We start from the raw sequence: 56,490 nt of genomic DNA on the forward strand, positions 1-56,490 counted from the left end.
CACGCCCGGTCTCCAAGATCATGACCAGCATGCTGGCCACGTGCACGAAGGCCGACACCGTCGATGCGATCAGCGTGCTGATGACCAAGAACCGGGTGCGTCACGTGCCGGTGTTGGACGGGAAGAAGCTGATCGGCATCGTCAGCATTGGTGACGTGGTGAAGACCCGGATGGAAGAACTCGAGGCCGAGCAGCAGCAGCTGCAGTCCTACATCACCCAGGGCTGACTCGGCGGCGGCTTGCTCAACCCGCCGGCCCCGCTCGCCGAACGTGCAGCAGGGCGATAACTTCGCCGTTTTCTCGCCGCGAGTGCACGCTCGGCGACTTGGCCGACTCAGCGCCAGGAGTAGTCGGCGCGCAGCCGCGCCGCCACGACATCGAAGATCTCGCGATCCAGAATGGCGCCCTCGCGCCGAATGCCCTCTTCGGGCACGTCGAGCACGCGGTCCAGCCGAACCCAACTGGATCGTCCCTCGTAATCCCAACTGCCCGAGCCGATTCCAACCCACTCCGGATCGGCGGCGTGGCGCTCCTGGCTGGAGACCATCAACCCCAGCAGGGTGCCGCGGTCGCGTCCCACGACCAGCACGGGCCGGTCCTTACCCCGGCTGGGATCGTCCTCGTAAACCACCCACGTCCAGACGATCTCGCCGGGATCGGCCCGGCCGTCCAGGCTCGGCGCGTACACGAGTTTGCGGGCCCGCTGCGCGGTGGGCCGACTGTTGCTGGTCACCGGCCGGCCCGCGACCGTCGTGTCGGACGGTGGCGGCGCCGCGGCGGCGATGACGTTCGCGGTGATCCGCACGGCCTGTTGCAACTCGCGCAGGACGGTCTGGGAATTCTGGACGTGCCGGGCCAGCCGCGGGGCACCGTTGAACACCAGATTCTCGGCAAACCGCTGGAACGTCTTCCACTGCGATTTCCGGGCAGACGCCATATTCGCAGCATAGACGCGAGCAATCGGGCGCGACTGTGTCCAAGTAGGTCCGGGCGACGCTGCATAGATACGCTGGACATGCCGCGAACCGCCAGTAAAACGGCCGCGCAGCGCCCATCACGTTTGACGTAGACCAGGAGATTCCCATCAGCAGTTTCGCCGACAAGACCTTCACCGCGCCGGCGCAGATTCGGAATTTCTGCATCATCGCCCACATCGATCACGGCAAGTCGACGCTGGCCGACCGGATGCTGCAGCTCACCGGCGTCGTCGATGAGCGCTCGATGCGCGCCCAGTACCTGGACCGGATGGACATCGAGCGCGAGCGCGGCATCACCATCAAGGCGCAGAACGTCCGGCTCCCGTGGAAAGTCGACGCCGAAGACCATGTCCTGCACCTGATCGACACCCCGGGCCACGTCGACTTCACCTACGAGGTGTCGCGCGCCCTGGAGGCCTGCGAGGGCGCGGTGCTGCTGGTCGACGCCGCCCAGGGCATCGAGGCGCAGACCCTGGCCAACCTCTACCTGGCGCTGGACCGTGACCTGACCATCATCCCGGTGCTCAACAAGATCGACCTCCCGGCGGCCGACCCGGACCGCTACGCCGGAGAGCTCGCCCACATCATCGGCTGCGAGCCCGACGACGTCTTAAGGGTGTCCGGCAAAACCGGCGAGGGAGTGGCCGAGCTGCTCGACGAGGTGGTGCGCCAGGTGCCGCCCCCGCAGGGCGAGGCCGACGCGCCCCTGCGAGCGATGATCTTCGACTCGGTCTACGACATCTACCGCGGCGTGGTGACCTACGTCCGGGTGGTCGACGGCAAGATCACCCCGCGCGAACGCATCGCGATGATGTCCACGGGCGCCACGCACGAACTGCTCGAGGTCGGCATCGTTTCGCCCGAGCCGAAGGCCAGCGAGGGCCTGGGTGTGGGCGAGGTGGGTTACCTGATCACCGGGGTCAAAGACGTCCGCCAGTCCAAGGTGGGTGACACCGTGACGACGGCCAAGCGCGGCGCCGCCGAAGCGCTGACGGGATACCGCGAGCCCAGGCCGATGGTCTACTCGGGGCTGTATCCCGTGGACGGTTCGGACTATCCGGTTCTGCGCGACGCGCTGGACAGGCTGCAACTCAACGACGCGGCCCTGACCTACGAGCCGGAGACGTCGGTGGCGCTGGGCTTCGGATTCCGTTGTGGCTTCTTGGGTTTGCTGCACATGGAGATCACCCGGGAGCGCCTGGAGCGAGAGTTCGACCTGGACCTGATTTCGACGTCGCCCAACGTCGTCTATCGCGTGGTCAAAGAGGACAACACCGAAGTCGTCGTGACCAACCCGTCGGACTGGCCCGAAGGCAAGGTCCGCACCGTCTACGAGCCGGTGGTGAAGACCACCATCATCGCGCCCAGCGAATTCATCGGCACCATCATGGAACTGTGCCAGTCGCGCCGCGGCGAGCTCGGCGGAATGGACTACCTGTCACCCGAACGCGTGGAGCTGCGCTACACCATGCCGCTGGGCGAGATCATCTTCGACTTCTTCGACTCCCTGAAGTCACGCACCCGCGGCTACGCCAGCCTCGACTACGAGGAGGCCGGCGAGCAAGAGGCCCAGCTGGTCAAGGTCGACATCCTGTTGCAGGGCGAGGCGGTCGACGCGTTCAGCGCGATCGTGCACAAGGACGGCGCCTCGGCCTACGGCAACAAGATGACCACCAAGCTCAAAGAGCTGATCCCACGCCAGCAGTTCGAGGTGCCGGTCCAGGCGGCGATCGGATCGAAAATCATTGCGCGCGAAAACATCCGAGCCATCCGCAAGGACGTGCTGTCCAAATGTTACGGCGGTGACATCACCCGCAAGCGCAAACTTCTGGAAAAGCAGAAGGAAGGCAAGAAGCGGATGAAGACCATCGGGCGGGTCGACGTACCGCAGGAGGCGTTCGTCGCCGCGCTGTCCGCGGACGCGGCGGGGGACAAGGGCAAGAAGTAGCCATGCGGATACTCAAAGCGGCGGCGACGCTCGCGGTCCTGGCCACGCTGGTGACGGGATGCGGCGCGGTCGTGAACGGGACGGCGAAGCCGGCACCGAACCTCAAGCTGCGTCCGCTGAGCGGCGCGACGGTCAGCAAGGTGCTGCTCGACGGCGCGACGCTGTCGCGGATGCTCGACCAGACGCTGATCTCCCGCGAGCCGGCGCAAGTCGGCGGCCCCGAGAAGCTCTACCAGGTCAAGCGGTCGACGTCGCAGGCCGGTTGCCTGGGCGTGACGGCGATGCTGCAAAAGAGCGTGTACCGCTCCGCCCAGGTCCAGGACGTCGCCTCGGTGTCGTGGTGGAACAACGGCGAACCGGCGCAGGTGATCACCGTGATGGAGGGCGTGGTCACGCTGCCCTCGGCCGCGCAGGCTCAGGCGTTGTTCGCGCAGTTCTCGCAGCAGTGGCAGCAATGCAACGGCATGACGACCTCGGAACAGACCGGCCCGATCAGCACGACGAACGTCATCAGCGATGTCCGCGGCACCGCTACCACCATCGCGGCGACCAAAACCGCCACCTCGGTGCTGCCCAACATGCCCGCCCTGCGGCCCACCCCCCAGGCGCGGGCCATCGGTATCCGGTCGAACTGCCTCGTAGAGGTCGAGGTGGTCTTCTTCGGCGGGCGGCGATCCACCGACCCGGGATCGGCCAACGTCAACAGCAGCGCGCTCGACATCGCGCGCGCCATGATGGACAGGGTCAACGCGCTGAGCTGAGGTCGGGAGGGGTGAAGTGAAAAGCACCTGGCGCTCGCTGGCCGCTGTGGTCGCGGTGCTGCTGGTGAGCGGGTGCACCCAAACCATCTCCGGCACAGGCACTTTGGCGCCGAACGCGGGTCGGGTGCCGGCCATCAAGCGGGCCTTGTTCGACGGTACCGCGCTGGCGAAGCTGCTCGACCAGCCGTTCCAGCCGTACCCGCACTACTCGGAGTTCGGGGGCGGCGACAAATTGGGAACCGCGTGGGATAAGGCGAAGCCCGCCGAGTGCATCGGCGTCGTCCATTTGATGCAGCGGGGCCCGTATGGCTCGGCGCCGATTCAAGAAACGGCCGCCGAAATGTGGGTGGGCAAAAGGGATTCGGTGAAGATCGACATTGTCCAGCAAGGCATCGTCGCGTTGCGGACGGCCGCGGACGCCGACGCGCTCTTCGCCAGGTTCGTCGCGCAGTGGCAGAAGTGCGACGGGACCACGCTGACCGTAAAGCCCGGCGCCCGCAGCTGACGCGGGCTCATCTGGCGGTCTACATCGGCGCGTTGGCGGGCTGGAACATCCCGGAGCCGTCGGCCTCCTCCTCGGCCCGGATGACGTGCACCACCGCGTTGATCAGCGCCAGGTGGGTGAACGCCTGCGGGAAGTTGCCCAGCTGGCGGCCGGTGCGCGGCTCGATCTCCTCCGCATACAGGTGCAGCGGGCTGGCGTAGGACAGCAACCGCTCGCACAGGCGTTTGGCGCGGCGCACCTCCCCGATCTCGACCAGCGCCGACACCAGCCAGAACGAGCAAATCGTGAACGTGCCCTCCTCGCCGGACAGCCCGTCGTCGGTCTCCTCGACCCGGTAGCGCAGCACCAGGCCCTCCTGGGTGAGTTCGTCGGCGATCGCCAGCACGGTGTTGCGCACCCGCGGGTCGTCGGGCGGCAGGAACCGCGTCAGCACCACCAACAGCAGCGAGGCGTCCAGCGCGTCGCTGCCGTAGCGCTGGGTGAAGACCCCGCGGGAATCCACGCCGTGCGCCAGGATGTCGGCCTTGATCTCCTCGGCGATGGCCCGCCACTGCTGGGCGTAGCTCTTCTCGCCCTGCCGTTCGGCCAGCTTCGCCCCGCGGTCGAGCGCCACCCAGCACATGACCTTCGACGACGTGAAGTGCTGCGGCTCCCCGCGCACCTCCCAGATTCCGCGGTCGGGCTCGCGCCAGTGCTTGATCGCCTCTTCCACCTGCTTCTTCAGCACCGGCCACAACGTCTCCGGGACCTGTTCGCGCGACTTGGCGTGCAGGTAGAAGGAGTCGAGGATGGAGCCCCAGATGTCGTGCTGGACCTGGTCGAAGGCGCCGTTGCCGATGCGCACCGGCCGGGCCTGGTCATAGCCGGACAGGTGATGCAGTTCCTCCTCGACGAGGCTGCGCTCCCCGCCCACGCCGTACATCACCTGCAGCGGGTGCCGCTCGTTGTTGTTGGCGCCCGAGACGTCGGCGATGAACGCGAAGAAGTCGTCGGCCTCGCGGTCGAGCCCGAGCGTGTACAGGCCCCACAACGCGAACGTGGAGTCGCGCACCCAGGCGTAGCGGTAGTCCCAGTTGCGTTCGCCCTGCGGTGTTTCCGGCAGCGACGTGGTGCTGGCCGCCAGTAGCGCGCCGGTGGGCGAGTAGGTCAACCCCTTCAGCGTGAGCGCGCTGCGCTGCAGGTAGGCCCGCCACGGGTGGTCGGGGAAGTTGCCGATGTTGATCCACTGCCGCCAGCACTCGGTGGTCTGCCACATCTTGTCGGCGGCCTCTTGGTAGGTCTGCGGCGCCGGGTGCTTGGTCCAGCTCAGGGCCACGAACACGTCGTCGCCCTCCTTCATCCGGGTGCGTGCGCGCGCTTCGCGGCCCTCCAGCCCGATCCGCAGGTTGGTGGTGAGTCGCAGCGTGGGGTGGGCGTCGGGCTGCCTGGTGGCGCGCGCGATGGCCTCGCCGTACGCGTTGGCGGAGTATTCCCAGGTGGCCCCGACGCGGTGGTAGTCGAACGCCGGCTCGCAGCTCATCATCAGTTCGACGGTGCCGCTGACGCAGCGCACGGTGCGCAGCAGGATGTGCTCGGCGTCCCAGTCCATCGGGGTGCGGCGATGCGTCCGCGACCGGCGGTCCAGGTCGTGCCAGGGGCCCATGACCAGCGCGTCACGCACGATCAGCCATCCGGTGTGCGTCTGCCAGGTGGTCTCCATAATGAGGCTGCCCGGCAGATACCGGCGGGCCGAGGGCACCGAGACGCCGTAGGGGCCCAGCCGGAAATGGCCGGCGCTGCGGTCCAGGATCGCCCCGAACACGCTCGGCGAGTCCGGCCGCGGCACACACAGCCATTCCACCGACCCGGCCGGCGAGATCAGGCAGGTGGTTTCCCAGTCCGACAGGAACGCGTAATCGGCGATCGGCGGAAACGGGTTACGCAGGGCCGCGCTGGGAGCGAGGGGCCCGGGAGTGCGCAGGTCGATGGACGACGACATCGACGTGGCGGACGCCGCTGGAAACGCTTCCTCGGGCATGTCTTCGTCCGGCTGGGCCGGTTGGTCGTCGGGCTGAACATGCAGAACCATCTGGACATCATCGACCGCACGGCGGCCCGGCGTCCAACGTTTCGCCGACGCGGCGTGGCGCACACCCACCCGGGCGCCGATGTTCACGCATTGGTTTTGTGTGGCGGCGCCACATAGGGTGAGCTCCGTGAACGCGTTCCTCAACTGGTGGGACGGCAACGAGCTGTGGCTTTCGGGGCTCCCTTTCGTGCTGCAGGCCATGGTGGTGATGCCGGTCGTGCTGGCGGTGGCCTACGTGACGGGGGCCCTGCTCGACGGCCTCCTCGGCAAGGGCATCGAGTTGATGCGCCGTGCCCGCCATGTCGGTGAGACCTCCGGGTGACGCGCATGCCTCGGTCACACGTGACGCTGGTTCTCCTCATCTTGGTGGCGCTGGTGATCGGCACGTGGCTGGTCACGCACCTGATGCACCGGTGAGGCGCCCGCCGCGGTGGCGTGCGCCGGCTGCGGTGGCGGCACCGTCAATTCCTGTTAGGCTTCCCGCCATGCGCGTGGCGATTGGCATCCCGGGGTGCTATGCCTTCGTGCACTGTTGTCGCTGACTCCCAAACCCGTGTGCGGTCTGGTTCTGGAGTTCTCGAATCCTCCTGAAGTTCTAGTTGCCTTTCCGCTGAGACGGGACCGAGATCCGATAAGTCCCCCACCGGAAGGCCTTCGATGGACATCAGGACCGCACTGCGTTGGCGGCCTGTACTTGCCCTGGTTTCGACAGCCGGCGTGGCCGCAAGTATCGCCGGCTGCCACGGGGGCGCTAGCGATGCCGTCGGCGGCGGCGGGCTGGCCGGCGCACGCACTTCCATCACGCTGGTCGCCTATTCGGTCCCAGAACCCGGGTGGAGCAAGATAATTCCGGCGTTCAATGCCTCCGAAGAAGGCAAGGGCGTGCAGGTGGTGACCTCGTATGGGGCCTCCGGTGACCAATCCCGCGGTGTCGTCGACGGCAAGCCGGCCGACGTCGTGAACTTCTCCGTGGAACCCGACATCGCGCGACTGGTCAAGGCCGGCAAGGTTTCCAAAGACTGGAACACCGACGCCACCAAGGGGATCCCGTTCGGCTCGGTGGTCACGCTGGTGGTGCGCAAGGGCAATCCGAAGCACATCAAGGACTGGGATGACCTACTGCGGCCCGGCATTGAGGTCATCACGCCCAGCCCGCTCAGTTCGGGGTCGGCCAAGTGGAATCTGCTGGCGCCGTACGCCGTCAAGAGCGAAGGCGGCGCCAACAGCGCCGCCGGCGTGGATTTCATCAAGAAGCTGGTGACCGAGCACGTCAAACTCCGTCCCGGATCGGGACGCGAAGCCACCGACGTCTTCATCCAGGGCAGCGGTGACGTGCTGATCAGCTACGAGAACGAGGCCATCGCGACCGAGCGGGCGGGCAAGCCCGTCGACCACGTCAACCCGCCGCAGACCTTCAAGATCGACAATCCGGTCGCCGTCGTCAACACCAGCCCCCACCTGCAGGCCGCCGTCGCGTTCAAGAACTTCCAGTACACGGCCGCGGCCCAAAAGGTTTGGGCGCAGGCCGGTTTCCGGCCGGTCGACCCGTCGGTCGCCGCCGACTTCCGCGCCCAATATCCGGTGCCGACGAAGCTGTGGACCATCGCCGACCTCGGCGGCTGGAGCGCGGCGGATCCGCAGCTGTTCGACAAGAGCACCGGCAGCATCACCAAGATCTACACGCAGGCCACCGGATGACGGCCATCACGCCGGACCCGCTGGCAATCCGGCCCGAACTCAGCGGCGACCCCGGGCACGGGCCGCTGCCCGGGCGTGGCCGCGGGACCACCGCCCTGCGGGTCGGGGCGGCAACGGTGTGGCTTTCGGTGATCGTGTTGCTGCCGCTGGCGGCGATCGCCTGGCAGTCCGCTGGCGGCGGCTGGCACGCGTTCTGGCTCGCGGTCACCTCCAATGCCGCGCTGGAATCCTTCCGAGTGACCCTGACGATCTCGGCCGGGGTGACTGTGCTCAACCTGATTTTTGGTCTGGTGATCGCGTGGGTGCTGGTGCGCGACGACTTCGTCGGGAAGCGACTGGTCGACGCGATCATCGACCTGCCGTTCGCGCTGCCCACCATCGTCGCCAGCCTGGTCATGCTGGCGTTGTACGGCAACAACAGCCCGGTGGGTCTGCACCTGCAGCACACCGCGTGGGGTGTGACGGTGGCGTTGGCCTTCGTGACGCTGCCCTTCGTGGTCCGCGCGGTTCAGCCGGTGCTGCTGGAGTTGGATCGCGAAGTCGAGGAGGCGGCGGCGTCGCTGGGCGCCAGCGGCCCGAAGATCTTCACCTCGGTGGTGCTGCCGGCGCTGCTGCCCGCGCTGTTGTCCGGTGCGGGCCTGGCGTTCTCGCGCGCGATCGGCGAGTTCGGGTCGGTGGTGCTGATCGGCGGCGCGGTGCCGGGCAAAACCGAAGTGTCATCGCAGTGGATACGGACCCTGATCGAAAACGACGACCGCACCGGCGCCGCCGCGATATCCATTGTGCTGTTGGCGATTTCGTTCGTGGTCCTGCTCATCTTGCGGATCGTGGGTGGGCACGCGGCCAAACGCGAGGAGCTGGCCGCATGACGTCGTCCGCCGGAGTCCGCTATTCCCTGCGATTCGTGGCGCTCGGATACATCTTCGTGTTGCTGGTCGTGCCGGTGTCGTTGATCCTGTGGAGGACGTTTCGGCCCGGGTTCGGCCAGTTCTACGCCTGGGTCAGCACTCCCGCGGCGATATCGGCGCTGAACCTGACCCTGCTGGTGGTGGCCATCGTGGTGCCGCTCAACGTAATCTTCGGCATCCCGACGGCATTGGTGCTCGCGCGCAACAGGTTTCGCGGCAAGGGCGTGCTGCAGGCGATCATCGACCTGCCGTTCGCGGTCTCACCCGTCATCGTGGGTGTGGCGTTGATCGTGTTGTGGGGCTCGGCGGGTGCGCTGGGATTCGTCGAAAACGACCTCGGGTTCAAGATCATCTTCGGCCTGCCGGGCATCGTGCTCGCCAGCATCTTCGTCACCCTGCCGTTCGTGGTGCGTGAGGTGGAGCCGGTGCTGCACGAGCTGGGAACCGACCAGGAGGAGGCGGCGGCGACGCTGGGTTCGGGCTGGTGGCAGACGTTTTGGCGGATCACGCTGCCGTCCATCCGGTGGGGCCTGACGTACGGCATCGTGTTGACAATCGCACGTACCCTGGGGGAATACGGTGCGGTGCTCATCGTGTCGTCGAACCTGCCGGGAAAGTCGCAAACACTGACATTGCTTGTTTCGGACCGATACAACCGCGGCGTCGAGTACGGCGCCTATGCGCTGTCGACCTTGCTGATGGGGGTTGCGGTGCTGGTGCTGATTTTCCAGGTGGTTCTCGACGCCCGCCGCGCCCGAGCGGCGAAGCAGGCCTGACGAGGAGGATGACGTGACAGACACCGGTACCGGCCGGGACGACCTCGCCATCATCGTGCGCGACGCCTACAAGCACTATGGCGACTTCGTCGCGCTGGACCACGTGGACTTCGTCGTGCCGACCGGGTCGCTGACGGCGTTGTTGGGTCCCAGCGGTTCGGGCAAATCGACGCTGCTGCGCACCATCGCCGGTCTCGACCAGCCCGACAGCGGAACCGTCACGATCTACGGTCGCGACGTGACCCGGGTGCCACCGCAGCGCCGCGGCATCGGGTTCGTCTTCCAGCACTACGCGGCATTCAAGCACCTGACCGTCCGCGACAACGTGGCCTACGGGCTCAAGGTTCGCAAGCGGCCCAAAGCCGAAATCAAAGCCAAGGTCGACAACCTGCTGGAAGTGGTGGGGCTCAGCGGTTTTCAGAGCCGCTATCCCAATCAGCTCTCCGGTGGTCAGCGACAGCGGATGGCGCTGGCTCGAGCGCTGGCGGTCGACCCGCAGGTGCTGCTGCTCGACGAGCCGTTCGGTGCGCTGGACGCCAAGGTGCGTGAGGATTTGCGGGCGTGGTTGCGCCGCCTGCACGACGAGGTGCACGTGACCACGGTGCTGGTCACCCACGATCAGGCGGAGGCATTGGATGTCGCCGACCGGATTGCGGTGCTCAATCACGGTCGCATCGAGCAGATCGGATCCCCGACCGACGTCTATGACGCCCCGGCGAACGCGTTCGTGATGTCGTTCCTCGGCGCGGTGTCCACCCTCAACGGCGCCCTGGTGCGTCCGCACGACATCCGGGTGGGTCGCAACCCCGAGATGGCGATCGCCGGCGGCGACGGCACCGCGGAGTCGATCGGGGTGGTGCGGGCCACCGTTGACCGGGTGGTGGCGCTGGGTTTCGAGGTGCGGGTCGAATTGACCAGCGCGGCCACCGGCGGCTTCTTCACGGCGCAGATCACACGCGGCGACGCCGAGGCCCTGGCATTACGCGACGGCGACACCGTCTACGTGCGTGCCACCCGGGTCCCACCGATCGCCCCGACTGCGGCGGAGCCCGGTCACAAAGCGGACGAGGATGAGAACACGCTGACCTCAGCGTGATTCGTCACGAGGCGTGCAGACCGCACTCCGTCTTGGACAGCCCCTGCCAGCGCCCACTGCGCGGGTCGGCGCCCGCCAGCGGCTTGGCCGTGCACGGGGCGCAGCCGATCGACGAATAGCCGTCGTAGATAAGCGGATTGACCAGCACGCTGTGCTCGTCGATGTAGTTCTGCACGTCGTCGTCGGACCAGGTCGCCATCGGGTTGACCTTCACCAACTTGAAGCCCTCGTCGAAGCCGACCACCGGGGCGTTGGCGCGTGCGGCGGTTTCGCCCCGGCGCAGCCCGGTCACCCAGGCCGAGTAGCCGCGCAGCGCCTTGCCCAGCGGGGCGACCTTGCGCAGCCGGCAGCATTCACCGGGATCACGCGCGAACAGGTCCTTGCCCAGCAGTTTGTCCTGCTCGGCGACGGTCTGCTCGGGCGTGACGTTGAGCACCCGGATGTCGTAAACGGACTCGATGGCGTCGCGTGTACCGATGGTCTCCACGAAGTGGTAGCCGGTGTCCAGGAACACCACCGGCACACCCGGGCGCACCTTGGCGGCCAGATCGATCAACACCGCCTCTTGCATGCTGGAGGCCACCACGTAGTTGCAGGTCGCCCATCCGCGCGGTCCGTTGACGCCGCCGAACGTCTCGTCGGTCCAACGCAATACGTCGCTGGCGCTGGCGCCCTCGAGCTCGGCCGCTCCCCGGGCGGCGAGCTCGCGCAGCTCGGCCTCGGAATGTCTGGTTGTTCGTTCGCTCATCGCAAATCGTCCTCGTCTGCCCTCATGGCCCACTGTGCGAAACGTTCACCCTCGCCGCGATATTTCAGGAAGTTACGTGCGACCCGCTCGATGTAGTCGCCGAGCTCGTCGCTGGTGACCTTGTGCTGACGCAGTTTTCGGCCGAAGCCGCTGTCTTGACCCAGGCTGCCGCCCAGGTGTACCTGGAAAGCCTCGACCGAGCCGCCGTTTCCGTCGTCGACCATCTGGCCTTTCAACCCGATGTCGGCGACCTGAATGCGTGCGCACGAATTGGGGCAGCCGTTGAGGTTGACGGTGATCGGAACATCGAGCTGCAGGTTGATGTCCGCGAGCCGACTTTCCAGCTCGGGCACCAAAGACTGCGCCTTGACTCGTGTTTCGGCGAATGACAGCTTACAGAATTCAATTCCCGTGCAGGCCATCACATTCCGGCGCCAGTGTGACGGTTGGGACTGCAGGCCGAGCGCCTCCAAACCGGCGATCAGCTCCTCGAGCTTGTCGTCGGGGACGTCGAGGATCACCAGCTTTTGGTAGGGGGTCAACCGGATCCGGTTCGAGCCGGCCGCCTCGGCGAGGTCGGCCACCGCGGACAGGGTGGTGCCCGAGACCCGTCCCGCAATCGAGGCGACACCCACGGCGTTGAGCCCGTTCTTGAGCCGTTGCACACCGACGTGGTCGATCGGACGCGGGACCGGCTCCGGCGCCGGTCCGTCGATCAGCGGACGCTTGAGGTACTCGGTTTCGAGGACTTCACGGAACTTCTCGACGCCCCAGTCCTTGACCAGGAACTTCAGCCGCGCCTTGGAGCGCAGCCGCCGGTACCCGTAGTCACGGAAGATCGAGGTGACCGCGTGCCAAACCTCGGGCACTTCCTCGAGCGGCACCCAGGCACCCAGCCGTTGGGCCAGCATCGGGTTGGTCGACAGGCCGCCGCCCACCCACAGGTCCAGCCCGGGGCCGTGCTCGGGGTGGTTGACGCCGATGAACGCGATGTCATTGACCTCGTGCACCACGTCCTGCAGGCCCGAGATGGCGGTCTTGTACTTGCGCGGCAGGTCGGCGAAGTCGGGCTGGCCGATGTAGCGGCGGGCGATCTCGTCGATCGCCCAGGTCGGGTCGAGCACCTCGTCGAGCGACTCGCCGGCCAGCGGTGATCCCAGGATCACGCGGGGGCAGTCGCCGCACGCCTCGGCGGTCTGCAATCCGACGTCGGCCAGCCGCCGCCAGATTTCGGGGACGTTCTCGATCTCGATCCAGTGGTACTGGATGTTTTCCCGGTCGGTGATGTCGGCGGTGTCGCGTCCGAACTCGGTGGAGATCTGGCCGACGGTGCGCAGTGCGGCCGTCGACAGCGCACCGCCGTCGCAGCGCACCCGCATCATGAAGTACCTGGCCTCGAGCAGCTCGGCGTTGTCGTCGCCGGTGAAGGTGCCGTCGTAGCCCTGCTCACGCTGGGTGTACAGGCCCCACCAGCGGAAGCGCCCACGCAGGTCGCTCTTGTCGATGCTGTCGAAGCCGTTCTTGGCGTAGATGGTCTCGATGCGCTCGCGCACGTCCAGTGGGGCGCCGGCCTGCTTCATCTCTTCGTTCGGGTTCAGCGGCTCACGATTCCCCAGTGCCCATTGGCCCTCGTTACGGGCCTTCGCGGGTCGGGCGGTGGTCATCGGAAGTTCTCCTTCAAAAAGATCGCCAGCGCGGCCAGCACAGTTCACCGGCACTTATGGGCGGCACGAAACCGTCGGCCTGCTGGAGACCAGTGGGCTGGGTCTACCAAGTCAAGGCAGACAGATACAGCTGCAAACGCGCTTGAGATCGATGTGCCGTCGCGCCACGAGCACAATGTGCGGGCTGGGCTGGGCGACAGTCACGCCCCCATTGTGCCATGGATGCCGGGGGGCCGTGCGAGCAGGTCAAATCTGGGCTCACGATGATTAAAAGTGCCGCTGACGGGCCACCGCGGCATCAAGTCCGGGGGATCCACCGCGCGGCAACGCCGAGCGTGCACCCAGCGCGAAAATCCGGCCGGAATGTCGCAGCCGGCGCACGCTCGGCGCACGGGCAGCCCCCGGCAGCCGGGATCGACGGCGCCGGCGCCGGGCGTCTGCGTGGGATCATTTGGCATGGCCATTCGCGAGGAGCTGGTCGACCTGCCCGACGTGCGGGTGACCGCCGGGCAGCCGTTTGGCATCTACGTGCATGTCCCGTTCTGCGTAACGCGTTGCGGCTATTGCGATTTCAACACCTATACCCCAGCGGAGCTGGGGGGCGTCAATCCAGACGCCTGGTTGGGTGCGCTGCGGGCCGAATTGGAACTGGCGGCCGCGCGACTGGAAGCGCCGCCGGTGAGCACCGTGTTTGTCGGTGGTGGGACGCCCTCGTTGCTCGGCGGTGCGCGCCTGGTGACGCTGCTGGACATGGTGCGCGAGCACTTTCCGCTGGCAGCGGATGCCGAGATCACCACCGAGGCCAACCCCGAGTCGGCGTGGCCGGACCTCTTCGACGCCATCCGCGCGGCCGGCTACACCCGGGTGTCCCTGGGGATGCAATCGGTGGCGCCACGGGTGCTGGGTGTCCTCGACCGCATTCACACGCCGAACCGATCGGCCGATGCCGCCCGCGAGGCGCTGGCCGCGGGCTTCGAACACGTCAGCCTCGATCTGATCTATGGAACCCCGGGGGAGTCCGACGACGACCTGCTGCGATCGGTCGACACCGCGATCGAGACCGGCGTCGATCACGTCTCGGCCTATGCGCTGGTGGTCGAGGAAGGCACCGCCCTGGCCCGGCGGGTGCGTCGCGGCGAACTGGCCGCTCCCGACGACGACGTGCTGGCCCACCGCTACGAATTGGTCGACGCGCGCCTGAGCGAGGCGGGCATGTCGTGGTACGAGGTGTCCAACTGGTCGCGGCCAGGGGGTGAATGCCGGCACAACCTGGGCTACTGGGACGGCGGCCAGTGGTGGGGCGCGGGACCGGGCGCGCACGGATACGTCGGCACCACGCGCTGGTGGAATGTCAAGCATCCCAACGCATATGCCGAGAGGCTGGGCACGGCCGCGCTGCCGGTCGCGGGATTCGAGCGGCTCGACGCCGACACGTTGCACACCGAAGACGTGCTGTTGAAAGTCCGCCTGCGCCAAGGCCTTCCGGTTGGCCTGTTGAATTCCGAAGAGCGTGAACGCGCCGAGGGCGTCGTCTCCGACGGGTTGCTGGTGACAACCGGTGACAGGCTCGTCCTGACGGATCGGGGACGGCTGCTGGCCGACGCCGTGGTGCGGACGCTATTGGGGTAGCGGCCCGGTCAGACCCCGAACCATTGCTCGAAGACCCGGGCGATCTCGATGTAGAGCGGGATTCCGACGGTGACGTTGTAGGAGAACGTCAGACCCAGCGAGGCGGCCAGCGGCAACGTCGGGCTCGCCTCGGGGATGGCGAGCCGCTGCACCGCCGGGACGGCGATGTAGGACGCCGCGCCGCACAGGACCGCGAACAGCACATAGGTGCCCGTCTTGAAGTCGGTGTGGGTCAGCGAGGCGTAGCTGCAGGCGACGAAGATGCCCAGCGTTGCAAAGACATTCGGCGCCACGAGACCGAAGACGATGAATCCGGGGCCCGCCGTGCGCAGGTCTTTCAGCTTGCGCGACGCCGTCATGCCCATTTCGAGCAGGAACAGGCACAGCACGCCCTGGAACGCCAGCACGAAGAACTTGTCGTCGTCGGCGACGACCTTCTGGCCCTGCAGCCCGCTGACGAGACCGATGATGATGCCGCCCATCAGCAGGACTAGCCCCGGATTGAGGAACACCTCCTGAAACAGCTCGCGGGAGAGGATCGGCATCCGCTTGGCCTTGGCGTCGTCCGGGCTCTGCTCGGGCTCCCAGTCCTCCAGCTCGTGCTCCAGGCTTGCTTCCTGCCTCTCGAGGCTCTGGCCCTGCGGGGGCCGCGCGGCGCTGCCGGGGCCGACCCCGACCTTGACGGGCGGCGTGTAGCCGGGCTCGTCGGGCATGTATCCGCCGGCGTCCATGCCCCGGTGGCGCAGTCGGGCCACGAAGTACAGCGCGACCAGGCAGCCCGGGATCTCCATCACGGCCAGCATCACCGGCATGTAAGCGTTGAAGGCGATGTTCACGGCGGCCAGCACGGCCACACAGGTGGCAAAGGTCCCGGCCGAGTCCGACCCGTAATAGCCCGCGATCGTCGCGCGGTCCACCTTCCGCAGCGTTTTCAGTCGGCTCAGGCCCACGTAGGCCAAACCGCCGATGGCACAGTTCAACACGAAGCCCAGGACCATGAATCCGACGATGGCGCCGACGCTCGAGGCGCTGATCTTCGCGAGCTCTTCGCCGCCGTGCCAGCCGATGGCCAGCAGCAGATACATGGTCAACCCCTGATAGATGACATAGGGGAATTCGAAGCGCACCTTCAGGATGGGGATCAGAAAGCCGAAGTAGAAAAACAGCAAGAGCGGCTTGAAGAGGTTGTGGGTGAAGTTGTGCCAAAACTCTTGCAGCATCGATGCCTCCGTTGAGTAGACCCGCGATCAGGGGGAAGCACCGTCCGCAAACGCGGAGCAACCACGAAACATCCCGACGACCGTCAGAAATTTATCCCCGTGGCGGTCGACCTGCCACTCGAAAGCACGGCGGGAAGGACGGGCCTTCCAGACCCGCCTAGCGCCGCAAATGCGCTGGTCAGGCCCGATCTAGCGGAACGAAATCCGGTGCCGGCAGGCGTCCCATCAGCCGTGAGATTGGTGTGAAGATGCTGTCTATTTACTGTGTAGTCAAAATCTGAGTCAGTGGGGCGGCCAGTTGGGCGACGGCCTGACCCCGGCTCCCTTTTGCCGGTGGGTCACCGACAGCCAGGCCGAGGGCGAGTAGTGCGTCGTGATTTCCTCGAAGCCGTCGACCCGGGACACCGAAAGCACACCGGTCTCTTGATTGATTTCGAGCTCGTCGCCTGCGCTCGCCTGGACCTCCTCGCCACTGCTGAGGCGAATGCTGAACACGTCGTTCCTCCAATCAGCGAATCCGGGCGGACGGGCCAGTGCCACTAGGACGAGTCTCGCGGCCCACGCCGTTCGGTGCGCGACCACGACGTAAACGGTGGGAAAACGTTCCAGGTGGCGAGCCTCACACCGGATCGGCAGCGCCTGACCTTCCGCGCCGGCGGCGACCCCGACCTAGCTGCGCGAACGGAACGGCTGGAGCGACGAATCGGCGCGTTCCGGCGGGTAGCCTCGGGCGGGGCCGGGCTTTAACTCCGAGGGAGTTTTAGCCGAAGGCGCCCCGCGGGGGGCAACTCGATGGGATCGGTTGCGCACAGCTACATAGGTTAGGCTACATTTACTAACCGTGACCGAGGTCAGCGTCGAGACAAGTTCCGCCGGTTCTGCGTCGCCATCGATCCCGCTTCCCGCCCATATCGACCCGGCGGACCTGGCGGCCGAGTTGGCCGTGGTGCTCTCCGAACGCGTCGGGGAAGAGTATCTGCTCTACGAGCGCAGCGGGGAATGGGTGCTGGCCACCGGTGTGCACGCCATGATCGAGTTGGACAGCGACGAGCTGCGGGTGATCCGCGATGGGGTCACGCAGCGCCAGCAGTGGTCGGGGCGACCCGGGCCGGCGCTGGGCGAGGCCATCGATCGGCTGCTGCTGGAAACAGACCAACTCTTCGGCTGGATCGCCTTCGAATTCGGGGTCTATCGCTACGGGCTGCAACAGCGCCTGGCGCCGGAAACCCCGCTGGCGCGGGTGTTTTGGCCGCGGGGCCGCATCGTGGTGTCCCGGGAGGCGATTCGTCTGTTCGACGCGTCGGCCGACCACCGCGACGTAGTGCTGGCTGTGCTCGGCGACGGCGTCTCCGGGCTGCGCGAGGCCTCCGCGATCGACGTCATCGCCGACACCTCCGACTACCGCAATCGTGTCGCGTCGGCCGTGGCGGAGATCGCGGCGGGCCGCTACCACAAGGTGATCCTTTCCCGTTCTCTCGAAGTGCCTTTCGCGCTCGATTTCCCGTCCACCTACCGGCTGGCGCGCCGGCACAACACCCCGGTGCGATCGTTTCTGTTGTCGCTGGGTGGGATTCGTGCCGTGGGCTACAGCCCCGAACTGGTCGCGGCGGTCCGGCGCGACGGTGTCGTGGTGACCGAGCCGCTGGCGGGCACCCGGGCGCTCGGTCGTGGCGAGGCGCGTGACCGTGAGGCGCGAGATGACCTGGAGTCGAACTCCAAAGAGATTGTCGAGCACGCGATTTCGGTGCGCAGCTCGCTGCAGGAGATGACCGAGATCGCCGAGCCCGGCACTGCGGTCGTCACCGATTTCATGACGGTGCGCGAGCGGGGGAGTGTCCAGCACCTCGGGTCCACGGTCAGCGGGCGCCTGGGCACGTCGAACGACCGGATGGACGCGCTCGAAGCGTTGTTCCCTGCGGTCACCGCCTCGGGCATCCCGAAAGCGGGCGGTGTCGAAGCGATCATGCGCCTCGACGAAGGACCCCGTGGCCTCTATTCGGGTGCGGTCGTGATGATTTCGGCTGACGGCGGGCTGGACGCGGCGCTGACGCTGCGCGCGGCCTACGAACGTGACGGCAGGACCTGGTTGCGGGCCGGTGCCGGCATCATCGAAGAGTCCACGCCCGAACGCGAATTCGAAGAGACGTGCGAGAAGCTGTCCACGCTCGCGCCCTATCTGATTGCGCGCGCCTAGGCGAGGAATTCGACGAGTCCAAGCGCCTCCGAAGGTGAGGCGCGAAGGGCCGAGAAGATCACCGCCAGCAAAGTCCTTCAAACAGAAGGAACACTGACACTGATTAACGTGATATGCAGCGCAAGCGGCGGCTATGGCCGCGCGACGGGTGAATTCTCAACGGCCGGTAAAGGGTTGACAGCGAATATCCGTCATTCTCAAGTTTTTTCGCGGTGTTGCGTTTAGCATCTGTCCCAACTTCAACGGGATGGAGTATTCGTGGCTGGTCTCAAGTCGAAAGTCGTTCTTGCCGTCATGCTGGCGCTCACTTTTCCCACGGCAGCGGCCTGCACGGGCACTTTTACGTGCCCAACCTGCACTGTCGTCCCTTTTTAGCGCTCCACCGTTAGGTCGCGCGCTCACGGCATGAGGCGGCCGAGGACAATCCCGAAAGCCACCGCCGCTCAGGCCGAAGAGCTCGACTCGGCGAGATAGTCCGCCAGAATGCGGCTCACGAGCGACTCGATATTGGATTCGATCGAGGACGCGAGCGTCGCGGTGACCGTGGCCACGGCTTGAGTCCGAAAGCGCACGAGCATGGTGATCAGCTCGGCGATCTCGGCGTCGGCCGGGAGCGGCTCGCCGGGCCTGATGCGGTCCAGCACGTGTTCGGCGCCGGCGCGCACGAGCATGTCGCTGATCTTGTCGATCTCGGGCACGATCTGCTCGTGCAGGTCGATGAGCTTGTCGAATTCGACACCGTAGCCGCGGATTTCATTGAACGCCTCGATCAGTTTCGGGCGGGTGATCGTCGCGTTGGACCCGTCAATCCGAATCACTTGAAGCGCGACGAGCCGCTCGAAGGCTTGCGGGTCGTCGACGAGTCGCTGGGCGTCGGCGAGCGGCATGGTTTCCGGCTTCTCGGTCGTCCACGGGCCCGCGATGGCGGTTTCGAGGCCCAGCACGTCACCGAGGTTCTTGCCTTCCTCCCACGCGCTGAGCATTTCTCGTACGTGCGCGATGGTGTAGCCGCGGTCGAGCATCGAGGTGATGAGCCGCAACCGGGTCAGGTGGGTGTCGTTGAACAGCGCGATGCGCCCGACGCGCAGCGGGGGCGGCAACAGCCCGCGGTCGCGGTAGACGCGGATGTTGCGGGTGGTGGTGCCGGCCAGCCGGGCCAGGTCGTCGATGCGGTACTCCCCGGAGTTCGCGGCGCCGTGCGGGTGTCGGACCGCCGCGTCGAACAGCTGGGACACCGCCGTTTCGATGAGTTGTCGATATTCCCGCGATTGGCGCCGCACGCGTTTGGGGGCGCGGCGCACGTTGTGCAGCACGCTGGCGATGGTGCCGGGTTCGGGCCGCGACGCACGCTCGGTTGCCATGTCAGGGCGCGATCTCAGGCGGATCGGCTGGCGCGCGCCCGGGCGTGCGCCACCGCCTGATAGTCCTCATACCGAAAATCCCTCATCTGGCGAAGATACTGCGTGGCGAATCCGGGATACATCGACCCGTTGAATCCGTCCTTGGTGAGGTACCAACTGCGGCATCCCGACATCCAGGTCGTCCTGGTCAGCCGGCGCTGGAGATCCTCGTTGTGGCGCCGCTGGACCTGTTCGCGGACATCGAGATAGCGCAGGTCCTCGTCGAGGATGGTGGTGATGCCGCGTACCACGTAGTCCAGCTGGCCCTCGATGTAGACCAGCAGCGAGTTGTGCCCCGGCCCGGAGTTGGGGCCGGTCATGACGAACAGGTTCGGATACCCGTGCACGTTGATGCTCTTGTAAGCCTGTGCGCCGTCGGCCCATTCGGCGGCCAGCGAGCGCCCACCGAGTCCGGTCACGGCGAAAGGCGGACCGGTCAGATGCACGTCGTAGCCGGTGGCGAACACGATGCAATCGAGGCGGTGCTCGATGCCATCACTGGTGCGGATGCCCGCCGGGCTCAACGTGGCGATCGGCCAGTCGATGAGCTTGCAGTTGTCCCGTTGCAGCGCCGGGTAGTAGTCGCTGGAGACCAGCATGCGCTTGCACCCCGGCCTGAAGTCGGGCGTCAGCTGGCGCCGCAGCCACGGATCCTTCACCTGAGCGCGCAGGTGGGCCCGCCCCAGCCGGGCGACCAACGACGTCAGCGGCGTGTCCCACACCAGCGCCGTGGCGCTGGCTTCATGCCCCCAGTACAGCGTCTGGCGCGCAAGCTGTTGGGTGGCAGGAACTTTGGCGAACAAGGCTTGCACGGCAGGTGGGGTGGCGACGTCCAAGCGCGGCAGCACCCAGCATGGGGTGCGCTGGAAAACCTTGACGAATTCGGCGCGTTTGACCAGCTCGGGGATGATCTGGATGGCGCTGGCACCGGTCCCGATGACCGCGACGCGCTTGCCCGCGAAGTCGTAATCGTGATCCCAGCGGGCGCTGTGGATCTTGTGCCCCTGGTAGCTGTCGAGGCCGCGGATGTCGGGGAAGCTGACGTCGGACAGGGGACCGGAAGCCAGCACGACGGTGCGGGCGCGAAATTTCTTGCGGTTCTTGGTGGTGGCGGTCCAGACGCCGGCGTCCTCGTCGAAGGACAAGCCCTTGACCTCGTGGCCGAACCTGATGCGGTTGCGGATGTCGAAGCGGTCCGCCATGTCCTCGAGGTGGCGATAGATTTCCGGGGCGGGGGAGTAGGTTCGCGACCAGGTCGGATTTTTGACGAATGAGTAGGAGTACAGCAGCGACGGGACGTCGCAGCTGGCACCCGGATATGTTGTGTCGCGCCAGGTTCCGCCGACGCGGTCCGCGCGCTCGAGTATCACGATGTCATCGACTCCGGCTTCGGCCAACCGGATTGCCGCGCCCAGTCCGGTGAAGCCGGCTCCGATGATGAGCGCCGCATGGGCGCCGTTGTTGTTCGCCATGCTCATGCCGCCGGCTCGTGGGTGAGTTCTCTGACCCACGTCGGTACCGACGGTAGCAGCGGCCGCGGATACCGGTCGGAAAGCCATACCATCGAATTCGCCAGCAGGTGGTACGGGTGGCGTGGATTCGTGACCACTCCGGCGTAGCGCCTTAGGAACCGGTAAGTCGGTACCCGGCTGGTGCGATCGCCGCGGTCGCCAAGCTCTCTAAAGCGTTTCACGGCCCGGTAAAGCCGCTCGGGCTCCATGCCCATGGCGATGATCTCGTTGCGGATCCTGTTGATCAGCGGTGCACCCATGATCGCACCGATGATGAGACCCGGAGTGGCATTGTGACCGACGAAGTCGATCAGCAACCGCCGGATCTTCGCGTGCCCGATCATGTCGAGAACTTCGAAATCGACGACCAGGTGGCGCGATTCGTCGTTGTTGATCTTCTCGAAGACCTGGTGACAAACGGGATCGTGCACCTCGTCGAGGAGGAATTTCAACAGGGCGCCGTCCAGCGCGACTTCGAGCATCGGGATGACGGTGCCGAGCAGAGACAGCGGCATGTCGTCGGCCCAGCGGTCCAGCCAGTCGATGGCCAGTCGGATGTTCACGTTCGGCTCGGGAATCTCACCGTCGGTGAGCATGCCCCAGCGCTTCATCAGCGCCAGTTCGGCGTTGGCGTGGCGCTGCTCCTCGGCGTGGAAGTAGCGGTAGATCTCGGCGATGGTCGGTGTGGGTGCCTTCTTGGCCAGCGCCGCAAAGCCCCTGGCGCCGATGTTCTCGATCCAGCACAGGTCGGCCATGAACGCCTTGAGCTGCGGCCGCTGTTCGTCACTGATCAGTTCGGCGCCGGGCGCGTCCCAGTCGATATCGGCGAGCGCCCACTGCCGGTCTTTGATCTTGGCGAGCATGGCTTCCATGTCGATGGCCATCGCGAGCTCCTTTGCGCGTCGGGTGTTCAGGGCAGGTTGATGCGGGAGAGCAGGCCGGCCGTGCGCGTATAGGCCTGCGGGGCCAGGCGTTTGATGTTCCAGCCCACCTTGGCGTCGAACTGCGGCATGCAGTACAGGTCGCCGTGGTCGTGTGCGTCCAGGCAGGTCCGCGCGACTTTCTCCGCGGATAATCCGGTCCAGCGCATCAATTTGGCGGCCAGTTCGCTGGATTGTTCGCTGATGCGGCCGGAGTCGAGAATGTTGGTCTTGACGAAGGTCGGGCACAGCACGGTGACCCGCACCGGGCTTCCGGCGAGTTCGGCGGCCAGGGTTTCCGATAGTGAAAGGACGCCGGCCTTACTGACGTTGTAGGCGGCCATACCCGGGGCGGCGCCGAATGCCGCCGCGGAGGCCACGTTGATGATGCCCCGCGGCGCGCGGGACGGTTCGGCGTCCCGCAGGATCGGGGTGAACACGTGACAGCCGTGAATCGGGCCCCACAGGTTGATGCCGAGGGTCCACGCCCAGTCGTCCAGCGGCGCATCGCCGATCGCGGCGCCGCCGGCACCGACACCGGCGTTGTTGATCACCAACGTGGGCGGCCCCGCGAACCAAGCCTGCGACTGTTCGGCCAGTGCCTGCACCTCGTCGAATCGTGATACGTCGCAACGGATCGCGATGGCCTTGCCGCCGTGGGCGGTGACCGCGTCGACCGTGCGTTGGGCCGCACTTTCGTCGATGTCGCTGCACACGACCGAGCCGCCGCGACGGCCTAGTTCGACGGCGAAGGCGGCGCCGATGCCGCTGCCGGCGCCGGTCACCACCGCCGACGCGTTGCGGCTGATTTTGGGCTTATTGAGTCCGAACATCGTCAGCGGGCCTCCTCGGCCAGGGCGCGAGCGTCCTGCAGGGCGTGGGCAATGAACCGCGCGACATAGGCCATGGCCTTGGCGGCCTCGGGGGTCATCCGCGGCAACGCCTGGAAGACGTGCACCTGATGCGGCCAGATCTGCAATTCGCATCTGCCCCCGGCCGTTTGGATGTCGATCGCGAGTTGGCGCGCGTCCTCTTGCAGCATCTCGGCGCCGCCGGCCTGGATCAGGGTGGGCGGAAGCGCGGGGCCGTTGGCGACGTGAAGCGTCAGCCGCTGGTGGGTGGGGTCGATGCCGCTGTGGTAGAGCCCGACCAACCGCACCGCGTTCGCCGCGCTGGTGGCGGGGTCGGGGCGAATCCGTTCCCGCGCCAGCGCCAGTTCGAATGTGAGGTCGTACAAAGGAGAGAACAACACCATGGCGGCGGGGTGCTCGACGCCGGGTTGCAGCAGCAGATCGACGGACAGGTGGCCGCCCGCCGAATCCCCGGCGATCACAATGTGTTTCGGCTGTAGGCCGCACGTGTCGACCAGCCAGTCCCAGCCCGCGCGGACATCGTCGGCCGCGGTGGGGAAGCGATGCTTTGGGGCGAGTCGGTAGTCGATGCAGAACACCGGAAGGCCGGTCAAGGACGAAAGCCAGGATGTCAACCGGCGGTGCGTCTTTGGCGAACACACGGCGTACCCGCTGCCGTGCACGTAGTAGATGGCTCCCGCGGTGGTCGATGAGCGCTCGGTTTCGCTGGTGGGGGTGCGCGGCCCGTAGACCCATTCCCCTTTGACGCGGCGGCCGTCGGGCAGCCTGGTGTCGACCGGTTCGACGCGGGTGCCCGCGAGCGAGGGTCCAAAGGTGCCCATGATCCGGGCGATGATCTGACGCGAGAGCCACAGCCCCCAAGCCCGCTCGGGCGGGATCACGCTGGTGATCGGCCGCAGGGTGTATCCACTTATCGCTGCCGCGCCGCGGGACCGCAATGACCCGCGAGCCGGAACGCCGCCCGTCATGCCATGCAGTCAATACCAAATGGTGACATTAGTCAATGGCAGCTTTGAGGTGCTTCGACCTCGGTCCTGACAACTGAATCCTGGCTGGACGTAGACTCTCCAGTTATGAACAAGGTTACGAGAGTCTTGTTTGCGTTGTTGCTCGGCTTCGCCGTCTCAACAACGTCGGTGAGCTGCGTACCTCCCTATTGCCCGCTCACCGGCGGCCCGGCCGTCATCTGCTAGTCGCCTGGGCGCTGACGGGTGAAATGCCCGCCGCGCGGATAAGCCACCGCTCGGCAACTCGTGGCTGGCGTTCGGCACCGCAGCAACGGTCGTATTGGTGAATCAGGTTGGGCGGTCAGAGATCTGGGACCTCAGGCGCGAAGCGCATGTTTGAGTTTGGTCCGGCGCACCGGGGTTACCGCGGTCGCGGTCAATGGTTTGCGTCTTGCTGTGGTAACCGCGCGAGCGAAGCGGTCGTCGACGTCGATGACCGCCCTCGTGTGACGGCCGCGGCGAGATTGGGAGGAGCCCGCTTGGGGGTTCCGCCACGGACGTGAGAGAAGCGCGTCCGCCATTTCGATGAGAATTCTGCAACCTCGCAGGTGAAAAGTTCAACATCCGCCACCCGCAATGAGATCTGCTGGGAGGCGATCGGTGTGCCGCGTCGGCCTTAGGGGATGGTTGCGGGAACTCTGATCACCGAGCCGCCGCCCACCGATGCCATGTCCTGCTGCTGCAAGCGGCAGCACGCGACGCAACGCTATTCGAACGCGATGACGCCGCGAATGTTCTTGCCGGCGCGCAGGTCTCGCATCGCCTCGTTGATGTCGTCAAGCTTGTATTTCTGCGTGACCAGCTCGTCGAGCTTGATCAGGCCCGCCTCGTACATCGCCAGCAGTTTCGGCATGGCCTCGCGCGGGTTCATCTCTCCGTAGAGCACGCCTTTGAACGTCTTGCATGAGCTGACCATGTCGGTGAGGACGATCGGCACCATCAGGTCGGTGATCTTGGGCATCCCGGTCAGTACACAGGTTCCGCCCTTGCGCAACAACATCATCGCCGTCATTATCATGTCCGCGGGCACGACCCCGGGTGTGAGAACAACCCGGTCGGCCATCACGCCCCAGGTGATCTCCTTGACCAGATCCAGCGCGGCACCGATGTCGACGGCGGTATGCGTGGCGCCGAATGTCGGCGCGACCTCGCGCTTGAACTCGTTGGGGTCCACGGCGACGATGTGCTTGGCGCCGGCCACTTTCGCGCCCTGCACGGCGTTCATGCCGATGCCGCCGACACCCACCACGACGACGGTATCGCCGGCTTCGGTACCCGCTGCCACCGATCCCGACCCGAATCCCGTTGTCACCCCGCAAGAGACCAGCGAGGCGGCGTCGAGGGGAATCCAGTCGTGGACTTTGACCAGCGAGCGCTCGGAGGCCACCACGTACTCGGAAAACGTGCCGACCTGCATCATGGCCATCAGGTCCTCGTCGCCGAGGTGGCGCCGGCGGGTGCCGTCGGTGGTCATCGCCTTGCTGTAGATGTCGGCGCCCACGTCGCACAGGTAGGTGTAGCCGCTGGCACACCATCGACAGTTGCCGCAGGCGGGCAGAAACGAAATCGCCACGTGGTCACCGGGCTTCAGCGTCTTCACGCCTGGGCCTACCGCCTCGACGACCCCGGAGCCCTCGTGCCCGCCGAGCATGGGGAACCATTCCGGCACCGGGAGTCCGGACGCCCGCATCATCTCTTCCATCTCGGCGGTTGGCACACTGTCACCGGTATAGAAGTGCTCATCGGAGTGACAGATCCCCGCATACGCCATTTTGACCAGCACCTCGCCCGCGTGCGGTGGGTCGAGTTCTACGTCGGTGACTTCCCAGTCCTCACCGACACCGCGCAGGACTGCTGCCTTGGATTTCATCGCGCATCTTTCGCTAGGGGCCGGTCAGGAAGCCGGCCAGCCGACAGTCTTTGTCTCGGTGAAGATCTCGAGTCCCTCGATGCCGCATTGCCGGCCCACGCCCGACTGCTTGTACCCGCCGAATGGTGCGTCTGCGCCGTACCAGAGTCCGCCGTTGATGCCGAGCGTGCCGGTTCTGATCCGACTCGCCACGGATTTGGCGCGGTCGAGGTCGTTGGCGAATACCACCCCCGACAGGCCGTAGATCGAGTCGTTGGCGATCCGCACGGCGTCGTCGTCGCCGTCGAATCCGATGACCGAGAGCACGGGCCCGAAGATCTCCTCCTGCGCGATCGTCATCTTGTTGTCGACATTGGCGAACACGGTCGGCTCGACGAAATAGCCCTTCGGCAGGTGCTTGGGCACCCCGCCGCCGGTGGCCACGCGGGCGCCTTCCTGCTTGCCCGTCTCGATGTATCCGAGGACCCGCTCGTGTTGCTTCTTGGAGACCAGCGGCCCTTGCAGTACCGAGGGATCGGTGGGATCGCCGTATTTGTTCTTTTCCATCGCGGCCTTGACGATTTCAACCGCTTCGTCGTACCGCGAGTTCGGCACCAGCAGGCGGGTGGGCATTGCGCAGCCCTGCCCGGCATGCATGCAGATGAAGGCGCTGCCGCCGACCGCGCCGCCGATGTCACCGTCTTCGTCCAAGACGAGGTAGACGGACTTGCCGCCGAGTTCGAGAAAGGTGGGTTTGACCGTCTCGGCAGCGGCGGCCATGATGCGCCTGCCGGTGGCCGTCGAACCGGTGAACGCCACCATGTCGACCAACGGTGACGTCGAAATCACCTCCCCGACAAGGTGATCAGAGGAGGGCACGATGTTGATCACGCCGGGTGGGATGTCGGTGTGTTCGGCGATGATGCGGCCGATCCTGGTGGCGTTCCAGGGCGTATCCGGGGCGGGCTTGAGCACGCAGGTGTTGCCCATCGCCAGGATGGGGCCGATTTTGTTGAGGATGATCTCGAAAGGGAAGTTCCACGGGGTGATGACACCGACGACACCGACCGGCTCTTTCCAGACCTCGCGGGCGGTGAGGCTGCCCATGCCGAACGCGTCCTTGTCGGGAAGCACACGCTTCCAGGCGAATTCGTCGATCATATCGGCGGGCCAGGTCAACGCCTCGTTGAGGGGCACGTCGAGCTGTGGCCCGTACGTGGACAACACCGGGCAGCCCACCTCGGCGACGAGTTCGGTGCGCAGCTCCTCACGTTCCGCCTCGAGCGCCGCCTGCAATTGCCGGAGTCCGGCGGCGCGCGCATCGCCGCTGCGCGACCATTCGGTGTTGTCGAACGCATTCCGCGCCGCGGCGATGGCGCGTTCCATGTCGGCGCGGGTTCCGTCGCTGGTGGCGCCGAGGACCTCTTCCGTCGCCGGGTTGATGTTGTCGAACTGTCGTCCGGTCTCCGACTCGACGAGCTTGCCGTCGATGAGCATTCGCGATTCGTGATTCACCATTGCCGGAGTTCCTTCACTGCGTCGGAGGCGCGCGGGGCGAGCGTGAGGGAGGGGATGAAACTGCTGTTGCCGCACCGGATGACGGAATGGACGACTTCGGTGAGATGTTCGGCGTCGACGAGACCGCCCAGCATGTACTTGTTTTCCATCCAGAACTTGATCGCCGATTCCAGAGCGTCTGGGTCCCAGCTTTTGTTGAACTCGGTTTGCGCGTCACCGCTGCCGCCGAGGCTGTCCCCCACCGCCAGACGGGTGAAGCCAATCTCCGGATGTTCGATGCGCCAGGCCTCGACGAGCTTGTCCAGCGCCCCCTTGGTCACCGCGTACGCGCCGAGCAACGGCCACGGGGTGGTGTAGGAGGCGCTGAGCGACGACAGGTACACGGCCGAGCCCGCCGATGCCGCCAGGTGCGGCGCGGCGGCCGCGGTGACCAGCGAGGCCCCGGTGACATTGGTGGCGAACAACTGCGCCCACTGTTCCGCGGTCATCTCGCGCAGTGGCGCCAGCACTCCCATACCGGTCGTGTACACCAGGGCGTCGAGACCGCCGAGCGCGTCGATCACCTCGGACATGGCCTTCTGGCACGCGTCGGTCGCGGTGACGTCACACGCGACGGCCACCGCGCCGTTGCCGGCGTCCTTGGCGGCCTCGACCAACCTGTCGTATCGGCGCGCCAGCAGCGCGACATGGGCGCCGCGGTGCGCCAGTCCGGTGCCGATGCAGCGGCCGAGACCGGCGGAGGCGCCGACGACCGCGACTCGCAAAGGTGGCTGTCCCGTGTCAGCCATTGTCAGACATCGAGTTTCGCGCTGACGGAGCCGAGGGTCGCGCCCGCGGTCCGTTCGAACCGGCCGTGGTCGAAGCTGCGGATCTCAACGTTGTGGTCACCGACCGCGGCGCGCAGGGCGCCCACGGTGCACTGCTGGCGGGTTCGGTGCTCGAATGGGTCGAACGAATACCACCGGCAGGCATTCTCGTAGGTGATCTTGTTGACTTCGTCGTCGGGCAGTCCGGCCATGACGAGCGCGAGCTCCTCGGCGGCCGTGGGCCACGACGAGTCGGAGTGCGGATAGTCGCATTCCCACGCGATGTTGTCGATGCCGACGTCGTGGCGCAGCTTGACACCGATCGGGTCGGCGATGAAACAGGTCAGGAAGCGCTCCCGGAAAACCTCGCTGGGCAGCCGGTCACCGAAATCCTGGCCCGTCCACAGGTGGTGCATCTCGTACGTGCGGTCGAGCCGGTCGACGAAATACGGGATCCACCCGGTGCCGCCCTCCGAGAGGGCGAACCGGACGTCGGGGAACTCCTTGATGACGCGCGACCACAGCAGGTCGGCGGCCGCCGAGCAGACGTTCATCGGTTGCAGCGTGATCATGACGTCGATGGGGGCGTTGTCCGCGGTCATCGTGATCTTGCCCGAGGACCCCAAGTGGACCGAGAGCACCGTATTGGTGTCCGAGAGCGCGCGCCACATGGGATCCCAGTACTCGTCGTGGAAGCTCGGGAAGCCGAGGGTGGCGGGGTTCTCGGTGAAGGTTACTGAGTGACAACCCTTCTCGGCATTGCGCCGGATCTCCTTGGCGCACAACTGCGGATCCCACAGGACGGGCAATCCCATGGGCAGGAACCGTCCGGGATAGGAGCCGCACCACTCGTCGATGTGCCAGTCGTTGTACGCCTGGGTGACGGCAAGGGCGAGGTCTTTATCGGGATGCGTGGCGAACAAGCGGCCCGCGAAACCGGGGAAGGACGGAAAGCACATCGACCCGAGCACACCGCCGGCGTCCATGTCCCTGACCCGCTCATGGATGTCGTAGCACCCCGGCCGCATCTCATCGAAGGCGGTGGGCTCGATGCCGTACTCCTCGCGCGGGCGGCCCGCCACCGCGTTGAGGCCGATGTTGGGGATGATCGCGCCGTTGAAGGTCCAGACCTCCGAGCCGTCGGCTTGCCGGATCACCCGCGGCGCCTCGTCGGCGTACTTGTCCGCGACCCTGCCCTCGAACAAGTTCGGCGGCTCCACAAGATGGTCGTCGACGCTCACCAAGATCATGTCTTCGGGCTGCATGGGTCTCCTAGTGCAGATGTTGAGAGCGAGGGTATCAGGTTGTAGAGGAGCAATATTCAATTGTGGAAATGTACGTTTTCACGACGGCCGCGTTCGGCCAGGGCTTGGGACAGGATGTTCACCGCCGCAATACTTTTCGGGGCTCGACGGCGAAGGAAAGCAGCAGCCGGTCGAGGACCTTGGCCGCCCGGCGGCGCGCCGTGGCCGGATTGGCGGCGTGCGCCACCAGCAGCGAGGCCTCCTCGAGCGCGGCGACGAGCATGTGCGTCAGCTCCCCGACGGGCTGGTCGTCGATGATGCCCGCCGCGATCGCCTCGCGGACCACGTCGTTGATGAGGGCGATGCTGTTGCCCTCCTGGATTTCGCGCAGCGTCTGCCAGCCCAGCACCACCGGACCGTCGACGAGGATCACCCGCTGGACGGCGGGCTCGGTTGCCGCTTCGAGAAACCCGTGCAGACCGATCGTGAGCCGCTCCCACGGGTCGACGCCGGGCGGGGGAGAGGCGATGGACCGAAGCGTGAGGTCGTTCTCGACGTCCTCGAACACGGCGCGAAACAGCTCGGCCTTGTCCTTGAAGTGGTGATAGAAGGCGCCGCGCGTGCCGACGCCCGACTTGGCCACGAGGTCGCCGATGCTGGTGTTGAAGAATCCCCGTTCCACGAACAGTTCCCGGCCCGCCTCGATCAGGTCGCGCCGCGTCTGCTCGCCGCGCGCGCGTCGATCGTCGTCCGCTCCACCGCGCTGCGCCATGCCGACGATCGTAGCAACATTCATCGTGAATGTTGAGTGGCGGGGCTCCGCCGGCGTCGGTGCACGACACCGCGCGGCGGCGGGACCCCTGGTTTCAACCTCCATCCTGTATGTTGCCGGCTATGGCAGACGAGGTTCGCGCATACGGTTCGGTCGCACCGCTGAAAGTCGGCGTGCTCAACGACTATCCGACGTCCGGCGACACCGACAACGACACCGTCGCCGCACTGCGGCTGGTAATGGACGAAGCCCATGCCTCCGGGCTGCTCGACCGGCCGATCGAACTCGTCATACGCAACGTGGTGGGCTTGCCGAACGGCACCTACCTCGCGGTCGAACGGGCCTTCGACGAGCTCGTCGCGGAAGGCTGCCTGGCGATCTTCGGCCCTTGGGTATCGGACAACGTGGTGCCGCTGCGTTCCCACGTCGAGGCCACCGCGCGGGTTCCGATCCTCACCCTGTCGGGATCGGAGGGGGCGCTCGGCGAGTGGTGCTTCGCGCTGAACAACGGCTCGATGCCCGAGGAACCGGTCATGCTGGCCGCGGTGATGATCGGCGACGCTCGGTCGCGCATCGCCATTGCCTACGAGTCGTCGCTCATCGGCAAGGAGTATCTCGCCTTCGCCCAAAGGGCCTACGATGCCGCGGGTTTGAACGTCGTTGCGACCGAGGCGATTCCCCAGGTCGAGGCCGACAAGTCCAAGACGGTCGCCGCGTTGCGCGCGTCGGAACCCGACGCGCTGGTGCACGTCGGGTTCGGGCATGGTCTGTGGGGCTTCACGGATGCGCTGCGCGCCGCGGGCTGGGATCCGCCGCGATACACGACGACGGCGTTCGAAATGGCCCACATCAGCGCGGAGTGGATGCGGCACCTGTCCGGATGGATCGGCCTGGACAGCTACGACGAGCGCAACACCGTCGGGCAGGCCTTCCTCGACCGCTTCGAGGCGCGATACGGTCGCCGGCCGGGGCACTCGATGCCCGGCCTGTCGCACGACGCGGCCACGGTGATCGTGCGGGGCCTGGCCGCGGCGCGGCCGCTGACCGGTGAGGGCGTGAAGAACGGGATGGAGCAGGTGAAGCTCGTCCCGTCGGCCAGCGGCGCACCGGGAACGTTCCTGCGGTTCGGCCGGTTCATCCGGCAGGGCTGGCTGGGGTCCGACTACCTCATCGCCCGAAGGGTCCTGCCCGACGGCAGCGCGCACGTTTTCCACGCGGCGCCCAGCGACCACATCGCCCGCGCGGTCGCTCGCGCCTCAAGCTAGTTGGATCGCGCTGAACACCGGTGCGGTCACGATGCCGGGTGGTTGGGCCAGCACGTACGGAATGGCGCGTACCGCGCCCATCGCGATCATGAGGTGACCGGGCATGGCGTGCTGGCCCGAGGGCGCCACGCCGTCGAGGCCCACGTCGAGCTGGAGTTCGAAGCTGGGCTCACCTTTGATGACCGCACGGATCAGCGGGGCCTTCTCGCCGGGCGCCAGCGGCGCCATGCCCCACTGGGGAAGGTCGCGGGTGAGCACCCACTCTTCGTGAATCGCCAGCAGCGGGCGGCCGGACCAGTGGCCGACCCACGAGAACCGCTGCCCGACAACCGTTCCCGCCTCGATCGTGCCGGCGGGGACCTCGATGTCGTGCGGCAGTGTAGTGGCGTCGATCGTTACGTCGATGTGGGACAGGGTGATCCCGAGGACATCGGCCGTGGCATTGAGGGCCTGGCGGTAGGCCATGTCGAGCTTCTTGATGATCGGGGAGTCAATGCTGACGTCTTCCGGCGGCCTCCCCATCCCCATCAGGTCGATGAGCATCGGCCGACTGTCCACGGCTGAAACGTCGGTGGCCTCGTAGAGGTCGATGCGGTCGATGGTCTTACTCAGCCCCGTCACGGTCGCGACGAGCCGCTCGAACATGAAACCGGGGTTCTCGCCCGCCGCGTGAAATCGTGACCCGCCCTGTCGGCACGCCGCGGCGAACGCGGATTCGGTTTCTTCGCCATAGGTGGGTAGGTGGTTGTACGACGTCGTGGTGATGACGGTGCTGCCGGCCGCGAGCAGGCGGCAGATGTCCGCGGCGTTCGTCTCGACGGTGTGGGCCTTGCTGGCCGCGTGCACGACGACATCGGCGCCCAGGGCGATGATCGCGTCTTTGTCCGCGGTCGCGATCACGCCCGTCGTCGGTGGTAGCCCGCAGAGCGCGCCCGCGTCGAGACCGGCCTTCGCCGGGTCGTACACCAGCACGCCGACCAGTTGATAATGCGGATTCTCGATCAGCTCCTGCAGCGCGGCCCGGCCGACGGCGCCGGTTGCCCATTGCACGACTCGAATGACCAATCGAATGCTCCAGGTTGCGCTTTCGGATTCTCGCGAGGTTCTGGTTCCTTCAACCTACATCATGTAGGTTTGCAACCGACAAGGTGTATGTTGGGCGGCCGTACGGGAGGTGGCACGTGGCGGAGCCTACGGTTACTGACGACATCGAGCAACGCATTCGCGAGGCGCAGGACAAGTTCAACGCCGGAATGGGCGCCGACGGCGACGCGACCCCCTACCCGCTGCTGCGTGAGCTGCGTATGAAGGCGGCCGTTCATCCGGGCTGGCCGGAGATGGGCGTTCCCGAGGACGGGCCCGACGGCGCGAAGACGTTCACGGCGTACTCGTTCGACGCGGTTAAAGCCGTCTTCACCGACAACATCACGTTCAGCACCCGGATCTATGAGGACGTCGTGCGACCGTTGCAAGGACCGACGATCCTGGAGATGCAGGAACCCGAGCACGCCACCTACCGCAGGTTGCACGAATTCGCGTTTGCCAGGTCGTCGATGAAACGCTGGGACACCGAACTCGTTGGGCCCCTCGTGGATCGCACGATCGCGAAAATCCGCGACGACAAACGCGCCGACCTGGTCACTGCGGTGTTCATGCCCATCCCGGTCCGGATCATCGCCGCCCTGCTCGGGTTGCCCGAATCCGACATCGGTGAGTTCCACCGGCTGGCGATCGACCTGCTGGGCTTTCGCGCCGACATGGAAACCGCGTTGCGGGCCTCGGCGGAGATGAAGGAGTACTTCGTCGGAATCCTTGCCGACCGGCGAAAGTCGCCGAAGGATGACATGGTGACCATCCTGTCCCAGGCCGAAATCGACGGGGTCAGGATGTCGGACGAACAAATCTACGGATTCATGCGCAACCTCCTGCCCGCGGGCGCGGAGACCACGTCGCGCTCGACGGCCAGCCTCGCGTTCGGCCTGTTGACCCACACCGACCAACTCGATGCGGTGCGCGCCGACCGCAGCCTGCTGCCGCAGGCGATCGAGGAGGGCATCCGGTGGGAGACGCCGCTGCTCAACTTCATCCGTGAGGTCACCGCCGACACCGATTTCTTCGGGCGCCATATCCCGAAGGGCTCGACGATGGTGGTCAACCTCGGCAGCGCCAACCATGACGAAACACGATGGGAGGACGCCGAGTCCTTCGACATCTTCCGGGAACGCAAGCCGCACATCGGGTTCGGCCACGGCGCCCATGTGTGCTTGGGAATGCACCTGGCGCGGTTGGAGAGCACCAAGATCTTCAACGCGCTGCTCGACGAACTGCCGGGGCTGCGGCTCGACCCCGAGGCCCCGCCGCCCTACGTGACCGGCACGATGTTCCGCTCGCCACCCCGCCTCGACGTGGTGTGGGATTAGAGGAGATCGCCTGACATGACTCGCGTGATCCAGTGGGCGACCGGGGTGACCGGCACGATGTCGCTGCGCCACGTCTTGAGCCGGCCGGACCTGGAACTGGTCGGCGTGCGGGTGTACGACGCGGCAAAAGCCGGGGCGGACGCGGGCACGCTGTGCGGGCTGCCGCAAGCAAGAGTGCTCGCGTCTGACGATCGCGACACCATCATCGGCACCGATGCGGACGTGGTGCTCTACATGGGCAAAGTGGAGACCGACACGCCGGGCTGTTTCGCCGATGTCTGTGATCTGTTGGCCTCGGGCAAGAATGTGATAGCCACCGGCAGCCGGTTTGTCCATCCCCGTTCCCTGCACGAATCGCTGGCGGACGGCATCGAAACAGCTTGCCGTGCAGGCAATTCATCGTTTCTCGGCCTGGGCCTGTACCCGGGCTTCGTCGCCGAGTCGCTCGCGCCGGTCCTGTCCCGCCTGACCGAGCGCACCGAGCGGATCAGTGTCCGGGAGGTGCTGAACTACTCGACCTACGCGAGCCACGACCTGATCTTCAACGCGATGGGATTCGGTCATGCGCCGGATGACCCGACGCCGTTGTTGTCCAACACCGACTATGCCGCGAGCGCATGGATCGGCAGCGTGACAGTGCTCGCGCAGGCGCTCGGACTCCGAATCCAGTCCGTCGAAGGCTTCCGCGAGGTCGTGACGACACCGAGGGCGCTGACGGTGGCCGCCGGTGAGATTCCCGCAGGAACCGTGGGGGCCATGCGCTTCGGCGTCGTGGCCGGCTGCGGCGAAACCACACTCGCCGTCGAACATCTCACCAGGATGGCCGACGACTTGGCCCCCGACTGGCCGACCGAGATCGGTTATGCGGTGACGTTTGAGGGCAAGCCCAGCATGACCCTTCAGCTCGTGATCGGCTCGCACGGCGAGGATCACGCCGAGCAGGGCTGTCTGGCCACCGCGATGCACGCCGTCAACGCCATCCCCGCGGTGATCGCGGCCGAACCGGGACTCTACGACTTGTCGACGATCACCCCGTTCGTCGCGCACTGGACTGAGCGCGGCGTCGTCCCCACGACCTAGCCGCATCCCTGCATCGGCCGCGACCCCGCGAGGAGAGTTGAGTGCTCAAGCCCATTGAATTCCAGGTCCTGCGCGAGTCGCCGTCCCTCGCTCATTACCGACGCGAATGGGTCCCGAGCCCCGGGATGGGGCTGTCGGGAATCTGGCTCGGCGCAGTCGTCGCCGACGCATCCGGTCAGAACTACTGGGGGGTGCGGGGATGCGACGACTTCCTCACCGGAATGACTCACGTCGTGTCTCCGGTGTGCGGATTTCGATCACTACCGAAAGACCTTGGCATCGACGCGCCTCACCTCTACCCTGAGTACTCGACGCTCGATTGGTTCGAACCGTTGCAATACGTCGACGACCGCGAGAGCGTGCGGCTGTCGTATCCAAGCGGCCGGATCGAACGCGATGCCAACGGCTTTCACTGGTATGACGCCAGCAATCGTTGGGAGATCCACGGGCGGACGGTCAGCGACATCGTCCTCACGCACGTGCCTGCGCAGGACGGCATCGACGACGACGTCTACTACCGCCACGAGCTGATGTACGCCACGGGCACGGTGGACGGTGTCGAAGTGTCCGGCTACGCGCATCAGGACTTCGCGTACGGGCCGCCGGGAAAGGTGTACACCGAACTCCCCATCGCCCGGCACCTCCAGGGCATGTGGGTGTCCTGGTTGCACGAGCTCGACGACGGGCAGCTGGGCGGCGGCAGCTTCTGGCAGGGGCGCGAAGGTGTGGCCTTCGGCCCGGGCTATCAGCTCAAAGACGGTGTCACCACGGTGCACAAGGACATCACCACGGATCCGACGTTCAACGAAGTCGGCAGGATGACCGGGCTGGATGCGACCATCGGCACCGACTCGTACAGTTTCGCGTTCGAATCCAGCGGCAGCCCGCTGCACGTGTTCGGTCCCGTGTCAAGCACCTCGTCGGGTGTGCAGCCGGCCCGCAGTTGGTGCTGGGTCGAATACAGCGGGAATATGCTGACCCCGGAATTGCTCGACGCGGCCACGGCCGTGTTCAAGCTGGCGCGCGGGCTCGACTGACGATGTTGAATCAGATGAAGTCCGATCCGCCGTCGACGTTGACGGTAGCCCCTGTCACGTAGCCATTGCGTCGTGACGCCAGATAGGCGGTGAGGGAGGCGATCTCTTCGGGCAACCCGGCACGGCCGATGTCACAGGGATGGCCGTAGGTCTTCTCGACCCACGTCATCACGTGCCTCGGATCCGATGAATCCAGCCCGTCGGCGACAAGCACCTCCCGCAAGGTCTCGGTGAAACTGGCCGTCACGATGGTTCCGGGACAGACGCAATTGACCAGTATCCCCTCGGCGCCAAGGCTTTTCGACAGGTTCTTGGTAAAGCTCGACAGTGCCGATTTGGCGGCGGTGTAGGCGACCAGGCGCGAGCTCTGGCGCTGGATCGAGTGCGCCGAGAGTGTGACGATGCGAGCCCAATCCGCGGATCGCAACATGGGCAGTGCGGCCCGCACCGAGCGCACGGCGGACAACGTGCCGAGGTCGAAGGCGGCGTGCCAGTCGTCGTCGTCGAGGTCTTCGAATGCGCCGGCGCTCGGGCCGACGGTGTGCACCAGGACATTCAGGCTGTCCCAGGTATGACCGATGGACGCGAACGCCGATGTGATGGACTCAGCATCGGACATGTCGACGCTGATGGTCAGGACTTCGGGGGCGCCCGCGCTGCGGATTCGCCGCGCAGCGGAGTCCAACGCGGTCCGGCCGCGCGCCATGATCGCCACCGAAGCACCCTCCGCGCCGAGACTCTCGGCGATCGCCAGGCCCATTCCCTTGCTGCCCCCGGTGACCACCGCCGTGGCGCCGTCGAAACCCAGGTCCATCGAGTCGTCCTTTCTTTACCGGTTGCCGGTGAACGCCTGCTGGCCCTCGATGATTCGGGGTGCCAGGTGAACGATCTCGCTGACCACGGTGGGATTGGCGCGCGAAATGGCGACGAGGGAAAGCATGGCATGGGCGACGTCCTCGACGGTGGACATCTCGTCAGGGATCTGGCCCCCGTGCTCCCAGGACCGGTAGAGATCGGCCAGCAGGTCACGGTCGGCCCCGCGCAGGATCTCGGTGTCACAAGTGGGGCCAACGCTGACCCGGATCACGGCGATCTCGGGGTGTTCGGCCCGCCAGCTGCGTAGGATCTCGTCGAGCGCGGCCTTGCTCGCATGGTAGGCCGCCACACCCGCACGCGGGCGCCCCACGTCGTGGCTCGACGCGACGACGACCGTGGCGTTGTCGGCCAAATGGGGGAGGGCCGTCCGCAGTACGTGGGAGGCACCCACGGCATTGACCGCGTACGCGTGCAGCCACGTCTCTACATCGGTGTCTTCGATCAACGCGAATGGCACCACGGCACTGGTGAATACGACAGCGTCGAGCTTTCCGAAGTGGGCGGCGACGGCGTTGACGACGGATTCGATGGCGCGCGGATCGGACACGTCGAGCTCGTGTGCCGATCCGCCGAGTCGATCGGCCAGCTCCGACAGGCGGTCCACCCGCCGTGCGGCGAGGGCCACCGCCGCGCCCCGGGAGTGGGCGGCCAGCGCCAGCGCCTGTCCGATGCCCGAAGACGCCCCGATGATCAACATCCGCGTCCCCGCGATGTTGGAGTGCCGGTCGCTCATACTCTGCTTCCTTCGCGTGATTTCATGATTGACGGCTGCGCTGACGCTACCCAATCCTCGCATGTGAGAATTGTCATTCTCGGTTGGGGTATCGGCCTGGCCCGGCGAAAGCTTGTTTACGGCGGACGAAAACACATATTCTCGACGGGTTGGGTCCCGGAGGCTGACGATTGACAAACGCAATACCAGCCCGCACCACGAGTGCGGGAGATCTGGCTACGCTACGGGCGAGGCCGGCATGACGAACACCGTTGACGCGGCCAGTGAATCGGCTGCAGTCGGGCCGATGGACACGGGCATCGGCGGTTTGTCATGGCCGTCTAGGGTCGGATGGGGATTGTTCGTTGTCGCCTACCTGGCCTTTGCGGTCGTAACGGTCGCGACTGTCCAGTCGGGCACTCACGGGGATGCCCGCACGGCAAACCCCACTCCAGGCGCGGCGCCCTATCCGCCGTTCCTCGGCTTCGATGATTGGCCACTGGTCGTGGCGCTGAGTTCCATCCCGCTGGCGATCGGTCTGATCGCAACGTTGGTGTGGCTCTCGGTGCGACGCCGCAAGGTGCATTGGGCGGTGGTGATCGCGTTCGCCGGTCTGATCACCGGCGCGCTGGATCCATTGGCCAACTGGGCGACATTCGCCATTTTCGATCCGCGCATGCTGCACTTCCCGCCGTCATGGCCGTATATGAACATTGCGCCGAATCTCGAGCCCGCCCTGTCGTTCCTCGGCGGCTACGCGGCCTATTACCTCCTCAGCGGGCTGGGAATACTGCAACTGCACGACCGCTTCGTGGATCCGATAGTCCGCCGCACCAGTTGGCTTGCGCGTCACCGCCTTGCCGCGGTCTTCCTGGGCGCGTTCCTCATCGCGATACCGGTCAACACGCTCGTCCAGTTCACCTGGTTGAGATTCGGCATCTTTTACTACTCCGAGGCGGTCGGGCCCACCCTGCAAATCGGCCACATCCATTTCCCACTCGTCATGGCGGTGTACGACTCGTTTATTTTCGCGATGGTCGCCGTCATGTGCGTCCGTGACGACGGAGGAGAGCTGGTGCTGATCACCCGGATCTGCCGCCAACTTCTGGCGCCCCCTGGCCGCACCAAGGTCACGTTGACACGCCAGCTCCTCGTTTCGGCTGCAGTGGGTCTGGTGTCGTTCGCCATACCGCTGGCGGTGCTGGCCGGCCTGCGCGCCGCGGGGCTGTCCTCACCCGCGTATGAGCAAAACCCGTATCCGAATGTCAAGGTATACGACCCCTACGGGCACCTTAAGGAATCGGGCAAGCCGGGACCGTTCTACAAATGAGTCGGATGACGGACAACGCCTGCGGCCCCTATCGCGTCGCCCATATCGGGACGGGTCTCACAGGAAGAGAAGCGTTACGGGCCACGATTCTTGACCCTGCACTGGATCTCGTCGGCGTAAAGGTCTCAACGCCGAACAAGGTTGGAACTGATGCGGGCCTGCTGTGCGGTGTCGAGGCCGTCGGAGTGACGGCAACAGGCGACATGGCGGAAATCATTGCGCTAAAACCTGATTGCGTATCCTACTGCGCGACGGCGGTCCGCCGCGAGGAAGACGCCATCGCGGATATCGCCAGGCTGCTGGAATCGGGGATCAATGTCGTGACGATCTCGACGATTCCGATGGTGTACCCGGATGCCGCGCCGCAGCACTGGCGTGCAACGCTCGATTCAGCCACCCAAAAGGGCCGTTCGACGTTCTATGCGACCGGTAGTGAGCCCGGGTTCATCAGCCTCAACCTCCCTACCGCGCTGCTTTCTGGCGCGGGTGCCGTGGATTCGTATCGTATGGATGAATACGCGGTCGACTTGGACAAGGCCTATCCCATTTGGGATGTGCTGCATGAGTCGATGGGATTCGGCAAGCCCGACGGCCACGTCCCGGTCCGCATAGCCTCGGGCAAGGTAAATCACGACTGGGAGACGGTCGTGCGCTATATCGCGGACCTGCTCGGCATCGAACTCGACGGTGTAGAACTCGACTGGGAGACATTGCTCGCTCCGGTCGATCTACCAACGGCCCTCGGCGTGGTGCCGGCGGGTACGATCTGCGGGCACCGCTGGCAGCTGGCCGGAGTGGCCGACGACCGAAAAGTGGTGGCCGTGCAATACTTCGCGACCGTGAGTTCGACCCCGTGGCCCGAGCACTGGCCCAAGCCTTCGCGCGAGGGACAGGGCGGCATGGTTTTTCGTGTCGAAGGCGACCCCAGTATGAGCCTGGAACTGTACTTGGAACAGTCGAGGGAAAGCCGCACCAACCCGGGAATCACGGCCACCGCCATGGCCGCGGTGAACGCCATTCCATGTGTGGTGGGCGCGCCGCCTGGCATCATCGAATCACCGTTGGCCGGAACTGGAATCGTTAGTCGACTCTCCCGCACGCGACGGTGACCGTCTTCGCGCTGCTACACGGCGGGCTGCATTACGGCTCCTGCTGGGATGCGGTCTCCGCAGAGCTGGAGCGGCGAGTCCATCGCGCGGTCGCGCCGGACCTCCCGGTCGATGACGATTCGGCGGGAGCGCTGAAATGGGCGCAAGTGGCGATCGATGCGATCGAGCGAGAAGTTGACAGCGCTTCCGAGGATGTTGTCGTTGTCGCACACTCGATCTCGGGACTCTGCGCACCCGTCATCGCCACCTTGTACCCGGTGCGCCACATGGTTTTCGTCGGCGGGCTCCTGCCCGTCCCCGGCCAATCGTTCGCCGAACACCTTGGCGCCAACCCCGACGCGATCACCTTTCCCGAACCGCAAGAGCATGGTGACGGCCCGTTCGGCCTCACCTGGGAGGCGGTCCGGGAAGGTTTCTACCATGACTGCCCGGAAGTATTGGCACGCCGCGCATTTGACGAACTGAGGCACCAATCATTCACCGCGTTCACCGAGAGCTGTCCGATCGACCGCTGGCCCGATACGCCGTCGACCTACGTTCTCATGCGGCACGACCGCGCGGTGGGGGAGTCGTGGGCCAGGCGCAATGCGGTCGACAGGATTGGCGCGTCCATTGTCGAATTGGACGGCGGCCACTCGCCCTTCTTTGCCCGCCCGGCCGAGCTGAGTGCGGTCCTCCTCAGGTTGGCGACTCCGACATGATTGGACATTGATGAGCACAAACATGGCCGATGGGCAACCGGTCACCCCTTAGCGGCGCGCCAGCAGTCCGCTGAGCTGCTGCGCGAGCTGCGACTTCTTGACCTTTCCGGTCGCGGTGAAAGGGAGATCTTGCTTCGCGGTGACCCAGATGAACTTCGGCACCTTGTATGCCGACAGCCGGTCACGCAGCTGCGCGCGCAAGGACTCGCCGTCAAGCACCGATTCGCCGCGCGGGACTACGGCCGCCGCGACCACCGTCCCGTGCTCGTCGCTCTCGGCGCCGACCACGTATGCCTCCAGCACGCCGTCGCAGTCGGCCAGCGCCTGCTCGACTTCGCTCGGTGTGACGTTGGTGCCGCCACCCGTCTTGATCAGATCGCCCAACCGACCGGTGAACCTGATCCAACCGTCGTCGTACTCGACGCCGCAATCGCCCGTCCGGTAGTAGCCGTCAGCGGTGAACACCTCCTCACGCTCACGTTTGTGCAGGCGTTGCATCAACGAGTATCCGCGAACCCAGATTTCGCCGGGCGTGCCGATGGGCGCCGGCTGACCCGTGTCAGGGTCGACCAGCACATGGTGCAGCCCTTCGATTGGCAGACCGCCGGTTTCGGACCGATCGGGCGGCTGCGGCAGATATGGGTCGACCCCGATGTGATTGCCACACAGCTCCGTCATTCCCAGGCCGCTAGAGCCCTTTGGCCGACGCTGGGGTGGCACCATCGCGGGCATGCTGGTGCGTTGCACCGAACTCAGATCGCGTGCGGGAAAATCGGGGTGCTCGGCCAAAGTCTTGCCCTGCTGCGGCCAGCCCAACGCGATTGTCGCGCGGTGGCGCTCCATGAGTTCTAGCGCCTCGGCCGCGTCGAACGCGGGCTGGGTGACCAGTGTCGCGCCATGGTGGATCACCGCGAGTAGTCCTGTGATCAGCCCTCCCACCCAGAAGAAGGGCATGGCGGTGAACATCACGTCATCCTGGGTGACGCCGTACATGAACGTGAGGTTGTAGGTATGCCGTACGAGTGTGCCCTGGCTGTGCACGGGCCCCTTTGGGTCGCCGGTACTGCCCGAGGTATAGATGATGGTCACGTCATCGGCTGGCGTTACGCACAATTCCACATCGACCAGGAAGTCGGCGTCGTCGACCGACATCTCGCCATCACCGTCGATCGCTGTCATCCATGGCTGATCGGATGGTCCCCACACCGCAACGGTCCGCAGGAACGGCGCTTTTCGTACCGCGATGCGGCCGGGCTCGCGCTGAGCGGATAACCCCGGCAGCGCTTCCTGCAGTCGGGCGACGAAATCGTGATTGCGGAATCGCGACCACGCCAGGATCGCCCGCAGGTCAGCATGGCGTGCGGTCCAGGCGAGTTCGGACGCCTTATAGAACGTATTGAGGGGCACCGCGACCGCGCCGATGCGTGTGGCGGCAAACCAGGCCAACGCCCAATCGACGCTGTTCGGCATCAAGATCCCGACGTGATCACCCTTGCTTATACCCGCTGACAACAGGGCAATCGCCAGCGCAGCCGAGCGGCGGTCAAGGTCGGCGTAGGTCAACTCGTGGCCATCGGCGATGAGGAACGGCTTGTCCCCGAAACGTGCCGCGGAGGATCTCACTAGAGCGGGAATCGTGGGCAAGATATTCGGGAAGGGCATGAGCGCAGGATAGTAGGCTTTGCAGAAAACGAGAACAAAGGTTCTCATTCGCCTCTTTCGGCCTACAATTTCGCCATGGCCACAGAAGCCGGACGTCGGCCCAGTGCCGATCGTTTGGACCGGGTGGAATCGAGTCTCGCGATCACTCAGCTGCCCAGTAGGTACGCCATGGCCCTCGACGCCCGGGATCTCGACACGCTGGTGGCGCTGTTCGTCGACGATGTCGACGCCGGCGCGGAGGGGCGCGGCAGCGACGCGCTGAAGCGTTGGTACGACCGGGTGCTTCGGCGGTTCTACCGCAGCATCCATCTGATCTGCGGCCACCAGTTCGACTTCGTCGACGCTGACCACGCGACCGGATCTGTGTATTGCCGCGCCGAACACGAGGACGGCGACGGGTGGTTTGTGATCACGATGCGTTACGACGACGTCTACGAGCGCCGAAACGGCCAGTGGTGCTTTGTCAAGCGGCGGGAGCATCCTTGGTACTCGGTCGACGTGACGGAGCGCCCGGGTCCGGAGTTCATGCGCTGGCCGACCGACGTTCGGTTGCGCGCAGCCATGCCCCAGCGCATGCCGACGTGGCGGGCCTTCTGGGCCGACGGAGACCCCGCGCTGCCCGAGCGGCTATCGGCGCGCCCATAGCATGTGGCGCCGCCCGCCACGGTTTACAATCGTGTCCGAAACTGACATTCTCACATAATGTAATCGGGCGTTTCCGCCCCGTTGTTAATCTGTCGGTGCGCTCGCACTCGTACCACTGCGATCAATGGAGGCCGTCATTTCCGTCGACAAAGTGCTCACAGGTGTGCGCGTACTGGAGGTTGCCGCGTGGACCTTCGTACCGTCCGCCGGCGCCGTGCTGGCGGAATGGGGCGCCGAGGTGATCAAGGTCGAGCCGCGCGAAGGCGGGGACCCGCAGCGTGGCCTCGTCACGATGGGAATCGTCGACGAGGGCGGGGGCACGGTCAATTACATGATCGAGATACCGAACCGGGGGAAGAAGTCGATCGGCGTCGATCTGAGCACTCCCGGCGGTCAGGAGGTCATCCGGAAGCTCGCCGCCACGTGCGACGTCTTTCTCACCAGTTATCTGCCGAGTCGCCGCAAAAAGATGGGCATCGACGTCGACGACATCAAAGCCGCGAATCCGGGCATCGTGTACGTGCGCGGATCGGGGCACGGCCCGAAGGGCCCCGATTCGGACAAACCTGGCTACGACGGCGTCTCCTACTGGGCGCGCGGCGGCATCGCCACCATGCTCACCGAAGACGGCGACGAGTTGGTGCGATCACGGCCGGCCTTCGGAGATCTTCTCGGGGGCATGGCAATCGCAGGCGGGATCGCGGCCGCACTGTACAAGAAGGCGACCACCGGTCGTGGATCGGTCGTGGATGTCTCGCTGCTCGGCCTCGCGGCCTGGAACCTCAGTCCCGATGTCGCGGTAAGCCAGATCCACGGCGGCAGCTCGATCCCGAAGTACAGCCACGCCGACGCACCCAACCCTTTGGTCGGGACCTACCGCACTAAGGACGACCGTCACGTCCAGCTGATGATGCTGCAACTCGACAAGTTCTACGCCGAAGCGATGCGCGCTATCGGCCTGCCCGAATTGATCGACGACGCGCGATTCGCCGATCCCGCATCGCGATTCGCCCACCGAACGGAACTCATCTCGCTGATGGACGATGTGTTTGCAAGGCGCACACTCGCCGAATGGCGCCAACAGCTGGCCGGCCTCTCCGGCGCCTGGGGGGTGGTGCAGACACCGGACGAGCTCTGCCATGACCCGGCGGTGAGTGCGAACGGCTATGTCGCGACCACCACGACGATGAACGGTTCGCCGTACTCGTTGCCCACGAATCCCGTCCAGTTCGACGAACGGGCCGTCGTCCCGCCGGGGGCGCCCGAACACGGCCAACACACGGAAGAAGTCTTGATGGACGCAGGCTTGGACTGGGACACCATCGTGAACTACAAGGAAACCGGGGCGATCCTATGAGTGCAACGCCATCGCGGATTGCGTCGGATAACCCTGTCGACTTCGACCCGTTTTCGGACGACTTCTTCAACGGTGCGTTCGACACGTACCGTCGCCTGCGCGACGAGGCTCCCGTCTATTACAACGCGAAGTGGGACTTCTGGGCCTTGACCCGTTACGACGACGTGGCGCCCGCTACCAAAGACTACGAAACCTTCTCGTCCGCCAAGGGCGCCACGCTGGACATGGTCCAGGCGCACGACGACGCGCTGCCGGTGCCCAAGGTGATCATCTCGATGGACCCGCCCGAACATCAGAAGATGCGCCGACTGGTCAGTAACGTGTTCACCCCGCGCGCCATCGCCGCGCTGGAAGACATGGTGCGCGAAAAGGTCTACGAACGCGTCCACGCGCTCGACCCGTCCTCGTTCGACGTGGTGGCCGACTTCTCGGCCCTGTTTCCGAACGAGGTCATCACCACCATGCTGGGAGTGCCGAAGCAGGACCGCGACCAGATTCGACTCTGGCTCGACCTGCTGCTCGAGCGCCGGCCCGGTGAGATCGCCACCACCCCAGAAGGTTTCGAAGCCTCGACCAAGACCGGGATCTACTACTACAACCTGGTGCAAAAGCGCCGCGCCGAGCCCCGCGACGACATGATCAGCCGACTCATCGAAACCGAGATCGAGCGAGACGGGCAGGTGGAGAAGCTCACCGACGTGGACATCACCGGCTTCGCCACCATGCTCGGGGGAGCGGGCGCGGAGACCGTCACCAAGCTCGTCGGCAACGCCATGGTCGCCTTCGCCGAATTTCCCGACCAGTGGCGAAAGTTACAGGAGGACCGCACCAAGGTTCCCGCGGCGATCGAGGAATTGTTGCGCTATGAGGCGCCATCGCAATACCAGGTCCGCACCGCCACCCGCGACGTGATGTTGCACGGCACGGTAATTCCCGAAGGCAGCGCCGTCCTGTTGGTCACGGGATCGGCGACGCGCGACGAGCGCATGTTTCCCGATCCCGATCGGCTGGACATCGACCGCGAGCGCAAGATGGGCTTCAATCTCGCATTCGGGTACGGCATACACAGCTGTTTGGGAGCGGCGCTGGCGAGGATGGAAAGCCGCATCGCACTCGAGGCACTACTGGATCTCCTCCCCGAATACGAAGTCGACCGCAGCGGGTTACACCGGGTAGCGATGTCCAACGTCTGTGGGTGGGCCAACGTGCCGGTGCGCAGGACCAGATGAAGTGTTGCGGACGCCGACACGGGCCAGACGGTGCACGAGCTGCACAAGCATCAGCTCGCCCATGAACTCGAATCGTGCAACAAGAGCCGGGGTCGGCGAGCGTGAATGGGCTGGAGTCGAGTTGACAGCACACAGTCGACGGAGGCTCAGGGCAGGCCGCTGCGATCCGACGCTGAACGCAACCGCGAGCGCGTCGTGATCGCCGCAAGTCGGTTATTCGCCGAGCGATCGGTGCAACTCAGCGGCTTTGAGCGGAGCCCACGGACAGCCTTGTTCGCCGCGATCGAATCGCAAAGGTGATCGCGCGCAACGTCAGGGGAACGTCACGACAACTTTGTCCGCGGCGCCGGTGGTGGCCGCCAGCCGCAGTGCCTCCTCGACGTCATCGAACGGAATCGTGTGGCTGATGATGACGGCGTACTTCTGCCAGTTGGCCACCAGATCCTTTGTCACTTCGAAGATCTCGTCGGGGTATCCACAGGATCCGACGATCTCGATTTCATTGCCCATCACGTTGAGCAGCTCCACCGACACGGGTTCCTTATGGACGCCCACGATCGTCAATCGCGCACCCCTCTTCGCCGCCGATAGGACGGTGTCGACGACGGCTTTCGCGCCCGCTGCGTCGAGGTAGACATCGGTCCCGACCCGACCGCCGAACATTGATTCGCCCTCGCCGTGCAGTTCCAAGAGCCGAGTGACGACATCTTCCTCGGAGGGGTCAATCACGGCGTCGGCGCCAACCTGCAGCGCCTTTTCGAGACGGCCCGAGATTGGGTCGATCACGACCATGTGGCCCACGCCCAGTGATTTGAACGCCAGTACTGCACCGAGGCCCACCGGTCCGGCGCCGAAGACGACGACCTTGTCTCCGGTTCGGGGGTTGCAGCGATTGGCGCCGTGTAGGGCGACGGCCATGGGCTCGTTGAGCGCTGCGACCTCCCACGGCACGTGCTCGGGTATCACCTCGAGACTGCGTCCTCGTATCGCATTCTCGATGAGTAGGTAGGGCGCCAACGCCCCTGTAGCGCCGCCGTTTCCGATAATGCCGCTCGGCGCGCTCATCGGGTTGACCACGACGTGATCCCCGACCTGGATGCCTACGACTTCCGCGCCCACCTCGACGACCTCACCCGCGGGTTCGTGGCCCAGAGGCATGCGACCCTCCATGGGTGGAACCCCGCCCATGGATATGTAGATTCCGTCAGACCCGCATACGCCGCAAGCACGCATTCGCAACAGGACGTCGCTCGGCCCGGTTCGCGGCTTTGGAACGTCGAGTAACCCCGTCTCGCCGACGGCAATGACTGTCGCCTGCTTCATGGCATCGGCCGATCGCCGGCCACGCGTGCGGGGTCGGGTTCCCCCATGGCGAAGAAGCTCTCCATCACGGGCTGCATCACGAGGTTGACGAGTTCGATCCGCGGACCAATCGGTCCTTTGCAGTAGGCCCAGAGTGTCTCGCCTTCGGGGGTTAGACCCCGTCCCTCGACAACAAAGTGACGTTCTCGCAGCGCCGCGATGTCGCCGTCGATGTCGTCGGACCAGTATCCGAGATGGTGTAGGCCCGAATTCGAGGGGGCCCACAGGGTGTTCGGAACGGCCTGGACGAGTTCCAGGCGTGGTTCGGTCAGTGAGAACGCCAGCCGCAGGGGGACGACGTGAATTTCGTCGTCGATCTCGACCGTCTGGTCCACCTCGAAATCCTGAGTCCACCGATGACCCGCGACGTCGGTGAGGAACGCCATCTCTGCGTCGAAGTCGTCCACGACGAGTCCGCAGTGGTACAGATCTTCTGCCTTCATTTTCCTTGCCCTTCTTCCATTCGCGTTGCCTTTCTTCGTGCGCGGTGTGGGACGGTCGTCAGATGGACGCGAGTAGTTTCCGCGCCGCTTCGATGCCGGGTCGCAGTCGTTCAACGGCCCCGATACCGGCGAGGGCGGCCTCGCGTTGCGGCATCTCGAGGCCGACGACGACGTCTCTGGGGAGCTCGGCCAGGTACTCCTTCAGAGGCACCTCACCGGCACCGGGGACAAGCCGCTCGTTCATGGCCTCGAAGTTGTAGTCGTCGAATTGGCTGACCATCGTGGTGTCGGACAGCTGGATGTATCCGATGCAGGATTCTGGAACTTCTGCGAGGTCGGCGGGCCGCGTGCCCAACCGGGCGATGTGCATGGTGTCGATCAGCAGGCGGAATTCGGGTCGGTCGACGTACTCAACCACCGTCATGCCAGTGTGGAGGTTTCCGATGGTGAAGCCGGGCACGACTTCCGTGACCGTAGTCATTCCACGCTGGGCAGCCATCTCGGTGATCGCGGCGAACTCGTCACAGCTTCGCCGTAGATCGGGCTCGAAGCTCACGACATTGATCTTCTCGGCGCCCAGTTCGGCCATCACGTCGAGATCGGCTGCCACCGTGGCCGAATCGCGCTCAGGCAGGATCAGCAGTCCCTCGCCCAACGAGATTTTCACACCGGTATCGGCCAGGGCGGCGATAACCTCACGCCGCAGACGTTCATCGTCCTTGAGCGAATACGTCGGGTAACCCAACTCCGCCAGCGGCACCCCATATAGCGCAGTGGAAATGTAGTGGCATCCCAATTCGGCTGTCAGAGAGATGAATTCGAGTGGCGGCATGCCGAAGATGCTCAAGAATTCGATGCCTAGCCGGTCCATTGTGTACTCCGATCGGTGTGGTGTCTCAAGCGCCCAGCATGACGAGGCCGCCATCGACGGCAAGCAGTTGGCCGGTGATGAACGCAGACCCCTCGCCGGCTAGGAAAACCAGAAGCGGACAAAGGTCCCTCGCCGGGTCACCGAGGGTTCCCCCCAGCGGGATGGCCAGCTTCATTTGGTCGTCCATGAACGCCGCGCCTTCGGGACCGAGAAAAGTACGCAGGCGGTCGGCTCCGGGTGTCTGCATTGCCGGCGCGACCGCATTCACGGTGATCCTGTCGTTGGCCCACGCCTTGGCGGCGGAACGCGTCCACGCGTGTACCGCTCCCTTCGTGGCGGCGTAGACCGCCGAGATGGGGCTGCCCATAACCGCTTCTGCCGAGCCGAAGTTGATGATCCGGCCTGGGGAGCCCTGCATGATGCGGTGAGCGGCTTGATTGACGTGAATGGTCCCTCGCACATTGATCGACACGAGCCGGTCGATGTCGGCGTCGGTGATCGCTCCCGCGATGCCCGGTAGCCAGAGGCCGGCGGCATGGATGACGGCGTCCAAGCCTCCCATCTCCGCCGCGGCTGCGTCGACCGTCTCGTTGACGCTGTTGACGTTGGTGACGTCGCAGCGAAGCCAGGTGGCTTGGGAGTTCTCGGGAGTCGGCGTCTCATGGAAGGTGGCGACGACGTCGGCGCCGGAATTCAGGAAGACGTCGACGATGGCTGCGCCGATGCCCGTGGCCGCGCCGGTAACCAGGACTCGTCTGCGAGCGGTTACATGCGCTCCAGTTTCGGGCATGTCACGCAGTCCCTTCAAGTTCGATGTCGAAGGCGGCTAAGTACTTGTCGAACACGGGCCGGATCCCGTCGACAGTCAAGCCGTACTGCTCCAATGAGTAGGCGGCAGAACCGAACCGATCTTGAGGATGTTCGGCAAGCCATCGACGCATCCGCTCAACGGTGGCATCGGTGAGTTCATCGCCGGCCCAGTCGTAGAGACTGCGCATCACTGAAATCGGATCACGCATCATCTCCGAGTAATACATGTGGAAGAAGCGGTCATCTCCGATGCGGTCGCGGACTCGAAGTGGGCGGGTGACGTGCGCGCGCATCTGATTGGTGGCCTTGCGGCCGAGCGCGTGCCGGTCGATGTCTGCTTCATTCATCACCACCTGCTGGGGCATCATCAGCAGGTTGCACAGCGAACCCGTGGCCTTGAACGGGTCACGATGCGCCCAAATAATACGCACGTCGGGGAACACGGTCAGCAGAGTTTCGATGTGCACCGCGTGCGATGGCATTTTCAAGTTCCAGGTGCCAGGCGCCTTCGACTGCAGGATTTGCAGCACCAACTTTTGATACTCATAAGTGCTTGTCATGTCCGCTTCGCCGATGAGCCATTCGGAGTATCGAGGAGTGGGCTGCCATGATTCCCACGACAGCGCCTTGAAATCGGCGGCGTGGATGAACATGTCCTCGGTCGGACCATCCGCGTCTTCCCAGTGCGGGATGGCGACTTTGGCCTTCCGCACCATCTTCAGCATCACCTTCTGCTCTTCCAGGAGGGCCAAGCATCGCGGATCACTCTTCAGAGTTGCAGTGGTCGCGGGCGGCACCGGGTGGATGCACTCCCAGTGCAGCAGCGAGCGGCGTGCCGGGTCTTCGCCCAGTAAATAACTGATCACCGTGGTGCCTGTGCGCGGCATCCCGAGGGTGACGAGGGGCCGTTTGATCTCCTGCTCGCGCACTTCGGGGTGGCGCTTCGCGTAATCGTGCACTTCCAGGCGGCTCGCGAGGACCCGCGCGAAGTTGCTGATCAGGTATTCGCGGCCGGAGTCGGTGATCAGCGGCGAGGAGTGAATTTCGTCGAGCAGGATCGCCAATCCCTCCCGCCAGGAATCGGAATCGATTTCGCGTAAACCGCTGCGCTGCTGCGCGAGGCGCAGGACGTCATCGGGGCTGCGGACCGCACGGTAATCCACCGCGGACGGCGTATCGGTGCTCATACCGTCAGGTACCCTCCGTCGACGGCGATGGTGGTCCCGGTGATGTACCGGGCCGGTTCACTGCACAGGAAAAGCACTGCCGCCCAACAGTCTTCAGGCTTTCCGGGACGCCCGAGCGGAGTATGGAATCCGATTTCAACATCGACGACTTGCGGGAGATTGATACCGGGGTCACTCAGTCGCGTGTGGATGAGGCCAGGTGCGACGGCGTTGACGCGGATGCCGTCGTTGCACCAGCGGCGCGCGAGGTTCCACGTCAGTGCGGTGAGTGCCGCTTTCGACGATCCATATCCCGGTGACAGGATCGCCGAACGGAACGCCGACATCGAGGTGGTGTTGACGACGTTGGCGCCGCCGGGTGCCGTGCTGCCCTTGAGCAGACCCTCACAGGCCATAGTCAAACGCATCGCGCCGAAGAGGTTCTGCGTCAGGGATAGGGCGAAGCCCTCGGGGGTCCATTCATCCTTCCACTCCGGGAAGGGGCCGCCGGCGTTGACCAGGATGTCCAGTTCGCCGAGCGACGCGGCGAGTTCGTCGACTGATTTTTCGTCGCGGAGCTGGCATTGCCGGTAGGTGAATGCGCTGAGGTCGTCGTCATAGTCTTCGGCTGATGCACGGGTCCCGGTGATGGCCACCGCGGCACCTGCCTTGGCGAATTGGGTGGCAATCTCCTGTCCTATACCGCTCGTGCCGCCGGTGACGAGTACCTTGGCGCCGGCGAAGTCGAAGGTGACTGCGTTCATGCCGATAAACCTTTGATGGAGTGCTCAATCCAGGCCTTCACCCAGAAGTTGTCTGCATCGTTGAGCAGATGCTCGTGAGCGGCAATGGCGACGCCCTTCGCGGCGGCGTTGGAGTCGTCGCCGGCCAGGATCAGATCGGTCAAGTGCAGCGCCTCGACCGCCTGGCCGGCGTCCAGACGCGCGCGGGCAGCCGCGACGAGTCGTTCAGGGCCGGCGGCCGCCACGACATCCGGCGCGACCGACCACGGCGGGATGGGGAACAGCTCGGTGGTGGAGCGGTGGTGGAACCAGCCGCCGTAGAGCTCCCAGATGGCGCGGGAGTTCCACGTGGTCCGCCCGTAACCCTCGCCGACGTCGAAACGTTCGGGCAGGTGGATTTCGTTCATCAGGCTGTAGAAATCGGAGCCCGACACCATGGCATCGATGACGCGGTCGTGTACCCACTGCATGGCATCGCGCATGGCGGTGACCTCGGTCGCGATAAGGTCCGCGCCGTTGATGGGGTCAAAGTGCCCGGTGATGAGGCGATCGGGCCGCAGGGACAGCACCAGATCCAGCGCCTCGATGTACTGGATCGGATCGCGGTACCGGTCACCGCGGATCGTCACCAGATTTGGGACGTGACCGAACAGCGGGCCAAACAGGTTGCCGGTGAATAGGACTCGGCTTTCGGGTAGCCATGCAACCAGTGCATCAGTGGTTTCGCCTCCAGGCGTCCAGTGCAGATCCACTTGCCTTCCGCCGACGTTCAGGCCCAGGTGACGATCGAACGTCGTAGTCGGCTCGGGAAACGACATGTCGAGCAGCGACATGTCGACGTCCTTGAGGTATTCGAGTGTTGCTCTGGTGAATTTCTCGAAGGCAAAGGCCGTGTTGCGCACTCGGACCGGCAGGAGTCGCTCGTTGTCGTCGCGCCAATAGTGGTAATTGGCGTGCATCACCACCGCGGTGTCTGGTTCTCGAAGTGCGGAAACTCCGCCCCAGTGGTCGCCGTGGCCCTGGGTGACGATGATCGTGTGGGTCGGTCCCGGCACCGCCTGGTAGGCCTCGCGATGCAAAGGCCCCTCGTAGAAAACTCCGGCGTTGATGATGACGCGCCCGCTGTCGGTCTCTACGGCATAGGAGTTCGACACCCCCGGTGACATCCAGATGCCATCGCCCAGCGACGTCGCCGGTTGACCCGAAGCAGCCGCAATCGCCTCGACACCGGGTCGGCGGTGATGAATTGACGCCATGCGCCGTACTTCCTCTCCACTGGCCGTGAGGCGTGGTCCAATCGGCCGGGCTTGCTATATCGAATATTCGATATACAATCGATATTGTGACACCGAGCGTAATCATGGGTTCCCATCCGCGTCAATCCGTTTCGCCACCCACTGATCGTGTGGTCGCCGTCATGAGCCTGTTGGGCGGTGCCCCAGACCGCCGTTTCACGGTCACCGAAGTCGGCCGAGCGTTGGAAATCAGCAGAGCGACCGCACACGCAGTGCTCAATGCACTGGCCGTTCACGATTGGGTAATCCGGGACCCCGAGTCTGGTCAATTCAGTTGCGGCCCAGCCGTCGAGACATTGGTTCGTCCGTCCGGGGCGGGACGACGGCTCGTCCGAGCCCGCCTGGCTGAACTGGCAATTGAACTTCAGATGCAGGTTCTGCTGGTACGGCGCAACGGAACTGACATGACGGTGATCGACACCGCGGGTCAGACGGCAACAGCTGCCCAGGTGGGCCTTGGCTTTCACGTCCCGTTCCTGGCCCCTTTCGGCCGCGAGTTCGTCGCGTGGGCCGATGACCAAACGCATGGGGCTTGGCTCGCACGCTTGAAAGCGGCGAGGCCCGAATTTCGTTCTCGCATGGACGAAGTGCTGGCCGACGTGCGCGACCGCGGCTACGCCATCGAGCGTCTGAGCCCAGAATGGCTCGCCGTGCACACTGCGCTTCAAGCGCTGAGCGGGCATGGCGACATCGACATCGTGACCACCAACCTCGCCGCTGCCATCGCCGACGGCACCGTGGTCGACTTCCTGACCAGGGAGCTCCACCCTGGCCAATTGAATGAAGTGGCCATGGTGATGGCTCCAGTGCGGAACGGCGACGGCGCGGTCGTAATGTCGCTCTCGGTGATCCCCTTCGCGTCGCTAGAAACGACCGTCCTGAAGGAGTTGGGTCAGCGAATGTGTCGCACCGCCGCCGAACTCGAAACGGTCATTGCTCGCTATGAGGCGACGTGATTAGGCAATGCCGCTGCCCGCCAGCGACTAGCGCCTCTTGAGTCCGCTACCCAGAAATCCCCGCACCACGAAGCCGCGGACGAAGGCCGCGACCACCTCGTCGTCGCCCATGTCGAGGTAGGGCGACGGAGTGGTGAACAGCGAGAACAGCATCCGCGCAAACCATTCCGTTGCCGAACGGATGTCGAGGTCACCGCGGACCTCGCCCGTCAGTCGCGCGGCCGAGACATAGGGCGCGAGAAACTCGCTGCATTCCCGCAACAGGGTCGACGCGTTCTTGGTCAACATCAGGCTGACCTCGTCTTGGTCGAAATAGGTTTCGGGTTCGACCACCCGGCGGGCTTGCGTGACGAAAACGCCCGCCCGGACCAGTTTTTCTTCCAGGGTGCTGCCGCCGTGGCGGTCGATCGCCTTGGCCAGCCTGCGATAGAAGCGCTGAGACGCCGCCTCCGCGCAGGCTTCGACAATGGTCTCCTTGTCCCGAAAGTATTCGTAGAAGGTGCTTCTCGACACGTCCGCGGCGCGGGCGATATCGACGATCGTCGTCTTCCGCAACCCGTGCGTTCGGAAGCACGCGAACGCCGCCGAGATGAGCACCTCGCGGGTGTCGACCGCCGTTGCGTGCGTCATCTGGAATCCCGGCTTCCCTGCTCAGTGGTCGGGTGCGAGGATCAGACCGCTCGTTGGGACGCCCGTGCCCGACGTGACAAGCACGTGTTCGACGTCGTCCACCTGATTGTGCGACGTGCCGCGCACCTGGCGGACACCCTCGGTGATGCCGTTCATGCCATGGATATAGGCCTCGCCGAGCAGTCCGCCGTTGGTGTTGATCGGCATCCGGCCGCCCAGTGACAGTTCCTCGACCGAGACGAAGTCCTTGGCCTCCCCGCGGCCGCAGAATCCGAGCTCCTCGAGCTGGGTGAAGACGAACGGTGTGAAGTGGTCGTAGAGGAAGGCCGTCGAAATGTCTTGCGGTTTGAGACCCGAATTGCGCCACAGCTTGTCACCGACCACGCCCATCTCGGGCAGGCCGGTGATCTCCTCACGGTAGTAGCTAGTCATCACCTCGCCGTCGTAGGCGGCTCCTTGCGCGGCGGCGGTGATGACTGCGGGCGGCCTGGCTAAATCGCGTGCGCGCTCGACGCTGGTCACCACCATCGCAACGCCGCCGTCGCTTTCCTGGCAGCAGTCGAGCAGCCTCAGCACGGGTTCGATGATCCATCGCGATTGTTGGTGCTGCTCAAGGGTTATCGGCTTCTGGTAAAACCAGGCTTCGGGGTTGTTCGCCGCGTGCTTGCGGTCGATGACGGAGATCTTGCCGAAATCGGCGTTGGTGACGCCGTAGGTGCTCATGTAGCGCTGAGCGTGCAACGCGACCCAGGCGGCCGGCGTCATGAAGCCAAACGGCGCATAGGGGGCCATCCATAACGGCGTCACGCCCGGCTGACGGCCAGCGCCACCGAAGCGGAATCCGGAGCGCTCGTTGAACGCGCGATAGCACACCACCGTTTCCGCCACGCCCGTGGCGACCGCCATCGCGGCCTGCATCACCGTTCCCGCGGCCGCGCCACCACCGTGTGGGACCCTAGTGAAGAACGTCAGGTCCCGGATCCCGACATTGCGGGCGACCTCGATCTCCTCGTTGTCGTCGACGCTGAACGTGACCATGCCGTCGATGTCGGCGGGACGAAGGCCGGCGTCGCTGATGGCGGCTTTGACTGCCTCGCAGGCCAATTGCATCTCACTGCGGCCCGATTCCTTGGAGAACTCGGTTTGGCCGATCCCGACGAGGGCGGCCCTGCCACCAATTCCGTCGCTCACGCATCCACACCTTCGAGCAGGCTGAGCACCGCGGTTCCCGATACGTGGTCGCCCAAGCTGTTGGTGCCTTTGAACGTGACCTCGACGAATCCTTCGCCGTCGGCCGACGATTTGTCCGTAACCGATCCCGTGAAGCGCATCGGATCATTCGGGTAGGCCGGGACGCCGAGGCGGATGGACAACTTCTTGATCATCGCTTCGGGGCCTGCCCAGTCATGAAGGAACTTCACGCAAAGCCCATTGGTCGTCAGGATGTTCAAGAAAATGTCTTTGGATCCCTGGGAATTCGCAAAGTCGCGGTCATGGTGCACGGGCATGTAGTCGCGGGACGCGATGGCGCCGGCGACGATCAGTGTGGTGGTCACCGGAACGTCCATCGGGGTGACTTCCTCGCCCACGTTGATGGAATTCCATGCGCGCGTGGTGGTGCGGTCGACGGTCGAGGTCATGTGTTTCCTTCCGGGTATGCGGCGCCGAGGCGGGCGAGTTGTTGGGGGGCGGAGCCGAGCGAGAGCTCGATCTGCTTGGCCCACAGGAAATAGCGGTGCAGCGGGTAGGTGACGTCGATGCCCATGCCGCCATGGACCTGTTGGGCCGACGCGACGACCCGTGCACCCGCTTCAGCGGCCCAAAATTTGGCGATGGCGGCGTCGCGGGCCGCCGGTCGGCCTTCCGCGATCAGCCACGCAGCGTGCCAGGTGGTCCACCGAATCGCCTCGACGTCGATGAATGCATCGGCCAACCGCTGCTGCACGGCCTGAAATGAGCCGATCGGCCTGCCGAACTGCTCGCGCTCGCCCGTGTAGGACGCCGCGATCTTCAACGCGCGCTCGGTCACCCCGACCTGCATGGCGCACAGCCCGACGAGCGCCCTGGTGTAGAGCGAACTTACCGCCACCGCACCACCGGCCTCGTTGAGTCGGTGCCCGACGGCCCCAGCGAACTCGACGTCGGCGTAGGGCTCACCATTGGTGGTTCTTGCCGGTGTGACGACGACGCCCTCGGTGGCCGTCTCGACGACGAACAGGCCCGGTCCATCGTCGGCGTGTGCCGAAACCACGATGGCGTCGGCAAGCTGCGCGGCGGGCACGAGTTCCTTCACGCCGTCCAGGATCCAGGCGTCGCCATCGGGCCGTGCGGCGGTGCGTGGGGCGGTCGGGTCGGAGCTTCCCGGTTCGGCGAGCGCGGCGGTCAGGATCGTGCTTCCGTCCACCACCTTCGGTAGGTACCGCCGCTGAATGGTCGAGTCACCGTGCCGCGCAATCGTATCCGCGCCGAGCACCAGGGTCGCATAGACCGGCACCGGCGCAACGCTCCAGCCCACTTCGGCGAGCAGCACGCCGAGGTCGAGGAAGCTGCCACCGCTGCCGCCAACGGATTCGGGTAGCGCGATGCCCAGCAAGTCCGACGCCGCCAGCTCGCGCCACAGCGCACGGTCGAAGCGAGTCTCGTCCGATTCCAGGTCGGTGAGGTGTTCGGGGGTGGCGCGGTGGTCGAAGAGCTGACGAG

The 56,490-nt window shown here is 65.3% G+C and carries 54 protein-coding genes (2 of these 54 cut by a window edge); 22 read left to right on the plus strand and 32 right to left on the minus strand.

Features of this window, described 5'->3' with window-relative positions; translation table 11 throughout:
- Positions 1-227 carry the 3' portion of a CBS domain-containing protein gene (locus K883_RS16860; RefSeq protein WP_008255284.1) on the plus strand. It extends 202 nt beyond the left edge of the window, so 227 of the gene's 429 nt are visible here — the last part of the coding sequence; its start codon lies beyond the left edge, outside the window; the stop codon is at positions 225-227.
- 107 nt (positions 228-334) lie between these two features.
- On the opposite strand, the gene K883_RS16865 is transcribed toward K883_RS16860, so the two are convergent.
- On the minus strand, positions 335-937 hold the full coding sequence (locus tag K883_RS16865; protein ID WP_008255287.1) for a type II toxin-antitoxin system PemK/MazF family toxin: 603 nt from the start codon (positions 935-937) through the stop codon (positions 335-337).
- A gap of 116 nt (positions 938-1,053) precedes the next feature.
- On the opposite strand from K883_RS16865, the gene lepA reads away from it, so the two are divergent.
- The 3 genes from lepA to K883_RS16880 are packed head-to-tail and all read left to right on the plus strand — an operon-like array spanning position 1,054 to position 4,191.
- Complete coding sequence (lepA, locus tag K883_RS16870; protein WP_081490075.1) at positions 1,054-2,925, plus strand: translation elongation factor 4; 1,872 nt, start codon at positions 1,054-1,056, stop codon at positions 2,923-2,925.
- Between the two features lie 2 nt (positions 2,926-2,927).
- Positions 2,928-3,686 (plus strand): sensor domain-containing protein, encoded by a 759-nt coding sequence (locus tag K883_RS16875; protein ID WP_014711145.1) that lies wholly within the window; start codon positions 2,928-2,930, stop codon positions 3,684-3,686.
- 16 nt (positions 3,687-3,702) lie between these two features.
- Positions 3,703-4,191 (plus strand): sensor domain-containing protein, encoded by a 489-nt coding sequence (locus K883_RS16880; RefSeq protein ID WP_014711146.1) that lies wholly within the window; start codon positions 3,703-3,705, stop codon positions 4,189-4,191.
- Between the two features lie 19 nt (positions 4,192-4,210).
- On the opposite strand, the gene K883_RS16885 is transcribed toward K883_RS16880, so the two are convergent.
- Positions 4,211-6,169, minus strand: a complete 1,959-nt coding sequence (locus K883_RS16885; RefSeq protein WP_172417567.1) for a glycoside hydrolase family 15 protein — start codon at positions 6,167-6,169, stop codon at positions 4,211-4,213.
- A gap of 217 nt (positions 6,170-6,386) precedes the next feature.
- Here K883_RS16885 and K883_RS16890 point away from each other — a divergent pair, with 217 nt between their 5' ends.
- From K883_RS16890 to K883_RS16910, 5 genes are all read left to right on the plus strand, one after another.
- Positions 6,387-6,581, plus strand: coding sequence for a hypothetical protein (locus K883_RS16890; protein WP_009952319.1), 195 nt, complete (start codon positions 6,387-6,389; stop codon positions 6,579-6,581).
- A 335-nt stretch (positions 6,582-6,916) separates the two neighbouring features.
- Positions 6,917-7,957: a sulfate ABC transporter substrate-binding protein gene (locus K883_RS16895; protein ID WP_050989374.1), complete on the plus strand. Its 1,041-nt coding sequence runs from the start codon at positions 6,917-6,919 to the stop codon at positions 7,955-7,957.
- Positions 7,954-8,826, plus strand: a complete 873-nt coding sequence (gene cysT, locus K883_RS16900; RefSeq protein ID WP_009952316.1) for a sulfate ABC transporter permease subunit CysT — start codon at positions 7,954-7,956, stop codon at positions 8,824-8,826. Before K883_RS16895 ends, cysT begins: the two co-directional genes overlap by 4 nt.
- Positions 8,823-9,641: a sulfate ABC transporter permease subunit CysW gene (gene cysW / locus K883_RS16905; protein WP_008255299.1), complete on the plus strand. Its 819-nt coding sequence runs from the start codon at positions 8,823-8,825 to the stop codon at positions 9,639-9,641. The genes cysT and cysW overlap by 4 nt, the downstream gene beginning before the upstream one ends.
- A gap of 13 nt (positions 9,642-9,654) precedes the next feature.
- Positions 9,655-10,737, plus strand: a complete 1,083-nt coding sequence (locus K883_RS16910; protein ID WP_008255301.1) for a sulfate/molybdate ABC transporter ATP-binding protein — start codon at positions 9,655-9,657, stop codon at positions 10,735-10,737.
- Positions 10,738-10,741: 4 nt separating this feature from the next.
- Here K883_RS16910 and K883_RS16915 read toward each other — a convergent pair whose 3' ends face one another.
- From K883_RS16915 to K883_RS28575, 3 genes are all read right to left on the minus strand, one after another.
- On the minus strand, positions 10,742-11,485 hold the full coding sequence (locus K883_RS16915; RefSeq protein WP_008255302.1) for a phosphoadenylyl-sulfate reductase: 744 nt from the start codon (positions 11,483-11,485) through the stop codon (positions 10,742-10,744).
- Positions 11,482-13,149 carry a nitrite/sulfite reductase gene (locus tag K883_RS16920; RefSeq protein ID WP_008255305.1) on the minus strand — a complete coding sequence of 556 codons (1,668 nt, stop codon included), beginning with the start codon at positions 13,147-13,149 and terminating at the stop codon, positions 11,482-11,484. The genes K883_RS16915 and K883_RS16920 overlap by 4 nt, the downstream gene beginning before the upstream one ends.
- 111 nt (positions 13,150-13,260) lie before the next feature.
- Positions 13,261-13,353, minus strand: a complete 93-nt coding sequence (locus K883_RS28575) for an Ms4527A family Cys-rich leader peptide (protein WP_350494745.1) — start codon at positions 13,351-13,353, stop codon at positions 13,261-13,263.
- Between the two features lie 252 nt (positions 13,354-13,605).
- Here K883_RS28575 and hemW point away from each other — a divergent pair, with 252 nt between their 5' ends.
- Positions 13,606-14,778, plus strand: coding sequence for a radical SAM family heme chaperone HemW (gene hemW / locus K883_RS16925; protein WP_014711149.1), 1,173 nt, complete (start codon positions 13,606-13,608; stop codon positions 14,776-14,778).
- An 8-nt stretch (positions 14,779-14,786) separates the two neighbouring features.
- On the opposite strand, the gene K883_RS16930 is transcribed toward hemW, so the two are convergent.
- Both K883_RS16930 and K883_RS16935 read right to left on the minus strand, forming a co-directional pair.
- Positions 14,787-15,998 carry a sodium-dependent bicarbonate transport family permease gene (locus K883_RS16930; RefSeq protein WP_014384199.1) on the minus strand — a complete coding sequence of 404 codons (1,212 nt, stop codon included), beginning with the start codon at positions 15,996-15,998 and terminating at the stop codon, positions 14,787-14,789.
- Positions 15,999-16,280: 282 nt separating this feature from the next.
- Entirely contained in the window at positions 16,281-16,493 is a 213-nt protein-coding gene (locus K883_RS16935) for a hypothetical protein (protein ID WP_009956568.1), read from the minus strand.
- A 346-nt stretch (positions 16,494-16,839) separates the two neighbouring features.
- Here K883_RS16935 and K883_RS16940 point away from each other — a divergent pair, with 346 nt between their 5' ends.
- Positions 16,840-18,192, plus strand: coding sequence for a salicylate synthase (locus K883_RS16940; RefSeq protein WP_009956566.1), 1,353 nt, complete (start codon positions 16,840-16,842; stop codon positions 18,190-18,192).
- A 443-nt stretch (positions 18,193-18,635) separates the two neighbouring features.
- Here the strand turns inward: K883_RS16940 and K883_RS16945 are convergent, their stop codons facing one another.
- From K883_RS16945 to K883_RS16990, 10 genes are all read right to left on the minus strand, one after another.
- On the minus strand, positions 18,636-19,553 hold the full coding sequence (locus K883_RS16945; protein ID WP_009956565.1) for a MerR family transcriptional regulator: 918 nt from the start codon (positions 19,551-19,553) through the stop codon (positions 18,636-18,638).
- Positions 19,554-19,567: 14 nt separating this feature from the next.
- On the minus strand, positions 19,568-21,070 hold the full coding sequence (locus tag K883_RS16950) for a flavin-containing monooxygenase (RefSeq protein ID WP_009956564.1): 1,503 nt from the start codon (positions 21,068-21,070) through the stop codon (positions 19,568-19,570).
- Positions 21,067-21,987 carry a hypothetical protein gene (locus K883_RS16955; RefSeq protein ID WP_014711150.1) on the minus strand — a complete coding sequence of 307 codons (921 nt, stop codon included), beginning with the start codon at positions 21,985-21,987 and terminating at the stop codon, positions 21,067-21,069. Before K883_RS16955 ends, K883_RS16950 begins: the two co-directional genes overlap by 4 nt.
- A gap of 26 nt (positions 21,988-22,013) precedes the next feature.
- Complete coding sequence (locus tag K883_RS16960) at positions 22,014-22,856, minus strand: SDR family NAD(P)-dependent oxidoreductase (protein WP_014711151.1); 843 nt, start codon at positions 22,854-22,856, stop codon at positions 22,014-22,016.
- A gap of 2 nt (positions 22,857-22,858) precedes the next feature.
- Complete coding sequence (locus tag K883_RS16965; protein ID WP_020822109.1) at positions 22,859-23,863, minus strand: alpha/beta hydrolase; 1,005 nt, start codon at positions 23,861-23,863, stop codon at positions 22,859-22,861.
- Positions 23,864-24,608: 745 nt separating this feature from the next.
- On the minus strand, positions 24,609-25,772 hold the full coding sequence (locus tag K883_RS16970; protein ID WP_008255327.1) for an NDMA-dependent alcohol dehydrogenase: 1,164 nt from the start codon (positions 25,770-25,772) through the stop codon (positions 24,609-24,611).
- Between the two features lie 24 nt (positions 25,773-25,796).
- Positions 25,797-27,269: an aldehyde dehydrogenase family protein gene (locus K883_RS16975; RefSeq protein ID WP_008255330.1), complete on the minus strand. Its 1,473-nt coding sequence runs from the start codon at positions 27,267-27,269 to the stop codon at positions 25,797-25,799.
- Positions 27,263-28,057: an SDR family oxidoreductase gene (locus tag K883_RS16980; RefSeq protein ID WP_036428705.1), complete on the minus strand. Its 795-nt coding sequence runs from the start codon at positions 28,055-28,057 to the stop codon at positions 27,263-27,265. Before K883_RS16980 ends, K883_RS16975 begins: the two co-directional genes overlap by 7 nt.
- Positions 28,058-28,059: 2 nt before the next feature.
- On the minus strand, positions 28,060-29,340 hold the full coding sequence (locus tag K883_RS16985; protein ID WP_020822111.1) for an amidohydrolase family protein: 1,281 nt from the start codon (positions 29,338-29,340) through the stop codon (positions 28,060-28,062).
- Positions 29,341-29,458: 118 nt separating this feature from the next.
- Positions 29,459-30,091 (minus strand): TetR/AcrR family transcriptional regulator, encoded by a 633-nt coding sequence (locus K883_RS16990; RefSeq protein ID WP_008255339.1) that lies wholly within the window; start codon positions 30,089-30,091, stop codon positions 29,459-29,461.
- A 122-nt stretch (positions 30,092-30,213) separates the two neighbouring features.
- On the opposite strand from K883_RS16990, the gene K883_RS16995 reads away from it, so the two are divergent.
- On the plus strand, positions 30,214-31,356 hold the full coding sequence (locus K883_RS16995; protein WP_020822113.1) for an ABC transporter substrate-binding protein: 1,143 nt from the start codon (positions 30,214-30,216) through the stop codon (positions 31,354-31,356).
- Here the strand turns inward: K883_RS16995 and K883_RS17000 are convergent.
- Positions 31,348-32,406 (minus strand): NAD(P)H-dependent amine dehydrogenase family protein, encoded by a 1,059-nt coding sequence (locus tag K883_RS17000; RefSeq protein ID WP_036455033.1) that lies wholly within the window; start codon positions 32,404-32,406, stop codon positions 31,348-31,350. The two genes, K883_RS16995 and K883_RS17000, sit on opposite strands and share 9 nt — an antisense overlap.
- Positions 32,407-32,537: 131 nt before the next feature.
- Between K883_RS17000 and K883_RS17005 the strand changes: the two genes are divergently transcribed.
- Genes K883_RS17005 through K883_RS17015 form a run of 3 tightly spaced genes read left to right on the plus strand, consistent with a single transcriptional unit; the run spans position 32,538 to position 35,893 of the window.
- Positions 32,538-33,776, plus strand: a complete 1,239-nt coding sequence (locus K883_RS17005; RefSeq protein ID WP_008255345.1) for a cytochrome P450 — start codon at positions 32,538-32,540, stop codon at positions 33,774-33,776.
- A 15-nt stretch (positions 33,777-33,791) separates the two neighbouring features.
- Positions 33,792-34,856, plus strand: coding sequence for an NAD(P)H-dependent amine dehydrogenase family protein (locus tag K883_RS17010; RefSeq protein ID WP_036455034.1), 1,065 nt, complete (start codon positions 33,792-33,794; stop codon positions 34,854-34,856).
- A gap of 41 nt (positions 34,857-34,897) precedes the next feature.
- Positions 34,898-35,893 (plus strand): hypothetical protein, encoded by a 996-nt coding sequence (locus K883_RS17015; RefSeq protein ID WP_020822116.1) that lies wholly within the window; start codon positions 34,898-34,900, stop codon positions 35,891-35,893.
- Positions 35,894-35,903: 10 nt separating this feature from the next.
- On the opposite strand, the gene K883_RS17020 is transcribed toward K883_RS17015, so the two are convergent.
- A complete protein-coding gene (locus K883_RS17020) occupies positions 35,904-36,707 on the minus strand; it encodes an SDR family NAD(P)-dependent oxidoreductase (protein WP_020822117.1) in 804 nt (267 codons plus the stop codon).
- Positions 36,708-36,722: 15 nt separating this feature from the next.
- On the minus strand, positions 36,723-37,502 hold the full coding sequence (locus tag K883_RS17025) for an SDR family oxidoreductase (protein ID WP_014711322.1): 780 nt from the start codon (positions 37,500-37,502) through the stop codon (positions 36,723-36,725).
- A gap of 70 nt (positions 37,503-37,572) precedes the next feature.
- Here K883_RS17025 and K883_RS17030 point away from each other — a divergent pair, with 70 nt between their 5' ends.
- From K883_RS17030 to K883_RS17040, 3 genes are read left to right on the plus strand one after another with little or no spacing between them, the layout of a single operon-like run.
- Positions 37,573-38,811, plus strand: coding sequence for a spirocyclase AveC family protein (locus tag K883_RS17030; protein WP_231504847.1), 1,239 nt, complete (start codon positions 37,573-37,575; stop codon positions 38,809-38,811).
- A gap of 5 nt (positions 38,812-38,816) precedes the next feature.
- Complete coding sequence (locus K883_RS17035) at positions 38,817-39,920, plus strand: dihydrodipicolinate reductase N-terminus domain-containing protein (protein ID WP_020822119.1); 1,104 nt, start codon at positions 38,817-38,819, stop codon at positions 39,918-39,920.
- Entirely contained in the window at positions 39,917-40,621 is a 705-nt protein-coding gene (locus K883_RS17040; protein ID WP_008255357.1) for an alpha/beta fold hydrolase, read from the plus strand. The genes K883_RS17035 and K883_RS17040 overlap by 4 nt, the downstream gene beginning before the upstream one ends.
- A gap of 48 nt (positions 40,622-40,669) precedes the next feature.
- Here K883_RS17040 and K883_RS17045 read toward each other — a convergent pair whose 3' ends face one another.
- Positions 40,670-42,283 carry a class I adenylate-forming enzyme family protein gene (locus K883_RS17045; RefSeq protein ID WP_036428711.1) on the minus strand — a complete coding sequence of 538 codons (1,614 nt, stop codon included), beginning with the start codon at positions 42,281-42,283 and terminating at the stop codon, positions 40,670-40,672.
- Between the two features lie 114 nt (positions 42,284-42,397).
- Here K883_RS17045 and K883_RS17050 point away from each other — a divergent pair, with 114 nt between their 5' ends.
- The 3 genes from K883_RS17050 to K883_RS17060 all read left to right on the plus strand — a co-directional run bounded on the left by K883_RS17050 (position 42,398) and on the right by K883_RS17060 (position 45,514).
- Positions 42,398-42,928: a nuclear transport factor 2 family protein gene (locus K883_RS17050; RefSeq protein WP_036428713.1), complete on the plus strand. Its 531-nt coding sequence runs from the start codon at positions 42,398-42,400 to the stop codon at positions 42,926-42,928.
- 124 nt (positions 42,929-43,052) lie between these two features.
- Positions 43,053-44,285: a CaiB/BaiF CoA transferase family protein gene (locus K883_RS17055; RefSeq protein WP_020822120.1), complete on the plus strand. Its 1,233-nt coding sequence runs from the start codon at positions 43,053-43,055 to the stop codon at positions 44,283-44,285.
- Complete coding sequence (locus K883_RS17060; RefSeq protein WP_008255373.1) at positions 44,282-45,514, plus strand: cytochrome P450; 1,233 nt, start codon at positions 44,282-44,284, stop codon at positions 45,512-45,514. The genes K883_RS17055 and K883_RS17060 overlap by 4 nt, the downstream gene beginning before the upstream one ends.
- Positions 45,515-45,826: 312 nt before the next feature.
- Here the strand turns inward: K883_RS17060 and K883_RS17065 are convergent, their stop codons facing one another.
- Genes K883_RS17065 through K883_RS17095 form a run of 7 tightly spaced genes read right to left on the minus strand, consistent with a single transcriptional unit; the run spans position 45,827 to position 52,165 of the window.
- On the minus strand, positions 45,827-46,837 hold the full coding sequence (locus tag K883_RS17065; RefSeq protein WP_036455037.1) for a zinc-dependent alcohol dehydrogenase: 1,011 nt from the start codon (positions 46,835-46,837) through the stop codon (positions 45,827-45,829).
- On the minus strand, positions 46,834-47,319 hold the full coding sequence (locus K883_RS17070) for a VOC family protein (RefSeq protein ID WP_020822122.1): 486 nt from the start codon (positions 47,317-47,319) through the stop codon (positions 46,834-46,836). The genes K883_RS17065 and K883_RS17070 overlap by 4 nt, the downstream gene beginning before the upstream one ends.
- Positions 47,320-47,377: 58 nt before the next feature.
- Positions 47,378-48,190 (minus strand): sugar phosphate isomerase/epimerase family protein, encoded by an 813-nt coding sequence (locus tag K883_RS17075; RefSeq protein WP_020822123.1) that lies wholly within the window; start codon positions 48,188-48,190, stop codon positions 47,378-47,380.
- A 25-nt stretch (positions 48,191-48,215) separates the two neighbouring features.
- Positions 48,216-48,980 (minus strand): SDR family NAD(P)-dependent oxidoreductase, encoded by a 765-nt coding sequence (locus K883_RS17080; protein ID WP_036455038.1) that lies wholly within the window; start codon positions 48,978-48,980, stop codon positions 48,216-48,218.
- 1 nt (position 48,981) lies between these two features.
- On the minus strand, positions 48,982-50,187 hold the full coding sequence (locus K883_RS17085; protein WP_020822125.1) for a sulfotransferase family protein: 1,206 nt from the start codon (positions 50,185-50,187) through the stop codon (positions 48,982-48,984).
- A complete protein-coding gene (locus tag K883_RS17090; protein ID WP_020822126.1) occupies positions 50,184-50,930 on the minus strand; it encodes an SDR family NAD(P)-dependent oxidoreductase in 747 nt (248 codons plus the stop codon). The genes K883_RS17085 and K883_RS17090 overlap by 4 nt, the downstream gene beginning before the upstream one ends.
- Positions 50,927-52,165 carry an alkyl sulfatase dimerization domain-containing protein gene (locus K883_RS17095; RefSeq protein ID WP_020822127.1) on the minus strand — a complete coding sequence of 413 codons (1,239 nt, stop codon included), beginning with the start codon at positions 52,163-52,165 and terminating at the stop codon, positions 50,927-50,929. The genes K883_RS17090 and K883_RS17095 overlap by 4 nt, the downstream gene beginning before the upstream one ends.
- Before the next feature lie 104 nt (positions 52,166-52,269).
- Here K883_RS17095 and K883_RS17100 point away from each other — a divergent pair, with 104 nt between their 5' ends.
- Positions 52,270-53,160: a helix-turn-helix domain-containing protein gene (locus K883_RS17100; protein WP_081656322.1), complete on the plus strand. Its 891-nt coding sequence runs from the start codon at positions 52,270-52,272 to the stop codon at positions 53,158-53,160.
- 27 nt (positions 53,161-53,187) lie between these two features.
- Here K883_RS17100 and K883_RS17105 read toward each other — a convergent pair whose 3' ends face one another.
- The 4 genes in view from K883_RS17105 to K883_RS17120 are tightly spaced (at most 21 nt apart) and all read right to left on the minus strand, a layout consistent with a single transcriptional unit that may run on beyond the window.
- Complete coding sequence (locus K883_RS17105; protein WP_014711337.1) at positions 53,188-53,790, minus strand: TetR/AcrR family transcriptional regulator; 603 nt, start codon at positions 53,788-53,790, stop codon at positions 53,188-53,190.
- A gap of 21 nt (positions 53,791-53,811) precedes the next feature.
- Positions 53,812-54,981 carry a lipid-transfer protein gene (locus K883_RS17110; protein ID WP_020822128.1) on the minus strand — a complete coding sequence of 390 codons (1,170 nt, stop codon included), beginning with the start codon at positions 54,979-54,981 and terminating at the stop codon, positions 53,812-53,814.
- Entirely contained in the window at positions 54,978-55,430 is a 453-nt protein-coding gene (locus K883_RS17115) for a MaoC family dehydratase (RefSeq protein ID WP_008255389.1), read from the minus strand. Before K883_RS17115 ends, K883_RS17110 begins: the two co-directional genes overlap by 4 nt.
- On the minus strand, positions 55,427-56,490 hold the 3' portion of the coding sequence (locus tag K883_RS17120; RefSeq protein WP_008255394.1) for an acyl-CoA dehydrogenase family protein. It continues 46 nt past the right edge of the window; the window shows 1,064 of its 1,110 coding nt (coding positions 47-1,110); its start codon lies beyond the right edge, outside the window; it ends in the stop codon at positions 55,427-55,429. The genes K883_RS17115 and K883_RS17120 overlap by 4 nt, the downstream gene beginning before the upstream one ends.

The organism is Mycobacterium sp. TKK-01-0059, from assembly GCF_000709305.1.
Classification (GTDB): domain Bacteria; phylum Actinomycetota; class Actinomycetes; order Mycobacteriales; family Mycobacteriaceae; genus Mycobacterium; species Mycobacterium intracellulare.

Excerpts from the sequence above, each read along its gene's own strand:
- K883_RS16980 (WP_036428705.1), bottom strand. The coding sequence starts at position 28,057 with ATGGCTGACACGGGACAGCCACCTTTGCGAGTCGCGGTCGTCGGCGCC.
- K883_RS17060 (WP_008255373.1), top strand. The coding sequence starts at position 44,282 with ATGAGTGCAACGCCATCGCGGATTGCGTCGGATAACCCTGTCGACTTC.
- K883_RS16885 (WP_172417567.1), bottom strand. The coding sequence starts at position 6,169 with ATGTCGTCGTCCATCGACCTGCGCACTCCCGGGCCCCTCGCTCCCAGC.
- K883_RS16930 (WP_014384199.1), bottom strand. The coding sequence starts at position 15,998 with ATGCTGCAAGAGTTTTGGCACAACTTCACCCACAACCTCTTCAAGCCG.
- K883_RS16920 (WP_008255305.1), bottom strand. The coding sequence starts at position 13,149 with ATGACCACCGCCCGACCCGCGAAGGCCCGTAACGAGGGCCAATGGGCA.
- K883_RS17055 (WP_020822120.1), top strand. The coding sequence starts at position 43,053 with ATGGAGGCCGTCATTTCCGTCGACAAAGTGCTCACAGGTGTGCGCGTA.
- K883_RS17105 (WP_014711337.1), bottom strand. The coding sequence starts at position 53,790 with ATGACGCACGCAACGGCGGTCGACACCCGCGAGGTGCTCATCTCGGCG.
- K883_RS17115 (WP_008255389.1), bottom strand. The coding sequence starts at position 55,430 with ATGACCTCGACCGTCGACCGCACCACCACGCGCGCATGGAATTCCATC.
- K883_RS17075 (WP_020822123.1), bottom strand. The coding sequence starts at position 48,190 with ATGGACCGGCTAGGCATCGAATTCTTGAGCATCTTCGGCATGCCGCCA.
- K883_RS17080 (WP_036455038.1), bottom strand. The coding sequence starts at position 48,980 with ATGCCCGAAACTGGAGCGCATGTAACCGCTCGCAGACGAGTCCTGGTT.
- K883_RS17035 (WP_020822119.1), top strand. The coding sequence starts at position 38,817 with ATGACGGACAACGCCTGCGGCCCCTATCGCGTCGCCCATATCGGGACG.
- K883_RS16960 (WP_014711151.1), bottom strand. The coding sequence starts at position 22,856 with ATGTTCGGACTCAATAAGCCCAAAATCAGCCGCAACGCGTCGGCGGTG.
- K883_RS16945 (WP_009956565.1), bottom strand. The coding sequence starts at position 19,553 with ATGGCAACCGAGCGTGCGTCGCGGCCCGAACCCGGCACCATCGCCAGC.
- K883_RS16895 (WP_050989374.1), top strand. The coding sequence starts at position 6,917 with ATGGACATCAGGACCGCACTGCGTTGGCGGCCTGTACTTGCCCTGGTT.
- K883_RS17010 (WP_036455034.1), top strand. The coding sequence starts at position 33,792 with ATGACTCGCGTGATCCAGTGGGCGACCGGGGTGACCGGCACGATGTCG.
- cysW (WP_008255299.1), top strand. The coding sequence starts at position 8,823 with ATGACGTCGTCCGCCGGAGTCCGCTATTCCCTGCGATTCGTGGCGCTC.
- K883_RS17065 (WP_036455037.1), bottom strand. The coding sequence starts at position 46,837 with ATGAAGCAGGCGACAGTCATTGCCGTCGGCGAGACGGGGTTACTCGAC.
- cysT (WP_009952316.1), top strand. The coding sequence starts at position 7,954 with ATGACGGCCATCACGCCGGACCCGCTGGCAATCCGGCCCGAACTCAGC.
- hemW (WP_014711149.1), top strand. The coding sequence starts at position 13,606 with ATGGCCATTCGCGAGGAGCTGGTCGACCTGCCCGACGTGCGGGTGACC.
- K883_RS17020 (WP_020822117.1), bottom strand. The coding sequence starts at position 36,707 with ATGGACCTGGGTTTCGACGGCGCCACGGCGGTGGTCACCGGGGGCAGC.
- K883_RS16990 (WP_008255339.1), bottom strand. The coding sequence starts at position 30,091 with ATGGCGCAGCGCGGTGGAGCGGACGACGATCGACGCGCGCGCGGCGAG.
- K883_RS17025 (WP_014711322.1), bottom strand. The coding sequence starts at position 37,502 with ATGAGCGACCGGCACTCCAACATCGCGGGGACGCGGATGTTGATCATC.
- K883_RS17100 (WP_081656322.1), top strand. The coding sequence starts at position 52,270 with ATGGGTTCCCATCCGCGTCAATCCGTTTCGCCACCCACTGATCGTGTG.
- K883_RS16965 (WP_020822109.1), bottom strand. The coding sequence starts at position 23,863 with ATGACGGGCGGCGTTCCGGCTCGCGGGTCATTGCGGTCCCGCGGCGCG.
- K883_RS16995 (WP_020822113.1), top strand. The coding sequence starts at position 30,214 with ATGGCAGACGAGGTTCGCGCATACGGTTCGGTCGCACCGCTGAAAGTC.
- K883_RS16970 (WP_008255327.1), bottom strand. The coding sequence starts at position 25,772 with ATGAAATCCAAGGCAGCAGTCCTGCGCGGTGTCGGTGAGGACTGGGAA.
- K883_RS17095 (WP_020822127.1), bottom strand. The coding sequence starts at position 52,165 with ATGGCGTCAATTCATCACCGCCGACCCGGTGTCGAGGCGATTGCGGCT.
- K883_RS16985 (WP_020822111.1), bottom strand. The coding sequence starts at position 29,340 with ATGCAGCCCGAAGACATGATCTTGGTGAGCGTCGACGACCATCTTGTG.
- K883_RS17045 (WP_036428711.1), bottom strand. The coding sequence starts at position 42,283 with ATGCCCTTCCCGAATATCTTGCCCACGATTCCCGCTCTAGTGAGATCC.
- K883_RS16875 (WP_014711145.1), top strand. The coding sequence starts at position 2,928 with ATGCGGATACTCAAAGCGGCGGCGACGCTCGCGGTCCTGGCCACGCTG.
- K883_RS16955 (WP_014711150.1), bottom strand. The coding sequence starts at position 21,987 with ATGGCCATCGACATGGAAGCCATGCTCGCCAAGATCAAAGACCGGCAG.
- K883_RS17090 (WP_020822126.1), bottom strand. The coding sequence starts at position 50,930 with ATGAACGCAGTCACCTTCGACTTCGCCGGCGCCAAGGTACTCGTCACC.
- K883_RS16915 (WP_008255302.1), bottom strand. The coding sequence starts at position 11,485 with ATGAGCGAACGAACAACCAGACATTCCGAGGCCGAGCTGCGCGAGCTC.
- K883_RS16865 (WP_008255287.1), bottom strand. The coding sequence starts at position 937 with ATGGCGTCTGCCCGGAAATCGCAGTGGAAGACGTTCCAGCGGTTTGCC.
- K883_RS17070 (WP_020822122.1), bottom strand. The coding sequence starts at position 47,319 with ATGAAGGCAGAAGATCTGTACCACTGCGGACTCGTCGTGGACGACTTC.
- K883_RS17085 (WP_020822125.1), bottom strand. The coding sequence starts at position 50,187 with ATGAGCACCGATACGCCGTCCGCGGTGGATTACCGTGCGGTCCGCAGC.
- K883_RS16950 (WP_009956564.1), bottom strand. The coding sequence starts at position 21,070 with ATGAGCATGGCGAACAACAACGGCGCCCATGCGGCGCTCATCATCGGA.
- K883_RS16975 (WP_008255330.1), bottom strand. The coding sequence starts at position 27,269 with ATGGTGAATCACGAATCGCGAATGCTCATCGACGGCAAGCTCGTCGAG.